At 67.0% G+C, this 56,856-nt stretch carries 53 protein-coding genes (1 of these 53 only partly in view); 21 read left to right on the top strand and 32 right to left on the bottom strand.

The features are described 5' to 3' along the window. Window positions 1–664: the 3' portion of a LysR family transcriptional regulator gene (locus tag HW466_RS16505; protein ID WP_059770440.1), read on the top strand. 230 nt of this gene lie to the left of the window's left edge; 664 of the gene's 894 nt are visible here — the last part of the coding sequence; the start codon falls outside the window, past its left edge; it ends in the stop codon at window positions 662–664. Window positions 665–850: 186 nt separating this feature from the next. Then, window positions 851–1,255 (top strand): DUF2471 family protein, encoded by a 405-nt coding sequence (locus HW466_RS16500; protein ID WP_059448787.1) that lies wholly within the window; start codon window positions 851–853, stop codon window positions 1,253–1,255. Window positions 1,256–1,451: 196 nt separating this feature from the next. Here the strand turns inward: HW466_RS16500 and HW466_RS16495 are convergent, their stop codons facing one another. After that, window positions 1,452–3,485 carry an NADPH-dependent 2,4-dienoyl-CoA reductase gene (locus HW466_RS16495; protein ID WP_059848001.1) on the bottom strand — a complete coding sequence of 678 codons (2,034 nt, stop codon included), beginning with the start codon at window positions 3,483–3,485 and terminating at the stop codon, window positions 1,452–1,454. A gap of 76 nt (window positions 3,486–3,561) precedes the next feature. Here HW466_RS16495 and HW466_RS16490 point away from each other — a divergent pair, with 76 nt between their 5' ends. Continuing rightward, window positions 3,562–4,647 carry an AraC family transcriptional regulator gene (locus HW466_RS16490; protein WP_174905663.1) on the top strand — a complete coding sequence of 362 codons (1,086 nt, stop codon included), beginning with the start codon at window positions 3,562–3,564 and terminating at the stop codon, window positions 4,645–4,647. 244 nt (window positions 4,648–4,891) lie between these two features. Here HW466_RS16490 and HW466_RS16485 read toward each other — a convergent pair whose 3' ends face one another. The 3 genes from HW466_RS16485 to HW466_RS16475 all read right to left on the bottom strand — a co-directional run bounded on the left by HW466_RS16485 (window position 4,892) and on the right by HW466_RS16475 (window position 7,077). Beyond that, the gene (locus HW466_RS16485; protein WP_059448790.1) at window positions 4,892–5,341 is read right to left on the bottom strand and encodes an aconitase X swivel domain-containing protein; all 450 of its coding nucleotides are present in this window, start codon (window positions 5,339–5,341) and stop codon (window positions 4,892–4,894) included. Further along, on the bottom strand, window positions 5,334–6,581 hold the full coding sequence (locus tag HW466_RS16480) for an aconitase X (protein ID WP_059942155.1): 1,248 nt from the start codon (window positions 6,579–6,581) through the stop codon (window positions 5,334–5,336). Before HW466_RS16480 ends, HW466_RS16485 begins: the two co-directional genes overlap by 8 nt. Window positions 6,582–6,648: 67 nt before the next feature. Further along, window positions 6,649–7,077, bottom strand: a complete 429-nt coding sequence (locus tag HW466_RS16475; RefSeq protein ID WP_059448792.1) for a MarR family winged helix-turn-helix transcriptional regulator — start codon at window positions 7,075–7,077, stop codon at window positions 6,649–6,651. 109 nt (window positions 7,078–7,186) lie between these two features. On the opposite strand from HW466_RS16475, the gene HW466_RS16470 reads away from it, so the two are divergent. The 5 genes from HW466_RS16470 (at window position 7,187) to HW466_RS16450 (ending at window position 12,889) form a co-directional block, all read left to right on the top strand. After that, complete coding sequence (locus HW466_RS16470; RefSeq protein ID WP_059503716.1) at window positions 7,187–8,107, top strand: LysR family transcriptional regulator; 921 nt, start codon at window positions 7,187–7,189, stop codon at window positions 8,105–8,107. A 107-nt stretch (window positions 8,108–8,214) separates the two neighbouring features. Continuing rightward, window positions 8,215–8,646 (top strand): MarR family winged helix-turn-helix transcriptional regulator, encoded by a 432-nt coding sequence (locus tag HW466_RS16465; protein WP_059511647.1) that lies wholly within the window; start codon window positions 8,215–8,217, stop codon window positions 8,644–8,646. Window positions 8,647–8,744: 98 nt separating this feature from the next. Further along, a complete protein-coding gene (locus HW466_RS16460) occupies window positions 8,745–9,836 on the top strand; it encodes an HlyD family secretion protein (protein ID WP_060320198.1) in 1,092 nt (363 codons plus the stop codon). A 13-nt stretch (window positions 9,837–9,849) separates the two neighbouring features. Then, window positions 9,850–11,424, top strand: coding sequence for a DHA2 family efflux MFS transporter permease subunit (locus HW466_RS16455; RefSeq protein ID WP_059448796.1), 1,575 nt, complete (start codon window positions 9,850–9,852; stop codon window positions 11,422–11,424). A 16-nt stretch (window positions 11,425–11,440) separates the two neighbouring features. After that, on the top strand, window positions 11,441–12,889 hold the full coding sequence (locus HW466_RS16450) for an efflux transporter outer membrane subunit (RefSeq protein ID WP_151005280.1): 1,449 nt from the start codon (window positions 11,441–11,443) through the stop codon (window positions 12,887–12,889). A 63-nt stretch (window positions 12,890–12,952) separates the two neighbouring features. Here HW466_RS16450 and HW466_RS16445 read toward each other — a convergent pair whose 3' ends face one another. The 8 genes from HW466_RS16445 to HW466_RS16410 form a co-directional block, all read right to left on the bottom strand. Next, the gene (locus HW466_RS16445; RefSeq protein WP_151005658.1) at window positions 12,953–13,363 is read right to left on the bottom strand and encodes a TIGR02594 family protein; all 411 of its coding nucleotides are present in this window, start codon (window positions 13,361–13,363) and stop codon (window positions 12,953–12,955) included. Window positions 13,364–13,521: 158 nt separating this feature from the next. Beyond that, window positions 13,522–15,339, bottom strand: a complete 1,818-nt coding sequence (glmS, locus tag HW466_RS16440) for a glutamine--fructose-6-phosphate transaminase (isomerizing) (RefSeq protein ID WP_151005651.1) — start codon at window positions 15,337–15,339, stop codon at window positions 13,522–13,524. 47 nt (window positions 15,340–15,386) lie between these two features. After that, window positions 15,387–16,475, bottom strand: a complete 1,089-nt coding sequence (locus tag HW466_RS16435) for a hypothetical protein (RefSeq protein ID WP_151005653.1) — start codon at window positions 16,473–16,475, stop codon at window positions 15,387–15,389. Window positions 16,476–16,567: 92 nt separating this feature from the next. After that, window positions 16,568–18,730 (bottom strand): polysaccharide deacetylase family protein, encoded by a 2,163-nt coding sequence (locus HW466_RS16430; protein ID WP_059503728.1) that lies wholly within the window; start codon window positions 18,728–18,730, stop codon window positions 16,568–16,570. A 279-nt stretch (window positions 18,731–19,009) separates the two neighbouring features. Beyond that, window positions 19,010–19,798, bottom strand: coding sequence for a hypothetical protein (locus HW466_RS16425; protein ID WP_151005655.1), 789 nt, complete (start codon window positions 19,796–19,798; stop codon window positions 19,010–19,012). A gap of 14 nt (window positions 19,799–19,812) precedes the next feature. After that, window positions 19,813–20,829, bottom strand: a complete 1,017-nt coding sequence (locus HW466_RS16420; protein WP_174905662.1) for a YaiO family outer membrane beta-barrel protein — start codon at window positions 20,827–20,829, stop codon at window positions 19,813–19,815. Window positions 20,830–20,840: 11 nt separating this feature from the next. Then, entirely contained in the window at window positions 20,841–21,836 is a 996-nt protein-coding gene (locus HW466_RS16415; protein ID WP_174905661.1) for a bactofilin family protein, read from the bottom strand. Window positions 21,837–21,839: 3 nt separating this feature from the next. After that, entirely contained in the window at window positions 21,840–23,375 is a 1,536-nt protein-coding gene (locus tag HW466_RS16410; RefSeq protein ID WP_151005979.1) for a glycosyltransferase family 2 protein, read from the bottom strand. A 305-nt stretch (window positions 23,376–23,680) separates the two neighbouring features. Here HW466_RS16410 and HW466_RS16405 point away from each other — a divergent pair, with 305 nt between their 5' ends. Continuing rightward, a complete protein-coding gene (locus tag HW466_RS16405; RefSeq protein ID WP_174905660.1) occupies window positions 23,681–24,007 on the top strand; it encodes a hypothetical protein in 327 nt (108 codons plus the stop codon). 617 nt (window positions 24,008–24,624) lie between these two features. After that, complete coding sequence (gene wecB / locus HW466_RS16400) at window positions 24,625–25,842, top strand: non-hydrolyzing UDP-N-acetylglucosamine 2-epimerase (protein WP_151005980.1); 1,218 nt, start codon at window positions 24,625–24,627, stop codon at window positions 25,840–25,842. 170 nt (window positions 25,843–26,012) lie between these two features. Here wecB and HW466_RS16395 read toward each other — a convergent pair whose 3' ends face one another. The 5 genes from HW466_RS16395 to HW466_RS16375 form a co-directional block, all read right to left on the bottom strand. After that, on the bottom strand, window positions 26,013–27,875 hold the full coding sequence (locus HW466_RS16395; RefSeq protein WP_151005981.1) for a methyl-accepting chemotaxis protein: 1,863 nt from the start codon (window positions 27,873–27,875) through the stop codon (window positions 26,013–26,015). A 149-nt stretch (window positions 27,876–28,024) separates the two neighbouring features. Further along, a complete protein-coding gene (locus HW466_RS16390; RefSeq protein ID WP_060348063.1) occupies window positions 28,025–28,702 on the bottom strand; it encodes an OmpA/MotB family protein in 678 nt (225 codons plus the stop codon). 18 nt (window positions 28,703–28,720) lie between these two features. After that, window positions 28,721–29,485 (bottom strand): flagellar motor protein, encoded by a 765-nt coding sequence (locus HW466_RS16385; protein WP_147956869.1) that lies wholly within the window; start codon window positions 29,483–29,485, stop codon window positions 28,721–28,723. A 24-nt stretch (window positions 29,486–29,509) separates the two neighbouring features. Next, window positions 29,510–30,760, bottom strand: a complete 1,251-nt coding sequence (locus HW466_RS16380; RefSeq protein WP_151006133.1) for a Crp/Fnr family transcriptional regulator — start codon at window positions 30,758–30,760, stop codon at window positions 29,510–29,512. A gap of 233 nt (window positions 30,761–30,993) precedes the next feature. Next, entirely contained in the window at window positions 30,994–31,656 is a 663-nt protein-coding gene (locus HW466_RS16375; RefSeq protein WP_060320489.1) for a glutathione S-transferase family protein, read from the bottom strand. Between the two features lie 302 nt (window positions 31,657–31,958). Between HW466_RS16375 and HW466_RS16370 the strand changes: the two genes are divergently transcribed. Continuing rightward, on the top strand, window positions 31,959–33,314 hold the full coding sequence (locus tag HW466_RS16370; protein ID WP_059770663.1) for a polyhydroxyalkanoate depolymerase: 1,356 nt from the start codon (window positions 31,959–31,961) through the stop codon (window positions 33,312–33,314). Window positions 33,315–33,433: 119 nt separating this feature from the next. On the opposite strand, the gene HW466_RS16365 is transcribed toward HW466_RS16370, so the two are convergent. From HW466_RS16365 to HW466_RS16335, 7 genes are all read right to left on the bottom strand, one after another. After that, on the bottom strand, window positions 33,434–33,901 hold the full coding sequence (locus HW466_RS16365) for a hypothetical protein (protein WP_174905659.1): 468 nt from the start codon (window positions 33,899–33,901) through the stop codon (window positions 33,434–33,436). A 68-nt stretch (window positions 33,902–33,969) separates the two neighbouring features. Beyond that, window positions 33,970–34,107: an HHHH-motif protein gene (locus tag HW466_RS16360; RefSeq protein ID WP_170296722.1), complete on the bottom strand. Its 138-nt coding sequence runs from the start codon at window positions 34,105–34,107 to the stop codon at window positions 33,970–33,972. Between the two features lie 307 nt (window positions 34,108–34,414). Then, window positions 34,415–34,849, bottom strand: coding sequence for a cupin domain-containing protein (locus HW466_RS16355; RefSeq protein WP_059503739.1), 435 nt, complete (start codon window positions 34,847–34,849; stop codon window positions 34,415–34,417). 70 nt (window positions 34,850–34,919) lie between these two features. After that, on the bottom strand, window positions 34,920–35,687 hold the full coding sequence (locus tag HW466_RS16350) for an ABC transporter ATP-binding protein (RefSeq protein WP_059798806.1): 768 nt from the start codon (window positions 35,685–35,687) through the stop codon (window positions 34,920–34,922). Between the two features lie 33 nt (window positions 35,688–35,720). Then, the gene (locus HW466_RS16345) at window positions 35,721–36,434 is read right to left on the bottom strand and encodes an ABC transporter permease (protein WP_059448815.1); all 714 of its coding nucleotides are present in this window, start codon (window positions 36,432–36,434) and stop codon (window positions 35,721–35,723) included. Then, the gene (locus HW466_RS16340; RefSeq protein ID WP_059448816.1) at window positions 36,431–37,120 is read right to left on the bottom strand and encodes an ABC transporter permease; all 690 of its coding nucleotides are present in this window, start codon (window positions 37,118–37,120) and stop codon (window positions 36,431–36,433) included. The genes HW466_RS16345 and HW466_RS16340 overlap by 4 nt, the downstream gene beginning before the upstream one ends. A gap of 62 nt (window positions 37,121–37,182) precedes the next feature. After that, a complete protein-coding gene (locus HW466_RS16335; protein ID WP_059503741.1) occupies window positions 37,183–37,956 on the bottom strand; it encodes an ABC transporter substrate-binding protein in 774 nt (257 codons plus the stop codon). A 492-nt stretch (window positions 37,957–38,448) separates the two neighbouring features. Between HW466_RS16335 and hutC the strand changes: the two genes are divergently transcribed. Beyond that, the gene (gene hutC, locus HW466_RS16330) at window positions 38,449–39,144 is read left to right on the top strand and encodes a histidine utilization repressor (protein WP_059448825.1); all 696 of its coding nucleotides are present in this window, start codon (window positions 38,449–38,451) and stop codon (window positions 39,142–39,144) included. A 16-nt stretch (window positions 39,145–39,160) separates the two neighbouring features. On the opposite strand, the gene HW466_RS16325 is transcribed toward hutC, so the two are convergent. Continuing rightward, on the bottom strand, window positions 39,161–40,402 hold the full coding sequence (locus HW466_RS16325; protein ID WP_174905658.1) for a glycosyltransferase: 1,242 nt from the start codon (window positions 40,400–40,402) through the stop codon (window positions 39,161–39,163). A gap of 94 nt (window positions 40,403–40,496) precedes the next feature. Here HW466_RS16325 and HW466_RS16320 point away from each other — a divergent pair, with 94 nt between their 5' ends. Together HW466_RS16320 and HW466_RS16315 are read left to right on the top strand one after the other, a co-directional pair. Then, the gene (locus HW466_RS16320) at window positions 40,497–41,111 is read left to right on the top strand and encodes a TetR/AcrR family transcriptional regulator (protein WP_059798808.1); all 615 of its coding nucleotides are present in this window, start codon (window positions 40,497–40,499) and stop codon (window positions 41,109–41,111) included. A 488-nt stretch (window positions 41,112–41,599) separates the two neighbouring features. Beyond that, complete coding sequence (locus HW466_RS16315; protein WP_059448820.1) at window positions 41,600–41,953, top strand: hypothetical protein; 354 nt, start codon at window positions 41,600–41,602, stop codon at window positions 41,951–41,953. Between the two features lie 52 nt (window positions 41,954–42,005). Here the strand turns inward: HW466_RS16315 and HW466_RS16310 are convergent, their stop codons facing one another. The 4 genes from HW466_RS16310 to HW466_RS16295 form a co-directional block, all read right to left on the bottom strand. Beyond that, window positions 42,006–42,878, bottom strand: coding sequence for an alpha/beta fold hydrolase (locus HW466_RS16310; RefSeq protein ID WP_151006291.1), 873 nt, complete (start codon window positions 42,876–42,878; stop codon window positions 42,006–42,008). Window positions 42,879–42,989: 111 nt separating this feature from the next. Next, a complete protein-coding gene (locus HW466_RS16305; RefSeq protein ID WP_059448822.1) occupies window positions 42,990–43,907 on the bottom strand; it encodes a LysR family transcriptional regulator in 918 nt (305 codons plus the stop codon). Between the two features lie 238 nt (window positions 43,908–44,145). Next, window positions 44,146–44,391, bottom strand: a complete 246-nt coding sequence (locus tag HW466_RS16300) for a DUF3717 domain-containing protein (protein WP_044848083.1) — start codon at window positions 44,389–44,391, stop codon at window positions 44,146–44,148. A 273-nt stretch (window positions 44,392–44,664) separates the two neighbouring features. Next, the gene (locus HW466_RS16295) at window positions 44,665–46,200 is read right to left on the bottom strand and encodes an amino acid permease (RefSeq protein ID WP_059868507.1); all 1,536 of its coding nucleotides are present in this window, start codon (window positions 46,198–46,200) and stop codon (window positions 44,665–44,667) included. A gap of 596 nt (window positions 46,201–46,796) precedes the next feature. Here HW466_RS16295 and HW466_RS16290 point away from each other — a divergent pair. From HW466_RS16290 to HW466_RS16260, 7 genes are all read left to right on the top strand, one after another. Continuing rightward, window positions 46,797–48,329: a GGDEF domain-containing protein gene (locus HW466_RS16290; protein ID WP_174905657.1), complete on the top strand. Its 1,533-nt coding sequence runs from the start codon at window positions 46,797–46,799 to the stop codon at window positions 48,327–48,329. 167 nt (window positions 48,330–48,496) lie between these two features. Continuing rightward, entirely contained in the window at window positions 48,497–49,567 is a 1,071-nt protein-coding gene (locus HW466_RS16285) for an FUSC family protein (RefSeq protein WP_151005473.1), read from the top strand. Window positions 49,568–49,895: 328 nt separating this feature from the next. Beyond that, the gene (argG, locus tag HW466_RS16280; protein ID WP_060110569.1) at window positions 49,896–51,233 is read left to right on the top strand and encodes an argininosuccinate synthase; all 1,338 of its coding nucleotides are present in this window, start codon (window positions 49,896–49,898) and stop codon (window positions 51,231–51,233) included. Between the two features lie 489 nt (window positions 51,234–51,722). Continuing rightward, entirely contained in the window at window positions 51,723–52,349 is a 627-nt protein-coding gene (locus tag HW466_RS16275) for a LysE family translocator (RefSeq protein ID WP_059503748.1), read from the top strand. A gap of 14 nt (window positions 52,350–52,363) precedes the next feature. Next, complete coding sequence (locus HW466_RS16270; RefSeq protein ID WP_151005471.1) at window positions 52,364–53,125, top strand: class I SAM-dependent methyltransferase; 762 nt, start codon at window positions 52,364–52,366, stop codon at window positions 53,123–53,125. 183 nt (window positions 53,126–53,308) lie between these two features. Then, entirely contained in the window at window positions 53,309–54,604 is a 1,296-nt protein-coding gene (locus HW466_RS16265; protein WP_151005469.1) for an O-acetylhomoserine aminocarboxypropyltransferase/cysteine synthase family protein, read from the top strand. A 152-nt stretch (window positions 54,605–54,756) separates the two neighbouring features. Then, complete coding sequence (locus tag HW466_RS16260) at window positions 54,757–55,482, top strand: ZIP family metal transporter (RefSeq protein ID WP_059848040.1); 726 nt, start codon at window positions 54,757–54,759, stop codon at window positions 55,480–55,482. A 10-nt stretch (window positions 55,483–55,492) separates the two neighbouring features. Here the strand turns inward: HW466_RS16260 and HW466_RS16255 are convergent, their stop codons facing one another. The 3 genes from HW466_RS16255 to HW466_RS16245 are packed head-to-tail and all read right to left on the bottom strand — an operon-like array spanning window position 55,493 to window position 56,535. Further along, window positions 55,493–55,990, bottom strand: coding sequence for a hypothetical protein (locus tag HW466_RS16255; protein ID WP_230938195.1), 498 nt, complete (start codon window positions 55,988–55,990; stop codon window positions 55,493–55,495). Between the two features lie 33 nt (window positions 55,991–56,023). Next, on the bottom strand, window positions 56,024–56,299 hold the full coding sequence (locus HW466_RS16250; protein WP_059793341.1) for a DUF4148 domain-containing protein: 276 nt from the start codon (window positions 56,297–56,299) through the stop codon (window positions 56,024–56,026). A 5-nt stretch (window positions 56,300–56,304) separates the two neighbouring features. Continuing rightward, the gene (locus HW466_RS16245) at window positions 56,305–56,535 is read right to left on the bottom strand and encodes a hypothetical protein (RefSeq protein WP_151005467.1); all 231 of its coding nucleotides are present in this window, start codon (window positions 56,533–56,535) and stop codon (window positions 56,305–56,307) included. Window positions 56,536–56,856: the final 321 nt, after the last annotated feature.

Raw genomic sequence — 56,856 nt, 5'->3', positions numbered from 1 at the left:
ACTCGACGTGCTCGAACGCGCGGTGCTGACGGCCACGCCGTTCGATCCGGCGACCGCGACGAATACGTGGCGCGTGGCCGCGACCGACTATGGTGAATCGACGATCGTGATGCCCGCGTTGAACACGCTGCGCGCGGCCGCCCCGGCGACGCGCCTTGCCGTGGTCGAGCTCGTGCCGCCGCGCATCGAACACGATGCGGAGCGCAACGGTATCGACCTGGCCTTCCACACGACGGAAGGTTCGCCGGAAGGGATGCGGCGCCTGCCGCTGTTCGTCGAGCGCTACGTGCTCGTCGGCCGCGCCGGTCATCCGAAGCTCAAGCGGCGCCCCACGCTCGCACAGTTCGGCGCGCTGGAACACGTGATCGTGTCGCCCGACGGCGGCGGCTTCGTCGGCGTAACGGACGAGGCACTCGCGAAAGCGGGCGCCGTACGACGCGTCGTGCTGTCGGTTCCGCATTTCCTGTTCGTGATGTCGGCCGTCGCCAGCACGGATCTCGTCGCGATGTTGCCCGAGCGTCTGGTGCGCGGTTCGCCCGCGTTGCGCGTGGTGGAAGCGCCCGTCCATGTGCCCGGCTATGAAATGTCGATGCTGTGGCACGAGCGCGTGCACCGCGATCCGGCGCATCGGTGGCTACGGGAGACGATCGCGGCGTCGGTGTAAGCCGTTCGCGAATGCCGTGCGACGCGCGCGCCGGCCACCGTCGCCGCCGCGCGCGATGCGGTGCCGCCGGGCACACATGCATTCAGGACTTGAAACCGCCTCGGACACTGTATATATTTACAGTGCTTTTGCACCATTTGACCCGAATTCCGTCATCCATGACGGACGGACTTTTGTGAGGCGACCATGTTCCAGTCATCCGCATTCGATCCCGAGCAACCCGGCTTCAACCCCGTCCACTTCGAGCGTGCCGCGCAGCGGGCGGTCATCGATCTGCAGCGTGTCGTGGGCGGCCCCGCCCAACGCGCGCTCGGCCTGCGCCGCCGCACCCATCCGGCCGCCGCCCGCACGATGTCCTGGCAGGCATTGCTGAACGTCGAGGAACTCGCGTTCTCCAATGCCGGCTTCCTGAGCCGCAACGATCCGAGGGTCGTCGACGCGTTCATCCGCCTGCGCGACAGCCGGCTCGTCGCGGCGGATGTCGAAGAGCCGGTCGACTGGCGTCGCGACGACGACGACCTGCCGGCCGTCTATCTGATCGTCAAGGCGATGCTGGAAGCGGAAGAGGAAGAACGGGCCGAGGCGGCCTGACGTACGCCGCCGGTGGCGCATGGCGTCCTGCCGGGGTCGCGTCGCCATGTTGCATCCCGACGCGGTGCATTCCTTCCCGGTCGTCCGCATGCGCCGGCATGTCGCGCGAATCATCAGGCGGGAAGTCGCGAGCCGTCGCGCGGGCAGACCACCGCCGCGCGATGCACGCCGCCTTCGCCACGCGGAACGACGCTCGTTACAGCCGCGCCGCGAGCCGCGAGCCCTGATCGATCGCACGCTTCGCATCGAGCTCGGCCGCCAGTTCCGCGCCGCCGATCAGATGCACCGAGCGGCCGGCTGCCTGCAACGGTGCCAGCAGCGCGCGCTGCGGCTCCTGCCCGGTGCACAGCACGATCGTGTCGACTTCGATCAGCTCGTGATCGGTGCGCTGCTCGCCGTACGACACGTGCAGCCCGCGCGCATCGATCTGTTCGTAATTCACGCCGCCGATCATCTTCACCTGCTTCATCTTCAGCGTCGCGCGGTGAATCCAGCCGGTCGTCTTGCCGAGCCCCTTGCCGAGCGGCGCGGCCTTGCGCTGCAGCAGCGTCACTTCGCGGGCGGGCGCGGTGACCTGCGCGCGCGTCACGCCGCCGCGCGTCGCGGCCGGATCGGTCACGCCCCACTCGGCTTTCCACTCCTCCAGATCGAGCGTGGGCGACTCGCCGCCCTGCACCAGATATTCGGCGACGTCGAAGCCGATGCCACCTGCGCCGACCACCGCGACACGCCGTCCAACCGGCTGCCCGCCGGCCAGCACGTCGATGTAGCTGAGCACGTTCGGCCCGTCCTGGCCGGGAATCTTCGGGTCGCGCGGCGCCACGCCGGTCGCCAGCACGATCTCGTCGTAGCCGCCCGCGATCAGCTCGCTCGCATCGACGCGGCGGTTCAGGTGCAGGTTCACGCCGGTCAGCTCGACCTGCCGGCCGAAATAACGCAGCGCTTCGTGGAACTCCTCCTTGCCCGGAATCCGCTTCGCCATGTTGAACTGGCCGCCGATCTCCGCCGCCGCGTCGAACAAGTCGACGTGGTGGCCGCGCTGCGCGAGCACGGTCGAGCACGCGAGCCCGGCCGGCCCCGCGCCGACCACCGCGATGCGCTTCGGCTGCTGCACGCGCACATAGGTCAGCTCGGTCTCGTGACACGCGCGCGGGTTCAGCAGGCATGACGCGATCTTGTTCTTGAACGCGTGGTCGAGACATGCCTGATTGCAGCCGATGCAGGTATTGATCTCGTCTGCCCGGCCCTGCGCGGCCTTGACGACGAACTCGGCATCCGCGAGCAGCGGGCGCGCCATCGACACCATGTCCGCGCAGCCGTCCGCGAGAATCTGCTCGGCCACCTCGGGCCGGTTGATCCGGTTGGTCGTCACGAGCGGGATGCCGACCTCGCCCTTCATCTTCTTCGTCACCCACGCGAACGCGCCGCGCGGCACCGACGTCGCAATCGTCGGCACGCGCGCCTCGTGCCAGCCGATCCCGGTATTGATGATGGTCGCGCCCGCGCGTTCGACGGCCTTCGCGAGCTGCACGGTCTCGCTCCAGTCGCTGCCGTCGGGAATCAGGTCGAGCATCGACAGCCGGTAGATCAGGATGAAGTCGCGCCCGACCGCCTCGCGCGTGCGCTCGACGATCTCGATCGGCAGGCGGATCCGGTTTTCGTACGAACCGCCCCACTGGTCGCCGCGCTTGTTCGTATGCATCGAGATGAACTGGTTGATGAGGTAGCCCTCGGAGCCCATGATCTCGACGCCGTCGTAGCCGGCCTCGCGCGCGAGTTGCGCGCAGCGGACGAATGCGCGGATCTGCCGCTCGACGCCGCGCGCGCTGAGCTCGTGCGGCGCGAACGGCGAGATCGGCGACTTGATCTTCGACGGCGCGACCGCGAACGGGTGGTAGCCGTAACGGCCGGTATGCAGGATCTGCAGCGCGATCTTGCCGTCGTCGGCATGCACGGCGTCGGTGATCACGCGATGGCGCCGCGCGCCGGCCGACGTCATCAGCGTGCCGCCGAACGGCTTGGTCCAGCCGGCCACGTTCGGCGCGAAGCCGCCGGTCACGATCAGGCCGACGCCGCCGCGCGCGCGCTCGGCGAAATACTCGGCGAGCCGCGGCAGCGTCTTGCGGCTGTCCTCGAGGCCCGTGTGCATCGAGCCCATCAGCACCCGATTCTTCAGCGTGGTGAAGCCGAGATCGAGCGGCGCGAGCAGGTGGGGAAAGGAGGTCGTCATGATGATTCTGCCGGTTAGCGATGAGCGTCATCGTAGGCCGCGCGCCACCTTGAACGTGAGGGGGCAAACAGCCATAATGCTTGTCATTTCCGGCCAAATCGACATGACTTCCCCGTCACGCAAGGACCACCTCGGGCTACGCCGGCCGACGATTCCGGTCGCCTATACGCGCCTGCTGCTGCAGGCGCTGGCCGCACGCGGCATCGATCCGGCCGCCGTGCGCGCGGGCACCGGGCTGCGCGATGCCGTGCTGGCCGAGCCGGACGCGCGCGTCGCGCCGTCGCAATGGGGGCGGCTCGTGCTCAATGCGATCGAGATCGGCGGCGATCCGGGCATCGGGCTCGCGTTCGGGCTGCTGCTGAAGCCGACCGTGCACGGCTTCCTCGGTTATGCGACGCTGACCGCGCGGGACATCCGCGAAGCACTGGTCGTCACGCAGCGCTACTTCCGGATGCGCAACCGCCAGTATCGACTGACCTACGCGGAGGACGAACGCGGCGCGACGCTCGAACTGCACGGCGTGCAGGCGAGCCCGGTGCTGCAGCATCACGTGATGTTCGAGTTCGTGCTGACGGGGCTTGCGCAGAACATCTCGCAGTGGTCCGGGCGCGCGTCGCCGCCAATCGCGCTGCGCTTCGCGTGGCCGGAGCCGGATTACTTCGCGCGTTATCGCGACCAGTTGCCGCCGGTGGAATTCGGCTGCGCGGCGAACGCGCTGTGGATCGCGCGCGACGTGCTCGACTGGCCGCTGCCGCTCGCCGACGAAGTCGCGCATCGGCAAGCGCTCGTGCAGGTCGAGCGCGAGTATGCGCAGGTGCGTCAGGATGAAGGCGATCTCGTCGAGCGCGTGCGCGCGGAACTGGCGCGAACGGCCGGCAACTACTCGACTCCGGAGGCACTCGCCGACGCGCTGCTCGTGTCGACGCGCACGTTGCGGCGCCGGCTCGAGGAAGCCGGGTCGAGCTACCGGCAACTGCTCGACGAAGCGCGGTTTCGCGATGCGAAGCAGTTGTTGTCGGCATCGGACCTCGACCTGAAGACGATCGCCGAGCGGCTGCAGTTCACCGACCCGGCCAATTTCACGCGCGCGTTCCGGCGCTGGGCCGGGCAGACGCCGAGCGCTTATCGGGAAGCGGCAGGCGGCGATACGATGCACGAATGACCGGAAAAGGCGGACGACACGACGGGCCCGGGTGGTGTTTCATCATTCGACGGAACCACGGTCGGCCGCTTCGTACCGGGCAAGATCCGGCCTTCGGCATTCGGTCAAATTCCGTGGCCCGAAATCCGGCGGCCCGGATAACCCGGCGGCAAGCGCGACATGCATGTCGCCGGAGCGCGCTGTCGCTCGCGAACGAAGACGTACCGCATCTTCGCATCGTCCAACGCGGCGAGCACACGACACGTTAGCCGCCGACATCGATCCACGCGCCGCCGTCGCCCTCGCCTGCGTCGATCCGCACGTCACCCGTCGCGGCGACGATCGCGTCGTACACCTGATCGGTCACGCACACCACCGGCACCGCGATCGCATACAGCTCGGCCGCGACGATCGCACCGATCGAGATGATCAGGTCGCGCTCCTTCAGCACGATCCCGACCGGCCCCGTGCCGTTACGCACGGCTTCCGCGAGCACGCTGCTGCTCGAGCTCGAGCCCTTCGCATGCGGCATCACCATGATCCGGCCGGCCAGGCTCGCGCCCGCCTGCGGATGCCCGCGATCGACGATCCGCCCCGCGCCCGAATCGTAGCCGCCCCAGAAGCTGAGCGGCTTGTCGAGCACGATCGTCTGCGCACATGCGCTGCCCGGCACGAGCGTGTCGCCCGTCAGCTTTCTCGCCATTGCTTCAGTCATCGAATCGCACCTTTCCTTCGAACGCGGAACGCACGCATTCGCGCATGCTGCCGTACGCCACGGTGACGCCGATATTCGCGGGCGCATACGATGCCCACTTCCCCGAGTTCGTCATCACCAGCCCCGACAGCTGTTTCATCACCGGCGTGATGTACGTGCACGTGTCGACGACGATCTGGATGCCGCGCGCATCGAACTTGCTGGCAAGCCCGAGCTCGCCCAGCTCCCACAGGATGAAGCGGCTCGTGTTCACGTAGAAATCGCACTTCGGCTTGCCGTCGAACTGGTCGAGCAGCGCTTCGAGCGTGCGGAATTCGGCCAGCGAGAAATGCGGCGTGCCGAGCGCGACCGCGACGAGCGCATCGCCGGCCGCGCCGTGGTTCAACGTGCGGCGGATCTCGTCGAGATCCGCCATCGAGACGTCGACCGTGCGCTGCGCCGCCTGCCCGTGCAACGCGGCGTCGAGCGTCGGCGCCTCGGGCGTGACGCCGACGGCATGGAACAGCGCGACGGCCCCGCTCGAGGCGGCGGCTGCGCCGAGCGCCTTGAGCTCGTCCTCGGTGGTGTCCGCCGGCAGTCCGACGATTGCCGGCACGGTCGCGCCCGCGATCCGGCCGATCAGCAACCCGAGCGCCGCGAAATAGATGTCGCGCGACGGCCGGCCGCCGAAGTCCGGCGCGTTGAACACGATCCGCGCCGCACGATTCGATTCGACGTGCAGCCCCGCATACGGCGCGCGTCCGGTGATCGCGGCGGCCAGATCGAGAAAGTCGCCGTAGCGGCTCGTGCGCGCGCCGAGCACCGAATTGGCGAACACGATCGCATTGGATTCGGCCCACGCGATCTGCTCGCCCACGCGCGGACGATTCTTCAGCTGATACGGCGCGCATGTGAAGCTCGACTCGCAGCCGAGCTGCAGGTGCGCATCCATCAGACGTTGCGCGTCGCGCTGGATGGTGCGGTCGCCGTGATACAGCTCGGGATGGATCAGGTCGAGCGACCCGACGTTCAGCGTGGTCGGCACGGCGACCCGCGCGCCGGTGTCGACGAAATATTCGACAAAGTCGAGGCTGGTCCGGCCGTGGTAAAGACAGCCATCGATATGCGCGGACGTGATGTCGATCAAATGCGGCGCCGACATGACGTCGGCCGTGCGCGCGACGATCCGCATCGCGCGCGCGACGCCATCGCCGAATGCGCCGCGCAACATCGCGTCGTCGCGCTCGCTCAACTGCAGCATGGAGGGTGCTCCTCGTGTCTCGTCCGGCGGATCCGGATCGCTTTTGTCATACTACCGCGCGTTGCGCCTAGCGCTGCGCCGTGACGCTGAACAGCTCGTCGCGCAGCGCCTTCGCGCGCTCGCGGCCGAACTGCGTCTCGAACTCGTCCTGCGCGGCCTGCCACGCGACTTTCGCCTGCGCGTAGGTGCGCTCGCCGAGCTTCGTCAGGCTAAGCGCATGGGCGCGCGCGTCATGCTCGGACGCGGTCGCGGCGACGAACCCGTCGCGCTGCAGCGGCTTCAGCGCGCGCAACAGCGTCGTGCGATCCATCACCAGCGTGTCGGCGAGCTCGCTCATCAGCAGGCCCGGCCGACGCGACAGGTTCGCCATGATCGAGAACTGCGCGGGCGTGACGCCCGCCGGGGCCAGATGCCGCTCGTAAAGTTGCGTGACGAAACGCGCCGCCTGACGCAGCGCGAGGCAATTGCAGGCCTGGGAGATCTGGATATCGTTCATGAACGGCAATTTATATGTGCATATGCATAAAGTCAATGTACACTCCGCCGTAACATGGCCGGGTCGGCCGCGTGCATCCGCGCCCCGCCATCGCCTCGAGGAGACGGACATGGACTACATCGACAAGCTGCGGATCTTCCGGTCGGTGGTGGAAATGCGCAGCTTCACGCGCGCCGCCGACATGCACGGCCTCGCGCGGCCGGTCGTGTCGCGGGCGGTCGCGGATCTGGAGGCGCGCTTCGGCAGTCGCCTGCTGCACCGGACCACGCGCCAGGTCTCGCTGACCGAAACCGCCGAGCGCATCTACGAGCGTTGCGCGGCGGTGCTCGACGAACTCGACTCGCTGGAGGCGCAGGCGCAGTCGCACACGCGCGAGCCCGAAGGGCTGCTGCGCCTCGTCGCGCACACGACGGCCGCGCTGAACCGGCTGGTGCCGCTGATCGCCGGATTCAAGGCCGCGTATCCGAAGGTGCGCCTCGACGTCACGCTGACCGAGCGCCCGGTCGACCTCGTCGGCGAAGGCTACGACATCGGCATCATCGTGCCGTACATGCTGACGAACGAGACGACCGTCGTGCGCCTGATCGAGCGCATTCCGGTGGTGATCGTCGCGACGCCAGCGTATTTGCGCGCGCATCCGCGGCCCGACACGCCGGCCGACCTCGCCGGTCATGCGTTCGTGCCGATGTCGCCGTCGCTGCGCCGGCCCGCGCTGTCGTTCCGCGTCGACGGCGACACACTGACCGTGCCGTTGACCTTCGACATCTCGTCGAACAGCCCCGTCTTCAACCGCGAAATGGTGATGCACGACTTCGGCATCGGTGTCGTGCCGAGAACGCTCGTCGAAGCCGAGCTCGCGTCGGGCGCGCTCGTGCAGTTGCTCGACGGCGCCGACCTCGTCGACGCGTTCGTGGAGATCAAGCTCGCTTACGCGAACCGCGCGCTGATGCCGGCGAAGGTCAAGGCGTTCATCGACTACACGGCCGCGTACGCCGACCGCGAAGGCGGAATTGTTCCGGCCGCTGCGTGATCCGGCGCGAAAGCGCGCCGTTCCATCGTCGATTGGTACAGCCACGGCACCAATCTGATCCCGTCCTGCCCCTCGCTTCAGGCCGCTCCGCCGCCTAACATGTGCACATGCACAAGACGACGCTTACCGATGACGATTGCTTCGCGGTCCGGCAAGCCGCCCGGCGAATCTCGCAGTTCTACGAGCGCTACCTGTCGCGCGCGGGCGTCACGCCGTCGCAGTACAGCATTCTCGCGCTGCTCCGGGAGCGCCCGGGCCAGACGATGGCGACGCTGTCGGCGGTGCTGGTGATCGAGCGCACCGCGTTGTTGCGCGCGCTCAAGCCGCTGGTCGGCGCGGCGCTGGTCGCGGGCCGGATCGAGCCGCGTTGCCGCCGCCAGACGTTCGCGCTGACCGCGCTCGGCGAAACGAAGATCGCCGACGCGCAAGTGCACTGGCTCGCCGCGCAGGAAGCGTTCGAGCAGCGGTTCGGGTCGGCGCAGGCCGCCCGCCTCAGAGACGAATTGTTCCGGATTACCCACAACCTTCCGGAACGCTAGGCGCCCTTCCCGTCGACGACGGGTTCGCAAACGTGCCTTTCCCCGATCGGCGACGCGTCGTCGGTCGTTTCAATAAGTGCATATACATAGGTGATTCGATGGAAACGACCCAAACCGCTGCCTCGCGTGAGGCAGCCACCACAGACCGGCCAGCGGCGCAGCGACGCCGCGTGCCGTGGATGCGGATCGCGGTGGGCGCCGTCGTCGTCGTGGTCGCGGCCGCGGCGCTCGACTGGCTGTTCGTGCTGCGCTTCCAGGAAAGCACCGACGATGCGTACGTCGGCGGTGACGTCACGGTGCTCGCGCCGAAGGTGAGCGGCTTCGTCGACAGGATTCTCGTGACCGACAACCAGCGCGTGAAGGCCGGCGACGTGCTCGTGCGGCTCGATGCGCGCGACTACGATGCGAAGCTCGCGCAGGCGAGCGCCGAAGTCGACAGCGCGCGCGCCGCTGTGGCCGAGCTCGAAGCGAAGCAGCAACTTCAATACGCGGTGATCGGCCAGCATGCCGCGGACAGGAACGCGTCGTCGGCGGAGCTCACGCGTGCGTCGTCCGACCGCGTGCGCTACCGCGAGCTCGTGAAATCCGATGCGGTGTCGAATCAGATCGTCGAACGCGCGGACGCCGATTATTCGAAGGCCGATGCGGCCGTCGCACGCAGCGACGCCGCGCTGCTCGCATCGAAGCGGCAGCTCGACGTGCTCGGCGCACAGCTCGCGGATGCACGGGCCCGCGTGAACACGGCGCTCGCCGCGCAACGCGTCGCGGCGCTCAACGTCGAGTACACGACGATTCGCTCGCCGGTCGACGGTTATGTCGGCAACCGCACGGGCCGCGTCGGGATGCTCGCGAACGTGGGCGTGCCGCTGCTGACGGTCGTGCCCGTGTCCGGGCTGTGGATCGACGCGAACTTCAAGGAAGACCAGCTGCGCAAGATGCGCGCGGGCGATCGCGTCGACGTCGCGCTCGACGCGTCGAACGTGCGCCTGCACGGCCGCGTCGACAGCCTGGCGCCCGCGACCGGAGCCACCTTCAGCGTGCTGCCGCCCGAGAACGCGACCGGCAACTTCACGAAGATCGTCCAGCGCGTGCCGGTGCGCGTGCATCTCGATCCGCAGCCGGGCATCGAACAGGTGCTGCGCCCGGGGCTGTCCGCGGTCGTGACCGTGCACACCGACCACGCGAACTGAACGGGAGCCTGCGATGACCACCGCGTTTTCCGGCGACCCCGCGTCGCAACCGACAAAGCAGCGCGTCTTCGCGTTCGCGCTGATGTGCGTCGGCTTCTTCATGGCGACGCTCGACATCCAGATCGTCGCGTCGTCGCTGCGCGACATCGGCGGCGGCCTGTCCGCGAGCCAGGACGAGCTGTCGTGGGTGCAGACGGCCTACCTGATTGCCGAGATCATCGTGATCCCGATGTCGGGCTGGTTGTCGAAGGTGATGTCGACGCGCTGGCTGTTCGTCGCATCGGCCGTCGGCTTCACGATCACCAGCATGCTGTGCGGGCTCGCGTGGGACATCAATTCGATGATCCTGTTCCGCGGCCTGCAGGGCGCGCTCGGCGCCGCGATGATCCCGACCGTGTTCACGACCGCATTCGTGCTGTTTCCGGGCAAGCAGCGGCTGATCGCGTCGACGACGATCGGCGCGCTCGCGTCGCTCGCGCCGGCGATCGGGCCGGTGATCGGCGGCTGGATCACCGATCAATGGTCGTGGCACTGGTTGTTCTACCTGAACCTGGTGCCGGGCATCGTGGTAGCCGCGCTGGTGCCGCGCTACGTTCACATCGACGAACCGGACCTGAGCCTCGTCAAACGCGGCGACTATCTCGGCATCGCGCTGATGTCGGGCTTCCTCGGCTGCCTCGAATACGTGCTGGAGGAAGGCCCGCGCAAGAACTGGTTCAGCGACGATGCGATCGTCATCTGCGCATGGATCTCCGGCATCTGCGGCTTCCTGTTCATCGTGCATGCGCTGACCGCGAAGGACCCGATCGTCGACCTGCGCGCGCTCGCCGTGCGCAACTTCGGGATCGGCAGCCTGCTGTCGTTCGTGACGGGCATCGGGATCTTCGTGACGGTGTTCCTGACACCGCTGTTCCTCGCGCAGGTGCGTGCGTTCAGCTCGCTGCAGATCGGCATCGCGCTGCTGTCGGTCGGCGCGTTCCAGCTGCTCGCGCTCTGCGCGTATGCGTTCGCCGCGCGCTACGTCAGCATGCGCGCGTTGCTCGTGTTCGGGCTCGTCTGCTTCGGCCTCGGCTGCTACCTGTACACGCCGATCACGCACGACTGGGGCTGGCGCGAACTGCTGCTGCCGCAGGCGCTGCGCGGCATCGGCCAGCAGTTCAGCGTGCCGCCGATCGTCACGATGGCACTGGGCTCGCTGCCGCAGTCGCGGCTGAAATCGGCGAGCGGCCTGTTCAACCTGATGCGCAACCTCGGCGGCGCGATCGGCATCGCGGTGAGCGCGACGATGCTCAACGACCGGCTGAACTTCCACTACCTGCGTCTGAACGAGCACGTGAGCGCCGGCGAACCGCAGGTCGCGTCGCTGCTCGACCGGCAGGCCGCGTACTGGAGCGCGGTAGCCGGCAACACGCTGGATACCGCGCAGGCCGGCCTCGCGAACCTGCATCGCCTGATCTATCGCGAAGCGCTGACGCTCACCTACGCGGATGCGTACTACGCGCTGTCGCTGTGCTTCGTGGTCGCGCTGGTCGCCGTCGCGTTTTCCCGTCCCATCACCCTGAACGCGCCGCCGCCGGACGCGCACTGACGCCAAGGTCATCATCATGAAAAAGCTACTCGTCGCGCTGGCCGTCAGCGCATTCGCCGCAGGGTGCGCGGTGCAGCCCGCGCAGCATCCCGCGCTGCCCGATTCCGTTCGATCGCTCGCGCCAGCCGCATGGGACACCGACGTGCCGCATGCGGACATCGACGCCGCCGCGTGGTGGGCGCAGTTCAACGATCCCGTGCTCGACCGCTTGATCGCGACCGTGCTCGACGGCAATCTCGATCTGCAAGCCGCTGCCGAGCGCGTGAAGCAGGCGCAGGCGCTGACCGTGCAGAAGCGCGCGGTGTTGCTGCCGGAACTCGACGCGACCGCCCGTGCGTCCGACGCGCGCCAGAACACGCCGCCGCCGCTCGGCTATGTGCGGCAGGCGGGCGCCGGACTCGCGCTGAGCTGGTCGCCGGACGTATTCGGCGGCGAACGGCTCGACCTGCTGGCCGCGCAGGCCGAACTGGTCGGGCAACAGCACGCGGAAGACGCGATGCGGCTCGCGCTCGCGGCCGATGCGGCGTCGGCCTATGTCGATCTGCGCTGGGCGCAGCAGGAACTGACGATCCTGCAGGACAACGCGGCGATCCGCCGGCATGCGCTCGAACTCACGCGCAAGCGGCAGGCGTTCGGGCTGTCGACGGAACTCGACGTCACGCGCGCGCAAAACCAGCTCGATGCGCTCGAAGCCCGGATTCCGCCGACGCGCGCGCAGATCGCGCATCAGCTCAACCTGATTGCCGTGTATTCGGGCCGCACGCCGGAGTCGATCGACCGGCTCCTGCTTGCGCAGGCCGGCGCGATTCCGGCGCCGCCTGCCGGGTCGCCCGCCACGCTGCCGTCGCAGGCGCTGCTGCGCCGGCCGGATGTGCTCGCCGCTTACGCACAGGTCGAGCGGCGCGCGGCGCAGGTCGGCGTCGCGAAGGCGGAGCGGTATCCGAAGTTCTCGCTGAACCTGACGGACGGGATTCTGGCCGCATCGTATCTCGGGTTGCCGACGCTGACCGACAACCTGTTCAGCGCGGCGCTGAGTGCGACGAGCCCGATTTTCAATGCCGGCCGAATCACCGCCGACATCACGCAAAGCGAAAGCCGGATGCGCGAATCCGAGCTCGGGTTGCGGCAGACGATGCTGCAGGCGCTGCGGGAAGTCGAGGATGCGCGTGCGAACCTCGTCAGCAGCGATGAAGCGACGCGCCGGCTCGACAGCGCGCTTGCCGCGTCGGACAAGGCGCTCGGGCTCGCGAACCAGCTCTACAAGAGCGGCGCGACGGATTTTCTGGACGTGCTGTCGGCGCAGGAGGTGTATTTGCGGGATTCGGACGCGCTCAATCAGGTCAGGCGCGAGCATGCGCTGGCGGCAGTCGCGTTGTATCGGTCGCTCGGCGGCGGGTGGAGCAGGAACGATGCGGCAGGTGAAGCGCAGGCGGTGGCCGTCGCGGCCCCCGCCGCGCGGGATTGACCGCGGTCGCCCCTGGACGGCGGCGCCGTCGTCCGCGCACCGGATGCCGCGCGTGCGCCGCGATCAGCCCGCGTCCGGCCACCGGTATCCGATCACCTCGCTTGCCGGATACGCAAGCTCGCGCACCTCTTCGAGTTGATTGCCGCCGAACAGGTACACATGCTCGTCGTCGTGACGCAGATAGAACCCGACATGCCCCTTCCAGCTCGCGGGGTCGTCGCGCGTCAAGATCGCGATGCAGCCGTACACCGAACGCTCCAGCGGCCGCCCCCAGTCGAGCCACGAACGCGCGAGCGCCGACCCGGTGCCACGAATGCCGGCATGCGTCATGCACCAGTTGACGAACGACGAGCACCAGGAAATCTTGTCGTCGTAGCCGACGAGATTCGTGTGGTTGTTGTATTCGACGATGCGCGGATTGATGCTGCCGGGCGGGAAGCGGCGAATGCCCAGCTCGGCGAGTGCGATGGCCATCCACGGCGGATGGCCGGCTTGCGGGTTGCTCGCGGGGTTCGATCGGGTCACGACGGTCTCGGGTGCGGTGGTCGGAACGGGTCGTCAATCTTCGCACGAATGCGGAAGATTTTTTCGACTTCGTTCGGGCCTGCCGTTCCGGAACCGCCCCTTTCCCGTCACTCCACAGTCACCGATTTCGCGAGATTCCTCGGCTTGTCGATATCCGCGCCGCGCAGGCAGGCCGCGTGATACGCAAGCAGCTGCAACGGCACGACGTGCAGAATCGGCGACAGCAGCCCGTAGTAATCCGGCATTCGCAACACCGACACGCCTTCACCGTTGTCGATCCGCGTATCGGCATCCGCGAATACGTACAGCTGCCCGCCGCGCGCGCGTACTTCCTGCATGTTCGACTTGAGCTTCTCGAGCAGCGCGTCGTTCGGCGCGATCGTCGCGACCGGCATCGCGTGCGTCACGAGCGCGAGCGGCCCGTGCTTCAACTCGCCGGCCGGATACGCTTCCGCGTGGATGTACGAAATCTCCTTCAGCTTCAACGCGCCTTCGAGCGCGATCGGGTAATGCAGCCCGCGCCCGAGGAACAGCGCGTTCTCGTGCCGCGAGAATTCCGCGGCCCAGCGCTCGATCTGCGGTTCGAGCGCGAGCACGTCCTCGAGCGCGCCGGGCAGCCGCCGCAACTGCGTCGTATAGCGCGCGAGCTGCGCATCGTCGACGTAGCCGCGCAGCCGGCCGAGCGTCACGGCCAAGATGAACAACGCGACGAGCTGCGTCGTGAATGCCTTGGTCGACGCGACGCCGATTTCCGGGCCGGCGCGCGTCAGGAACCGCAGGCTCGTCTGCCGCATCATCGCGCTGGTCGGCACGTTGCAGATCGCCAGCGTATCGATGTGGCCGAGCGCCTGCGCATACTTGAGCGCGGCGAGCGTGTCGGCGGTCTCGCCGGATTGCGACACGCTGACCACGAGCGTGTTCGGCAGCGCAAGCGCGTCGCTGTAACGGTATTCGCTCGCGATCTCGACCTGCGCGGGCAGGCGCGCGATCGTCTCGAGCCAGCGGCGCGCGGTCAGGCCGGAATAGTGACTCGTGCCGCACGCGAGAATCAGCACGTTGTCGATCTGTTCGAACGCGCGCGCGGCGTCCGGGCCGAATATCGCCGGGTCGAACAGACCCGCATCCGGAATCGTGGCGGCCACGGCCCGCGGCTGCTCGAAAATTTCCTTCTGCATGAAATGCCGGTAAGGCCCGAGCTCGACCACGGCCTGCGCCGACGAGACGGTCTGAACCGGGCGCTCGACCGGCGTGCCGCCGCGTTCGAGGATGCGCACGCCGCCCGGCGTCAATTCGACGATGTCGCCTTCCTCGAGAAAGATGAACCGATCGGTGATGCCGGCGAGCGCGAGTGCGTCGGATGCGAGAAAACATTCGTCATCCTTCAGGCCGACGACGAGCGGCGAGCCGACCCGCGCGCCGATCAGACGCTGCGGCTCGTGCTTGCTGAACACCGCGATCGCGTATGCGCCGTGCAGCTGCGACGTCGCATCGCGCACGGCGGCGAGCAGGTCGCCGCGATACTTGCTGTGAATCAGATGGGCGACGACCTCGGTGTCGGTCTGGCCGTCGAACTGGTAATGCTCGTCCGCAAGTTGCCTGCGCAACGTTTCGTGATTCTCGATGATGCCGTTGTGCACGAGCGCGATTTCGTCGCACGAGAAGATCGGATGCGCATTGCAGGTCGCGGGCGCGCCGTGCGTGGCCCATCGGGTGTGCGCGATGCCGGTGCTGCCGGACAGCCCGGCGCTGCGCACGTGCGCGTCGAGATCTGCAACGCGCGACACGCTGCGCTCGCGGCGCGCCTGGCCGTCGACGACGGTCGCCACGCCGCATGAATCATAGCCGCGATATTCGAGGCGGCGCAAACCTTCAATCAGAACCGGAACGATGTTCCGTTGCGCGACCGCGCCGACGATGCCACACATGACACGTCTCCTTCCCTGTTTCCGTTCCTCGACCAGGCGCCGTCGTGTCAGCGCGACCCGCTCACCGATACCTCCGCCGTCGTGAACCCGCATGTGGCGGGCGCGAGCGGGTCGGCCATCCGGCTTTCGAATGCCAGATACAACGCCTCCTCCAGTACGTTCCAGTGCGCGCCATGACGGTACGGGCCCGAGCGCGCATACCAGCAGGCGACGGTGCCCCAGTCGTTCATCTTGAATGCGACCAGCGCGATCAGCCCCCACGGAAAATCGGAGCCGGCCAGTTGCATCCACGTCTTGCCGTACTTCTGCATCCACTGCGCATAGATCGTCTCGTTCGACTGATCGGGCACCTGGATGCCGGACAGGATCGGGAATATCTGCGCGACTTTCGCCGGATAGAAGCTCGTGTCGCTGATCTTCTGCGTGCTTGCGCGAAAGCCGGATTGCGTGCCGCGCCAGAACACCTTGACGATCGCGGACGACAGCCGGTCGGCGCGCTGGCTCCACGGCCCCGCACGCGCGTAATCGCCGCGTCGCACGTAATACGCGGCAAGCGCCTGGAACGCGCTGTGCACCTCGACGTTGTCCATCAGCAGCGCGACGTGCAGCGTCGACGAGATCTGATAGACGCCGCTCGCCTTGTCGAGCAACGTGTCCAGGTGCGCGCCCGCGCGGTTCAGGCTCAGTTCCCAGGCAGCCGGCATCCCGTCGGGAGGCGCAAAGCGCGCGAGCAGCTCGATCCAGGTCGCCATCATCGCGTCGTCCGCATCGGCTTCCGCGCACGATGCAGCCACCCCTGCCTTCACGCAGTAACGGTCGAAGCCGCCGTCGAGACGCTGGCGCGGCAACACCCATGCGATCCACGCAAGCGCGGCCTGGCGGGCGTCCATCCGGGTGTCGGCGGCGGCAAGCAGCGCCTTCGCCGCGAAATATGGATCGATGCCGGCGCCGTTCAGGCGCACGGTGATCGCGCCGTCCGGGCATTGATACAACCCGTTCAGCTGAAGTTCCGCGGCGCCCGCGAGAGGCACGGCGCAGCACGCGGCGACGCAGCAGGCAACGCGCCATGCATGGCACAACCTGACAAGGGCCGCCACGCACGCGCGTGCGGCCGGGAAAAGCGCGGGCCGGTTCATGATCGGGGGCTCCTGCGCGGTAGTCCTGCGCAATTCCCGCCGGGCGCGGCGTTGGCCGCGTCGCGCGCCGGCGAGTGGTTCGACGTTGCGGCTCAGTGCACCTTGGCGCTGGTGAACTTCAGGCTGGTGCCGCTGTTCGCGGTCACGAGCCAGTACGTCGAGTCGGTGATACTCACGCTGCCACTGCCTTGCGTGATGATCGGCAACCCATACGCGGCCTTCGGCAGCAGCCACGTCATGTTCGTCAGGCTCGTCGGGTGGCTGGCGGAGAATGCCCAGCCGCTACCCGTGTCGGTGGCCGACCACGTGACGTTCAGGCGCGCCCGGTCGAAGGTCGTTATATCGGTCATCGTGTACCAGCGGAACTGCCCGGTCAGCTTCAGCGTATTGGCTTGCGAGAAGATCGCGGACAGCGTCGACGTATAGGACGACGCGCCGAGCGGGTGCGCATAGATCAGGCGGCTCGTGCGGTTCGCGACGACGAAGTTCATCAGCGCTGCGTACCAGTTGTTCACGTCGGTCGTCGGCACCGCGTATTGCTGGAACTCCTCGAACGTCGCGTACTTGCCGAACGGCATCACGGGGTAAGCCCACAGGCCCGGGTTCAGCATCGCGCCGTTGCGGTATGCGCGGGTCGGTGCCGAGCCGGTATGACCGGTGAAGTAGTACCCGTTGAAGCCATTGCTTTCGAGCCAGTTCACCGACCAGGTCGGCGTGTTGCCTTCCGGTGCCGCGTACTCGACATCCGGCAGGCCGGTCGCGGCCTGGACCGCCTGATGGTTCATCACGAGGTACTGCGTGAACGTGCTCGCGTTGGTTTCACTCGCATTCGCGCCCCAGTAGTCGTGGATCCAGCCGCCGTGACTGCCGACGTGCTGGCCCTTGCTCACGAAATACTTCACGAGATTCTGCGCGGTCGGGTTGTTCGCGAGATTGATGCCGTTGCCGTCGCCGAACGTCGCTTCGTCGGGGCCGGCGGTAATCACGAGCGAGAACGGTCCGTTGTTCCACACGCCGAGGTTCTTCAGCTGGAGCGCCGGCTGGATCTGGTCGCCCGCGCAGAAGTGCCAGTTGAACACGAGGCCGGCCTGCGCCTTCGGCAGCGGCGACAGCGACGGCAGGTTCAGCATCTGCGTGCCGAAATAATGCAGGTAGCCGTGGATCAGCATGCCGTCGGTCTGGCCGTCGAGGTAGGCGAGCGGCAGGTTGACGAACAGCACGCCGCCGTTGCCGTACGGGTTGTAGCCCGACACCAGCCCGAACGTCGGCGACGTCAGGATCGTCGTGCCGGAATACGTACCCTGCGTGACGAAGCTCGGGTAGGTCAGGAAGCCGTACACGTAGCCGGAGATGCCTTCGAGCGTGTCGGTCGTGGTCGCCAGCGTGGACGCAAGCGTGTTGGCCGTCTTGCCGGTCGCCGTGCTCAGCAGCGAGCCGGCGCTATACGTGGTCGTCTTCTTCAGTTTGCCGGTGACGGTGCCGGTCAGCTTCGGGAGTGTCTGGCTCAGCACGCCGCTGCCCGTGGGAGGCGTCGTGTACTGGAACCACGCATTGTGGTTGTAATTCGCGAGGCCGCCCGGGTTCGACGGGCTGGCGGCCAGGAACAGCGCGCTGCCCGACGTCGATGTCGATGTCGACGCCGACGTCGTCGACGAGCCGGAGCTGCTCGTCGACGCAAGCGAGGTCGTAGGGCTGGCGGCCGTGGTCGCCGAAGTCGTCGTCCATGCCATCGACTTGCCGGGGGGCACCTGCAGCGTGCGCAGCCAGCTGCTCATGCCCGTCACGTTGCCGAGGCCGATCATGTTGCCGCCGTATTGGTCGTACAACACGTAATCGACACCGACCATGTTGCTGAAACGAGACTTCGGGCTCACATAGAAGCCGGCGGAATTCAGTACGCCGAAATCGTAGACGAGCATCACCTTTCCGCCGTTCAGCGCGTAGTTCTGGATCGCCGTCACGAGCGCGTCGGCGGCCGTCGTATGGACCTGATCCGGCAGGATCAGGCCCGGATACTGCGACAGCGAAGCGCCGGCGGCCATGAACTGGCTGTCGGTCATGACCGTGATCTGCAACCCCTCTTCCTGTGCCGTATCGAGCCACGCGGACACGCGGGAATCAGGCAGCGTCAGCGTGTCGGGCACCAACAGCAGAAGCTGGTTGGTGGCTGCTTGAACGCCGCCCGGACTGAATGCGAACGCCAGCGCGAATAGCGCTAACAGGATCCGCAAGAACTTGCCTGACTTTGCCAACATGGTGTGCTCCTCGCTTAAGGAATGGGTGGCGCCACAGCAGCGATGAGCGCGCCGCCAGCTCGGCCCGCCTTGCCCGGTAGATGTGTGCGGCTGCCCAGTTCGTCGAGCATCGAACGACGCGGGCCAGCGGCGGCCGGGCCGTTTTCTTCGTCGAAAAGGAATCGATGCGACACGGACGGAGAAGCGAACAACGTGCCATTGGCTCCGGAAGCCCTGTCGTGCTCGCTCCGTGCATCGCGTGCCGTGCGGTGCGGCGAAAAACGCGGCCGAATCGTTTCATCACTGATACGGCGGCGTTTCGCGCGAATCGTTGGACGGATTCGTCAGCGAACCGGGCCAGCTCGCGCAGTAGGTGTAGAGCGTGACGAGCAGGCCGATCAGCAGCGGGCCGCCGAGCAGGAAATAGCAGAACGGCAGAAACAGCAACGAACCATGATGGATCACGGCCGCATGCAGCAGCATCACGAACGGCAGTGCGAGCACGAAGTAGCCAAGCACGAGAAGCGAAGCGCCGAGCTTTTGCAGCGGCGTGAAATCGAGCGGATAGTAAAGCGCCGCCATCACCAGCGGAATCAGCGTGATGGCCGCGCCGTGCAGCACGAACATGTCGCGCAGATGCAGCATCGGCACGTACGGGAATGCGCCCGGCGCGAGCCAGAAATACGCGCAGATCAGCAGCTGCGTGAAGCTCGCGATACGTAACAGATATGCAACGGGCAACCAGTTCGCACGCCGGAAGAACGACGCGGCGAAGCCGGCCGCGCACAGCGCGGCGGTCGCGGCCAGCTGCGTCCCGCTCGGCATCCGGGCGGCGAGGTCGATCGACAGCAGCGGGACGCGCGGCGCATCGGGCGGGTAGCCGATCACGATCACGTGCAGTGCCGGATCGATCTCGTGCGCGCCCCACGCCATGACCGCACGCCAGTAGCGCCACGCGAGCGGCAGACCGAGCCACAGCGACGCATAGAGCATCGGCGTGAGCAAGACGATCGACATCAGCCAGCGCTGCGGATGCGGGTGGGTCCGCAGAGAACGGTCGACGGCTGGACGGACGGGATGCGTCTGCATGGCGCCCGTTCCCGTTACCAGCGATAGAACACGCTCAGCTCGCCGCCGACCCGTGAATAGTAGGGGTTATGGTAATAGTCGAACTCGACCTGCGTGCCCCACTTGCGCGTGAACCAGTAGCGCCATTTCGCGATCACTTCGTGACTGCGGAAATCGGCGATCTGAGCACCGGATCCGGTGACCTGGTACGCCTCGCGGCCGAACCCGCCACGCAGCACGATCACGCTCTTCCCGACCTCGCCGTAGGTGACGGCGCCGTAGTATTGCGGCGCCTTCACCGAGCCCGGCGAATCGACCGTGTAGTTCGTCCCCGCCTCGAAGATCCACTTCGGCAGCGCATACCAGATCAAGCCCGCGTGATACAGCTGATCCCGGTGGCCGCTGCGGTTCCATGCATAGCCGGCGCCCAGCGACACGATCAGCGACCGGTTGGACAGCAGCTTGCGATTGATCGAGAGATCGACGCGCGCGCTCGGCAGGAGCGTCCCGGACGTGGTGCCGGAAAAACCGATGCCGCCGAACCAGTCCGGTCCGAGGTCCTGCACGTACGTCAGTGCGCCGAGCTGCGTGTTTTCGCCGAAGCGATGCAGTTGCGCCAGCTCGCCGAGTAGCGTGCGGCCGCCGTCCTGATAGACGCCGCGCACGTGCACGCCGTACCAGTCGCCATACCCGTGCGTCAGGTGCGCGCTGGACACGCCGAGCGACATCTCCGCATGCGGTTCGCTCGGCGCCTGCACGTGCGCGATCACGGCATCGGGCAACGGCGGCCGGTTCGTATCGTCAGGCGAGAATTCGGCGAGCTGCGTGCCGTCCGGCAAACCGTCGGCGGACACGCGCACGAACGCGGGCGCGTCGAGGGTGCGCGGCACGATGACGGGCGCGGCGGCATCGGGGGGCGGAGCGGGTACCGGCACGCCGGCATCATCCGGCTGCGCCGCGCGCACCGGCAGCGGGCCGACGGCAACGCCGCACAGCACCGCCAGTGCGGCGACCTGTGCGCGCGAGCCGCGCCGGCGGGAACGATCGGACATGGAGGCGCTCCTTAACGGGATGCGTGGAACCAGCCGCTGCGGCATGCGACGAGATCGCCGTGCACGCACGCATGGCCGACGATCGAGACATCGCGCGCGCACGCGCTGACGGGATGGCCGGCTGCGCCGATGCGCGCGCCGGTCAGGCGCAGCAGGCCACCGGCCGACACGACGCCGTCGATGCAGCTGCCGCTGGCGAGCAGCACGTCGTCCCGCGCGAACACCGAACCGTGCAGCAATGCGTGGCGCTCCAGCTCGACGCGATGCGCCTTGACGCTGCCGCGCAACACGCAGCCGTCGCCGAGCACCAGGGTGCCGTCCACGACGAGGTTGCCCTGCACGACGGTATGTGCGGGCAGACGCACGTCGCAGGGCAGCAGATAGCGGCCGTGCACGTAGCGATGCGGCATTCTGGAAAAGTGGCGCGTCAGCGAGATCGCGCGGCGCGGTGCGACCGCCGCGTCGTCTGCCGGCGGCACCGGCGCGTTGCCGAAAACGATCGGCTCGCCGTACAGGCACGCGAAGCCGCCGGCGCCGTGCAGGTGCACCGTCCCGCCCACCACCACGCCACGCAGCACCGCGCTGTCGACGTCGATATGCGGCGCGTGCGCGAGCATGCCGATCGTCGCGCCGGCATGAACGTCGATGCGCTGCTCGGCGAACGCATACGTCGCTCGCGCACCGCGATCGAGCGCGATCGTGCGATCCGCATACAGCACGTCATCGCAATGCGCGTCGCGCACGATGCGGATCTCGTCGTCATGCCGCACCACGAGCCCGAGCGCGTGCCACGGCGGCAGCGCGGACGAATCGGCCGGCCGCGCTGCGCCCGCATGCACGCGCAGCGCACCGCGCCAGCGCGCGGCAAGCAGCGCCTGGTCGACGAACGGCCCGTCGCCGATCGGCAGCGCCGCCACGTCGCTGCGCCGGATCAACTCGTGCAGCAGCGGCAGGAACGGCAGGCTCAGCACGCCAGCCACCGGCACCATCACATTGAAGGTCGTCATCGTTCACCGCCCCGGTTTCAGTTGCCGGCGAAAACGCTCGGTCTTGTCCCATTTCAGTTCGCGGCGCAACGCGGCGTCGAGCACGAGCCCCCAAAGCGCGGAGACCACGGCCGCGATCGTCACGCAAAAGCCGACCACGTTGACCGGCACCAGCCGCAGGCGTGTCGCGCGCCCGTCGAGCCGCGCGGCGACGACGATTTCGAAGAACACGCCGAAGTTGCCGAAAGTGCTGAACGCGAACAGTGCGAACAGCGAAACGATCAGACCAAGCGTCGTCGAGTTGACGCCGTTGAGCAGATAGAGCGTGATCGCGGTGCCCCACGCGATCGCGAGCAGCGCGGGCATCAGGAACACGCCGAGCAGCAGTGCGCCGTCCAGCCGGCAGCGCCGCGAGATCAGCGGATTGCGCAATACCGGGCCGAGATAGCGCAGCAGCGTCTGGTTGTGCCCCTTTGCCCAGCGCGTCAGCTGCCGCGCGCGCACCGCCCAGCGCTCGGGCACTTCCTCATAGCATTCCGCGTGGTTCAGATACACCGTGCGCCAGTCGCTCAACAGCAGCCGATAGGTCATGTCGGTATCCTCGGCGAGCATGTCGTCGCACCAGCCGCCGACCGCATCGAGCGCGCTCTTGCGGATGCCGCCGACCGTGCCGCCGTACTGCGGCACGAGGTTCAGGTTGTTGCGCGCCTGCTGGTTGACCTGATAGCCGCCCGCGCGCTCGAGATCGAGCAACCGCGCGAGCAGGTTGCTGTCGGCGTTCTGCGGCACGACGCGGCCCATCACCGCGCCGACTTCGGGATCGAAGAACGGCGCGACGAGTTCCTTCAACAATCCGGGACGCGGCAGGTAATCGGCATCGAACACCACCATGATGTCGCCGCGGATGAAGCGCAACGCGTCCTTCAGCGCGGCCGCCTTGCCGGGCTTGCCGCTCTCGCGGTGAAACGGCTTGATGAGCTCGGGGGCGAGCGCCCGCACTTCGTCGATCAGTGCGCGCGTGTTGTCGGTCGAGCGGTCGTTGACCGGAATGATCGTCAGCCGGTCGTGCGGATAGGTCGTCGCGAGCAGGGCCATCAGGCAATCGACGACGACCGCTTCTTCGTTGTGCGCGGCGACGAACACCGTGAGCCTCGGCCAATCGCCGTGGGTAACCGCCCGATAAGGCGCACGCTGCGGCTTGAACAGGCGGTCGAGACTGAACACGTAATGCCGCGCCGCATAGACGCAGGTCAGGAGCGTGAACAGCCACAGGTACGCGACACAGGGGATGAGAAGCACACCGGGACCGAACGCCACCGGTGCGGTATCGGCCGGCGCCGGTTCGAGCAGAGCGTCCGCTTTGGTCGACGCGCGCACCGCGCGCGGCGCGGCCCCGGCATAGGCGGCGCTACGTTCGGCCGCGCCGGCAGCGGGCACGCCGATGCGCGCCGCCTCGGCGAACGGGCGCGATGCGGTGTCGTGCACGACCTGCGAGCAGGCCAGCACGATCAACAGCAGGATGCCTTCGACGCAGAGCGACACCGTCCGACGGTTCTTCATGTCCTGGCCCCCGAGCCGGCGACGATGGCGGCCGTGCGTTCGTGCCCGGGCCGTGAATCGCGCCGATGTGAACGGGAAGCGGCCGCACGTCCGTCGTGCAAGTGCGAACGTTTTCCTCGCCGGACGAAAGTGCGGTGCCGCTTCCCGGATTCGTTGCTTTGGCGTCCCGCTTCGCAGGCTGTCGTTGGAACATGTCGGAACGCACGTGTCCGCCCAGAACAAGCAAGCGGCGAGCCATCGGCCGCCGTGCCCCGTGCGGCAAGGGCCGGCGTTGAGGCACCGGGCGCGGCCGGAGCGGCGGCCGGGTGTTTTTGATTCACCGGCGAATCAGCTTTTGGCACTGCATGGGCCATCGGCATCGCGATCCGTTCGCGTTGCGCGGCGAATCGTCTGTTCATCGCACGAGTGCTGCGTCGCGCGATGCGGCTTCGAGACGCGGTCAGTCGCGAATCGCCATCGCGCTGACCACGGCCGGGCAAGGTGCACGCTGCCGCTGCGGCGCGCGCCGGAAGGCCATCGTGCGGGCCCGCCCGCCGCATTCGGGCCGCGCGTTACAGATACGCAACATTTCCGGCCTGTCGGCTCGGGCAGCGCTGACGATGCGGTACGACGGACGAATCATTCGTCCGTGATCCGATGCGGATCATTGGCGACACACCTTTCATTGCCCAGACGAAATTCGCATAGCAAAGCGATTCAAAGCGCTTCGAAAGATGGACGCCGTTCGATGGGCAGTCGACGCTCGAGCCGCACCGCGATTCTTCGAATGACGCAGCCAGACCGCCCCGCGCGAATGGTCGCCCGTTTATCTGTATCGCGCCGCTTCGGCAATGCGGCGTCCGTAGCAGTTGTGAAACGTTCCGCAACGAACCGCGCGTGCCGCGCGAATCGGAGCCGGACGCACGGGCCGCTGGTTTGAATATTGCTGTATCGAAAGCGGGATCACCTTCCCGGTGCGACGGCGTGCGGCAACGCGAATCGTGTGACGCAAGGACGTGGCGATCGACACAGTGAGGAACGCTCATGACGTGACGCGATGGAACAGATGCAAGGGGACGACCGTAGTCCGACGATTGCGCGGCGGAGACCGCGCGGACAAGAACGGTGCGCTCGCCCGCCCCTGCGCTGAATGTCGCGCGGCCGACGCCGGCCGGCGCGGCCGCATGAGAGGACGGGACGAGTCGCCTGCAACCAGGCTTGGCGCCGGGTGCCGGGCCTTCCGGCGCGAAGATGCTCAACGAGGATAACGATGAAGAAGATCTTGCTTGTATTCGGGACTCGGCCGGAAGCCATCAAGATGGCGCCGCTCGTCCGCGCGCTGAAGTCGCGCAAGGATGTCGACGCCCGCGTGTGCGTTACCGCCCAGCATCGGGAAATGCTGGATCAGGTCCTCACGTTGTTCGCCATCCAGCCCGACTACGATCTCAACCTGATGCGCCAGGGCCAGACGCTGACCGACGTGACGACCGGCATTCTGCAGGCGATCGGGATCGTCTTCGACGACTTCGGCCCCGACGTCGTCCTCGTGCACGGCGACACGACGACGACGCTGGCGGTCAGCCTCGCGGCGTTCTACCGCTACTTGCCGGTCGGGCACGTGGAGGCGGGCCTGCGCAGCGGCGACATCTGGTCGCCGTGGCCCGAGGAATTGAATCGCCGCGTGACCGATGCCGTATCGTCGTGGCATTTCGCGCCGACCGGCCAGGCGCGCGACAACCTGTTCAGCGAAGGCGTGCCGGTTGGCGCGGTCGTGATGACGGGCAACACCGTGATCGATGCGCTGCACGACGTCAAACGCATGCTCGACCGCGACATCGCGCTCAACCACAAGATCGCCGCGCGCTTTCCCTTCCTCGATCCGTCCCGCCGTGTCGTGCTGATCACCGGCCATCGTCGCGAGAGCTTCGGCGAGCCGTTTCGGCATTTCTGCGAGGCGCTCTGCGCGCTTGCGAACCGCTATCGCGATGCGCAGTTCGTCTATCCGTTGCACCTGAATCCGAACGTGCGCGAGCCGGCGCGCGCGCTGCTCGGCAGCGTGCCGAACATCTACCTGATCGAACCGCAGGAATATCTTTCATTCGTATTCCTGATGTCGCGCGCGCATTTCATCATCACGGATTCGGGCGGCATCCAGGAAGAAGGGCCCGCGCTCGGCAAGCCGGTGCTCGTCACGCGCGAGACGACCGAGCGGCCCGAAGCGATCCAGGCCGGCACCGCGCGGCTCGTCGGCACGGACCAGGAGCGAATCGTCTGGGAAGCGTCGCGGCTGTTCGACAGCGAGAGCGCTTACGAGGAAATGGCACGCGCGAGCAATCCGTATGGCGACGGGCATGCGAGCGAGCGGATCGTTCACGCGCTGATGCATTCGCCCGGGGCGACCGCGAACGCGACGAGCTTTTCGCTGGGGGCCGCGGAGATGCCGTTCAACGCGCTCACGCTCGGGTTGCAGGCGTTGCGGTCGCCTTGAAACGGATCGGTTGGCAATTTTCCGACGGGCGCGGCGGGCAGTGATGCGCGATGTCGCCGCCCGTCGCTCGTCGTGGCGCGCCGTGCGATCGCCGCGCCGACAGCGAGGACGCCCGCCAGATCCCGCGACCGACGCCCTCGGAAGCGCATCATTCTAACGTCGCACGCGCTTCACTCATCCACCTTGAATGCCGATACGAGTCGCGTCAGTTCCGCCGCCTGCTGCCGCAGGCTTTCGGCTGCCGCCGCGCTTTCCTCCACCAGCGCCGCATTCTGCTGTGTCATCTGATCGAGCGACTGCACCGCATCGCCGATCTGGTCGATGCCGGCGCTCTGTTCGAGGCTCGCCTCGGCGATCTCGCTCATCATCGCGCTGACGCCCTGCACCTGCGATACGACGTCGCGCATCACCGCCCCGGCCTCGCCGACGAGCCGCGTCCCGGCGCTCACCGTCCCCGCGCTGTGCTCGATCAACGCCTTGATCTCCTTCGCCGCCTGCGCGCTGCGCTGCGCGAGGTTGCGCACTTCCGACGCAACGACCGCGAACCCGCGTCCCTGCTCGCCGGCGCGTGCGGCCTCGACCGCTGCATTCAACGCGAGGATGTTCGTCTGGAACGAGATGCTGTCGATCATCACGATGATCTCGGAGATGCGCTGCGACGCGTCGCTGATCTGCTCCATCGTCGTCACGACTTCGCCCACGACGTGCCCGCCGCGCATCGCCGTATCGGATGCGCCGGTGATCAGCTTCGCGGCCGTCGTCGCGGTCTCGGTGTTGTTGCGGACGACCGCCGTGATTTCCTCCATCGACGAAGCCGTTCGCTCGAGGTTGCTCGACTGCCCTTCGGTCCGCTCGCTGAGGTCCGCATTGCCCGACGCGATCTGCGCGGACCCGGTCGCGATCGATGCGGACGCCGCGCGAATCCGGTGAACCAGCGTCGACAACGACGACACGAAGCGGTTGAACGCGTCCGACAGCTGGCCGATCTCGTCCTCGCTCTCGACCGTCATCCGGCGCGTCAGGTCGCCCTGCCCGCTCGCGATCTCCGACAGCAGCGTCGCCGCGCGGCGAATCGGCGCGGCGATCGCGCGTCCGACCAGCCAGATCACGACCAGCGCGACGCCGAGGCCCGCGATCGCGGCGACCAGCGCCGCGCTGCGAATCGCACGCGTCACGGGGCCGAGCAGTTCGGCTTGCGGCACCTCCACGACCACGTACGCATTCAGCTCCGGAATGAACGACGTCGCGATGAAGCGCGCACCGCCGTCGCCGTCGTAGCCCAGGAATGCATACGGCTTGCCGGCCAGCAGCGTCGACGATGCATCGCCGGGCAGCCCCGGTTCGTCCTTCAGGAAGTGCTTGCCGTCGATCAGCGACGTATCGCGATGCATCATGATCGCGCCGTCGGGCCGCACGAGATACGCGAACCCGGTATCGCCGATCCGGTACGCGGCGATCCCCTTCGCGAGCGCATCGACGGACAGGCTCATGCCGGTCGCGCCGACCGGCTTGCCGTCGAGCTCCACGCGGCTGTTGATGAACATCATGTAGCCGCCGGCCGTGACCTCGCGATCCATGTTCACGTCGTAAGTCTTGCCCGATGCGAGGAAGTCGGTCAGCCACCGATCCTGGTCGCTGACCTTGCGCTGCAGGCCGGCCTCGTTGTAGTAGTTTCCGCTCTTCACCGACACCCATTGCACGGACGCCGCCTTCTGCTCGCCTTTCACGTTCGTCGCCAGCTGGATCCAGTTGCGCGTGCCGGCGTCGGGTTCGCCGTCGGCTTCCCATTGCAGCAGGAACGCATCGCGTGCGAGCACGCGCGACGCGGCGATCGGCCCGGCCATTTGCCGCTGCACGTCGGCGCGAATGCCGCTGACGGCCGTCGGCAACTCCCCGCGAACGATGCGATCGCGCACGGCGTTGCCGATCAGACGAACGCTCAACCCGCTCGAGATCGCGACGAACACGAGCAGGCAACTCGTCATGCTGAGAATCAGCTTGCTCTGAATGGACAGCTTGCGCCAGAAATGCATGGGATACCCTCGATAACCGCTCGGTCTGAGCCAGCCTGGGTTATCGGCAGGCGCGCGCGGAATCGCATCGTGCGATTCACATGTTCGTCATGCGGGATCGGATATGTCGGTGACGGCCGTTCGTCGCACGGTGGCCGAGGATCGCGCGCTCAATAGGCGACGAAGATCGTCACGCGACGGTTGCGCGCCCGCGCGGACGCGTCGTCGCCCGCCACGAGCGGCTGCGTATCGGCGCGACCGATCGCGGCGAGCCGGTGCGGCGCGACGCCGCGATCGGCCAGATAGCGCACGACGCTGCCGGCCCGGGCGGACGACAGCTCCCAGTTCGATTCGTATTTCGCATTCGCGATCGGCACGTTGTCGGTGTGACCTTCGACGAGAATGTCGCCGGTCGCATGCTCGCTCAGCGCCTGCGCGATCTGGCTCAGCACCGGCGTCGCATCGGGCAGCAAACGCGCATCGCCGACGTTGAACAGAACCTTCGCGTCGATGCCGATCTCGATCGCGTGCGGCGCGCGCACAAGCGAGATGCGGCCGTTCGATTTCAGCGCGTCGAGCGAGGCCAGCCATGCGGGCGCACGCGCAGGCACCGCTGCATCGGACGCGCTTGCGGTCACGCTGTCGTGCCGCGCGAGCGTCCGATAGCGCGCATCGAGCGCGTTGTATTTGGCGAGCTGCAGCACGTACAACGCGAGAAACAGCACCATCAGCGTCGTGACGAGATCCGCATAGGAAATCAGCCAGCGTCCGGACTGCGTGCCTTCCGTTTCGTCGTCGTGATCGGTGGCGGCCGGCGCCGCCCGTGCGCCGTCAGTTCGAGCGGTCATGTCGAAGCTCCCGGTGCGTCATGCGAGCGACTCCGCCGCGCGGCCGCGCACGTCGCCGGTCAGCCGCGTCTCGATCGTATGCGGCGACTCCTTGCGCGAGATCGCGAGCAGGCCGTCGAGATACAGCTTGCGGAACCGCAGCTCGCTGTCGATCTGCGCGCGCAGCTTGCCGTACAGCGGTAGAAACACGAGGTTCGCGAATGCGAGGCCGTAGAGCGTCGCGATGAACGCGACGGCGATGCCCGGGCCGAGCTGTGCCGGTTCGAGAATGTGACTCGTCACCTGAACCAGCCCGAGCACCGAGCCGAGAATGCCGAACGTCGGCGCATAGCCGCCGGCCTGCTGCCACACGCGCGCGGCCGCGAGCCGGCTGCGCTCGTATGCGTCGAGCTCGCGGTGCAGTGCGTCTTCGAGCACGGCGGTCGACACGCCGTTGGCGAGCAGCTCGAGCCCGCGCCGCGCGAACGGATGGATGCCGCTCACGTCCATCGATTCGAAGGCGAGCAGGCCGTCGAGCTTCGCGCGATCGCCCCACTCCAGCAGGTCGGTCAGATGTTTGCGGTCGACTTCCTGCGCCCGCACGAACGCGAGCCGCAACTGCTTCACCGCATCGAAGAACCGCGCCCACGTGTTCTGGATCATCACCGCGCCGAGCGTACCGCCGAGCACGATCACGAGTGCCTCGCACTGGAACAGCATCGAAAAATGTCCGCCTTCGAGTGCGAAGCCGAACACGATGGCCGCGCCGCCGAGCAGCACGCCGGCCAGGGTCAACAGGTCCATAGGTGTCTCCGGTCGGGCCGCGCGTTACGCGTCGGATGAAGCCAGCGGCATGGGCGCCGCGCCCGCCGCCGGTGCCTTGGCCGCGCGCACCGCATCGAGCACGCGCCGTTCGATTTCCTCGATCTCGATCGGGTCGAGCTTCAGCTCGCGGCGCATCACCCACGACACCTCGTTGCGCCGCGCTTCCGTCATCACGGAGAACAGCTTGTCCGCCACCGCGCGATCGTCGAGGCTCGCGATCAGCTTCGCGAGATCGTACGTATCGAATGCGCTGATCACGTCGAACAGCGTGCGCTGGTCGACCCACACGATATCCTCGAGCGCGCGCACGTCGCCGCCGGCGCGCGGGCTGCGACGCGAAAAATACGCGACACCCTTTTGCTCGACGTAACCGAGCACCTTCGACTTGCGGAACGCGAACACTTCATCGGCGATCTCGCCGTGCGACAGCTTGTTGAGCAGCAGCTTCCGGTCGACACCGATCAGCGCTTCGAGATCGGCCAGCTCGATCAGTTCGAGTTCGCTGTTGATCGACAGGTCGAGATCGTGATCGGCAACCTGCTGCGCGCGATCGATCACGCGCGCGGCATCGAACGTAACGACCTGGCGCGCATCCGACGACGCCGCCGTGTAATCGGCCGCGCCGCCGGCATGGTCGGCCTGCGCGGCTTCGATCGTGACGAGATTGAGCTTCTCCATGCGGCGCAGCATCGCCAGCACGTGCGGGCGCGAATGGCCGGCGATCGCGCGACAGCGGCGAATCACGTCCGCGAGCGGCACCGACGCCTCGGCCGCCTGCGCCTGCATCGGCCGGCGTGACCACGCGTCGTCCGCGCCGCGCGTGTCGGCACCCGCCATCAGCGACAGCACATGCGCATACGACAGCACGCCCGGCATGAAATCCGCGTGCGTATAAGTCGCAAGCTGGTCGTCCTTGCGCTTCACGCGCCGGATCATCGTGCGCACGACATGACGGAGCAGCGCGGACACGTGCTCGATTTCCTCATCGAGCAGCGCGGCCGGCACGACCGTGAGCTGGCAGAACGACAGCGCCTTCGCCGTATGCGCGCGCGGCTCGGATGCAAGCAGCGCGGATTCGCCGAAGAACTCGCCGCGTCCGAGCGTCGCGACGACGACGCGCTTGTCTTCGCAGCGCGTCGACAGCTCGACCTTGCCGTCGGCGATCAGAAAGATGACGGGCTCGCCGGCGAAGCCCTCCGAGTAGATGATCTCGCCGGGCGCGGCCGTGCGCGTCCACGATTGCTGACGGTTCAAGTTGGTTCCCCTGCTGCGCTGTATTTTCGGACTGCGCGTCGCATGTCGGATGCATGCGATCGACAGTCGTCTCCGTGCCCGATTAACGTCATCGGCCCAGCATCCTTTAGGGAATTCGTTCTCGTTTCCGGCGAAAATCAACGTAAAACGTTTGCGAGTTGCGCGGCCGCACCGGCGATTCGTTTCGAACGACGTGCGTGCGTCCGATTCAATGCACCCGGATGCGACGCGCGTCAGAACTCCATGTCCAGTTCGTCGATGTCTTCATGCTCCGCTTTCGCGGCATCGATCCACTCCGCGACGAACGGATGCGCGAGGACGCGCATGCAGTACTCGGCGATTTCGGGTTCGAGTTTCACGTCGTAGGTCAGGAAGCGCGTGACGACCGGCGCGTACATCGCATCGGCGACACCGATCTGCTCGCCAAACAACCAGGGGCCGCCATACGCGGTCAGACACTCTCGCCAGATCGTCACGATGCGCTCGATGTCGTGCTGCGCACGCGACCAGATCCGGAAACCGGGAAAATGCGCGCGCAGGTTCATCGGCAGCGCGGAGCGCAGCGCGCTGAAACCGGAATGCATCTCGCCGCAGATCGAGCGGCAATGCGCGCGTGCATGCCGGTCGTCGGGCAGCAGCCGCGCTTGCGGCCGGATTTCGTTCAGGTACTCGGCGATCGCGAGCGTGTCCCACACCGTGCTGCCGTCGTGCGTCAGGCACGGCACGAGGATCGAAGGCGACAGCAGCAGCAACTCCGCGCGAGATGCCGCGTCGATCGGCACGCTGACGGTCTCGAAGACGAGCCCGCTCAGCCTCGCGAGCAGCCAGCCGCGCATCGACCACGACGAGTAGTTTCGGCTGCTGATGGTCAACGTGGTCTGTCCGGTAGAGTCCATGTCGCTCTCCTGCTGATTGCCGTTCGTGCCCCTGCACCGAAAGCGCACGCCGCGCCACGTCGAGCGCACCACGCCGGTGCCGCGCGTTCGCCGAAGTGGCGCATCGCCGCACGACGTGGCGGCACGACCGTGATCCCGAACCGCTGCAGCAGCGTGTGACGTTCGGCCGTCCGGCTGCACGGGGGCCCGTGCGTCACCGCGTGCGGTGCCGCATGCGCGAACCGCGTGCAACGCGCGTGCCAGCCGCACGCTGGCACACGGCTTGCCTCGGTCAATGCAACGTGACGCGACGAGCGACGGACATGAACCTGCTTGCCTATCCGCTCTACCAATGGTCTGCGGAATGCCTGCGCCCGGCGCGCGCATGGGCGGTCGCCACGCGCGCGACGATGTCGCTGTGGCCGGCCGCCACGGCCACGCCGACGGGTCGCATGGTAGACGCACTGTGCGAACTGCTCGAATGCTGCGCGTTTTCGCACCGGCGCCCGCCGTTCGGCATTGCGTCGGTCGTCGTCGACGGCGAATCGGTGCCGATCGCCGAGGAAGCCGCGGCGGCCACGCCATTCGGCACGCTGCTGCATTTCCGCAAGACGCGGCCGGTTCCGCGCCAGCCGCGCGTGCTGATCGTCGCGCCGATGTCCGGACATTTCGCGACGCTGCTGCGTGGCACGGTCGCCACGATGCTGGCCGATCACGACGTGTACATCACCGACTGGCATAACCCGCGCGACATCCCGCTTTCGGCCGGGCGTTTCGGCTTCGACGAATACGTCGGTCACGTGATCGATTTCATTCACCAGATCGGCCCGGACGCACACGTGCTCGCGATCTGCCAGCCGACCGTCGCCGCGCTGTCCGCGGTCGCGCTGATGGCGGCCGCCGGCGATCCGACCCAGCCCGCGAGCCTGACACTGATGGCGGGGCCGATCGACTGCCGCGTGAATCCGACGAAGGTCAATGCGCTCGCCACGAGCCGGCCGATCGAATGGTTCGCGCGCAACCTGATCAGTGTCGTGCCGGCCGGCTTCGTCGGCGCGCAGCGGTGCGTGTATCCGGGCTTCGTGCAGGTCGGCGCGTTCATGTCGATGAATCCCGACCGCCACGCCGCGTCGTTCGCGGACCTCTACTACGAGCGCGCGAAAGGCGACCCGGCGAAAGCCGACACGCTTCGCCACTTCTACGACGAATACTTCGCGACGGCCGATCTCACCGCGGAGTTCTATCTGGAAACGGTCGAGAAAGTGTTCCAGCAATACGCGCTCGCGCGCGGCGAGCTGATGGTCGGCGGCCGGCTGGTGGAACCGGCCGCGATCCACCGCACCGCGCTGCTGACGATCGAGGGCGAGAAGGACGATATCTGCGCCGTGGGCCAGACAGTGGCCGCGCAGGAGCTGTGCTCGGGATTGCCGCCGTACCTGAAGACGCACCACGTGCAGACGGGCGTGGGCCACTACGGCGTGTTCAACGGCAGCCGTTGGGAGACGCAGATCTATCCGATCGTGCGTGCGACGATCCACGACAACGAACCGTACGATCGCACCGCCGACACGGACGGCAGCGCGAGCAGCGCGCGCTACGTGACGCTGCGGTCGTTGCTCGACGCGCGCGCGGCCACGCACGATGCGGCGACCGCGACGCAATCCGATCGCGTGCACTGAACCCGCGCGGCATGGCGGCGTTCGGCGCGGCACGTCGGCGGTGCAAATGAATCGCCCCGCACGGGTGCGGGGCGCGATACCGGGCAGGGCGCGAGCGCGAAGACTCGCGCGACCTCTCGTTACGAACAGGCCTTGCCGTGCGATGCGTGATAGCCCTTCGCCTTCGCATCGGCTTCCGACATGTAGCTGCCGTGCTTCGTCTTGCCGTAGTACTTGTCGGTCGAGCAGTGGTAGACCTTCGTGCTGTCGTTGACCCACACCTTGCCCGCGCCGCCGCCGGGCGCCGCTGCCGCGGTCGTCGCGGGCGCGCTCTTCGCCGGGGCCGCGCCCGATGCGGCGGAAGCGGAAGCCGCGGTCGCGGGGGCCGCGGCCGGTGCGCTCGCCGCGGCGGCCGACGATGCGCCGTACCACGTCTTCACGCCCTTGTGGCCGGCACATGCCCCCTTCTTCGACGCGCCCGAGTAGAACGATCCGTCCTTGCACAGCCCGGTCGTGCCGGCCGGCGCGCTGGCCGGAACCTGTGCGAACGCACCGATCGACATGCCCATGCCCGCGACGAGCGCGGCGATCAACATCGTCTTTTTCATATTCCTCTCCTGATTTGCCTGAATGGGAAAAACGTCCCGGCACGATGCCGGGCATACCGCGCCTCGGGTCAATGGACCCAGCGGCACACGCGGTGGTGGTGATGATCGAAATGGCACACGCGGTGCGAATGCGCTTCGGCCAGTGCCGGCACGAGCGTGGCGCAGGCGACGGCCGTTACGGTCAGGATCTTCGCGATGCGGGTCATGACATTCTCCTGGGTAGGGCAGCCGGTGGTCCGGCTGTCCCCTCCTTAACGCGGGGTGCCGACACGCCGTGCACCGCACCTGTCGCGAATTGACCATCTTTGACAGCGTGTAACGAAACGTCACGCGCGGCTGACGAATCGCCGTCTATTTTTTCGATTTCCTTACGCGGCGAACGCTTGGGATACCGAATGACCGAAGCAGCACGAAGCGCCGAACGCGGCCAATAAAAAAACCGCCGGAAGGCGGTCTTTGGCAGGCACGCGGGGATGCCCGCGTGCGGAGCAACGGCGGAACGGAGGAACGGGGCTACGCGCCCGCGTCGCCCCACGGCGTCGGCGCGGGCACTTCGCAGGGCCCTTCGACGTCGATCGACTTGAAATCGGCCGGCCCGACGATCTCCAGATACTCCATGTCGGGCGAGTAGTCGAACAGATAGTGCACGATTCCCGGCGCCTGGTGCACGCAGTCGCCGGCGCTCACCAGCGTCTCGCGGTCGCCGTACATGAAGCGCGCCCAGCCCTTCAGCATGATCACGATGTGGAACTCGGCCTCGTGACGGTGCCAGCCGGTGCCCGCCGCCGGTGCATGATTCGCCCTGACGAGCTGCGCGATGACCTTGCCGTTCGTCGCGGCCGCGATGCCGAGATCGCGATACAGGAAGAAGTCGCGCAGGCCTTCGCCTTGATACGCGGTGTCTTGCGGCTTCACGTGGGAAAACGCGGTAGGGGTCGGCGTGCTCATCGCGGCGCTCCTCGGTCGACAGAGTCATCCGGGACAAGCATTTAGCGTTCCAGGCTGCGGCAGCGCCCGCTTATTTGAGCCGTCCCGACAAAAACTGCCCGAGCCGCTCGCTTTTCGGATTGACGAGAATCTCCCGCGGATCGCCCTCCTCCTCGATCTTCCCCTGGTGCAGGAAGATCACATGGTTCGACACGTTGCGCGCGAAGCCCATCTCGTGCGTGACGACGACCATCGTGCGGCCTTCCTCGGCGAGCTTCTGCATCACTTTCAGCACTTCGCCGACGAGTTCCGGGTCGAGCGCCGACGTCGGTTCGTCGAACAGCATCACCTCCGGCTCCATCGCGAGCGCGCGCGCGATCGCGACGCGCTGCTGCTGGCCGCCCGACAGGTGAGACGGATACATGCCTTCGACGCGCGGCGCGAGGCCGACCTTCTCCAGATACTTGCGTGCGCGCGCGACGGCCTCTTCCTTGCCAATCCCCAGCACGGCCATCGGCGCCTCGATCACGTTCTCGAGCACCGTCATGTGCGCCCACAGGTTGAAGTGCTGGAACACCATCGACAGCTTCGTGCGCATGCGCTGCAGTTGCTTCTGGTCGGCCACGCGCAGCGCGCCGCTGCGGTCGCGCGTGGTCTCGATCGGCTCGTTGCCGATCGTGATCTGCCCCGAGCACGGCTGCTCGAGGAAGTTGATGCAGCGCAGGAACGTGCTCTTGCCGGAGCCGCTCGAGCCGATGATGCTGATCACGTCGCCGGCCTTCGCCTTCATCGACACGCCCTTCAACACCTCGTTGTCGCCGAATTTCTTGTGCAGGTTGTCAACGGTGAGCTTGTACATGCTTGGTCCTTCCTTGCGAATCTTGCGAATGCGTTAATGGCCGCGCGGCGACAGGTACGCGAGCCAGCGCGCCTCGAGCTTGCGGAACGCCCAGATGAGCGCGAATACGACGATGGCGTACAGCACGGCTGCAATGCCGTAGGCCTGGAACGACATGTACGTGGCGGAATTGACGTCGCGCGTGACCTTCAGGATGTCGGGCACGGTCGCGGTGAACGCGAGCGTCGTCGCGTGCAGCATCAGGATCACCTCGTTGCTGTAGCTCGGCAGCGAGCGGCGCAGCGCGGACGGCAGGATGATGCGCGTATAGAGCTTGAAGCGCGACATCCCGTAGGCCATCCCTGCCTCGATCTCGCCGGCCGACGTCGCCTTGATCGCGCCCGCGAAGATCTCGGTCGCGTACGCGCATTCGTTCAGCACGAACGCGAGCAGCGTGCAGTTCATCGCGTTGCGGAAGAACGTGTCGAGCAGCACGTGATCGTGCACGACCTGCAGGCTGTAGATGCCGGTGTAGCACATCAGCAGCTGCACGTAGAGCGGCGTGCCGCGGAACACGTACGTATAGAGCCACACCGGGCCGGAAATCCAGCGGTTCGACGATGCACGCGCGATCGCGAGCGGCACGGCCAGCGCGAAACCGAGCGCGATCGACACGACCAGCAGCCACAGCGTGATCGCGAGGCCGCTGAAGCGGTAGCCGTCGGTGTAGAGATAGCTTTGCCAGTACTGGCTGACGAGTTCGATCACAGTGCAAGCCTCCGGACGCCGGCGGAATAACGCTTCTCGAGGTGGTGCAGCACGACGTTCGACACCGTCGTGATCGCGAGGTAGATCGCACCGGCCGCGAGCGTGAAGAAGAAGAAATCGAGCGTGCTCTTGCCGGCGTCCTGCGACGCCTTCACGACATCGGCCAGGCCGATGATCGACACGAGCGCGGTGGCCTTCACGAGCACCTGCCAGTTGTTGCCGATGCCCGGCAGCGCGAAGCGCATCATCTGCGGGAACAGGATCCGGTGGAACACGCGCCAGCCGCTCATCCCGTATGCGAAGCCCGCTTCGAGCTGGCCGCGCGGCACCGCGAGGAACGCGCCGCGGAACGTTTCGGTGAAGTACGCGCCGTAGATGAAGCCGAGCGTCACGACGCCGGCCACGAACGGGTCGATGTCGATCTGATCCCAGCCGAGCAGGTCGGTCGCATTGTTCAGCAGGATCTGGATCCCGTAGAACAGCAACAGCATCAGCACGAGATCGGGCACCGCGCGGATCAGCGTCGTGTAGAACGTGCCGACCGACTTGAGCACGCGGTTCGCCGACAGTTTCGCGCCCGCGCCCGCGAGGCCCAGTATCAGCGACGCGGCGAGCGACAGCACCGCGAGCTTCACGGTCTCGACCGTGCCGGCCCACAACAGCGGGCCAAATCCTTGGAAGATCATGTGAGCGTATCCAGAAAGACGGGCGGCGCAGCGCGGTGCGAGCCGCGTGCGCCGCGAAGGCGTCAGCCGCCGTAGACGTCGAATGCGAAGTACTTCTTCTCGAGCTTCTTGTACGTGCCGTCCTTGATCATGTCGGCGATCGCGTGGTCGATTTTTGCCTTCAGGTCGGCATCGTCCTTGCGCAGGCCGATACCGGCGCCGTTGCCGAGCGTCTTCGGATCGTCGATGTCCTTGCCGGCGAACTCGAAGTTCGCGCCGCGCGGCGTCTTCAGGAAGCCGAGATCGGCCTGCACCGCATCCTGCAGCGCGGCGTCGAGGCGGCCGGACATCAGGTCCTGGTACACGCCGTCCTGGTTCTGGTAAGGCACGACCTGCACGCCCTTCGGCGCCCAGTACGTCTTCGCGTAGGTTTCCTGGATCGTGCCCTGCTCGACGCCGACCGACTTGCCCTTCAGCGATTCGGCCGTCGGCTGCAGGTTCGCGCCTTTCTTCGCGACCAGGCGCGTCGGCGTGTTGAACAGCTTGTCGGAGAACGCGATCTGCTCGGCGCGCGCCGGCGTCATCGACATCGACGACAGCACGCCGTCGAACTTCTTCGCCTTCAGCGCGGGGATCATCCCGTCGAAGTCGTTCTCGATCCACACGCATTTGGCCTTCAGCCGTGCGCAGATCTCGTTGCCGAGATCGACGTCGAAGCCGACGACCTTGCCGCTTGCATCCTTCGATTCGAACGGCGGATAGCTGGCGTCGACGCCGAACCGGATCGTCGACCAATCCTTGGCGTGGGCGCCGACCGCGAGGCAGGCAAGGGCAATACTGAGCGCGAGTTTCTTCATGGCGTTCCTGTCGTGGGCAAACTGGGCACGGGCCGTCGGCGTCGCCGCCGCGAACCCTTGCAACCCGGGCGTCGCCCGTCCGGCGACCTCCGAAGTTGTACATACAACTTTGCCTTTTTCAGGTCGCCACCAGCAATCCGTGTTTATCTCTAATTGTCTGCTGATTATTTTGATGAGCGAATTTTCCTTATATTTCAATTCACTACAGATTACATGCAGATAAAATCCGGCTTTCTGTGCGGATTCGGCGCGTCGTCGTCCTGCGTGCATTTGTCTATACTTCCCGGGCCGTCGCGCTCGACGGCGAGACGGCGGTGGCCCGTACGCGCTCTGCCCGCTGCCGATCGGCGGGCCGGACACAGGCCGGAATAACCCGAATCCCGGGCCCGCAGTCGGGCCCGCGCCGCGTCGAACCCGGTACACTCCGCCCGGACACCGCACGAAGGCCGGCCCGCGACGGCACGCGGCCGCCGTCTCTTGAACAGCAATGCAATGACCACACCGATCTATCAGGAAATCAAGGATTTCATCCTCGCGCGCATTCATGCGGGCGAGTGGGCGGAAGGCGACCAGGTGCCGTCGGAGAACGAGCTCGCGCGCGAATTCAATGTCGCGCGGATGACGGTCAACCGCGCGCTGCGCGAGCTGACGGCCGAACAGGTGCTCACGCGCACGCGCGGCTCGGGCACGTATGTCGCGTCGCCGAAATACGAATCGACGCTGGTCGCGATCCGCAGCATCTCGGATGAAGTCGCCGCGCGCGGCCATGCATATCGCGCGCAGGTGCTGGAGGTCGGCGCGGCCGTCGCCGATGCGAAGCTCGCCGACGAGCTGCAGCTCGACACCGGCAGCCCGATCTTCCATTCGCGCGTGCTGCATTTCGAGAACGACACGCCCGTGCAGCTCGAGGAGCGCTGGGTCAACCCGGCCTGCGCGCCCGAATATGCGTTGCAGGACTTCACGACGACGACGCCGAACCAGTACCTGACGCGCGTCGCGCCGCTGCAGCGGGTCGAGTACCGGATCGAGGCCGCGATGCCCGATGCGGCGACGCGCCGCCATCTGACGATGGACGAACGCGAGCCGTGCCTGCTGCTGCACCGACGCACGTGGTCGCAAGGGATGGTCGCGTCGGTGGCCAATCTGTGGCATCCGGGCAGCCGCTACCGGTTCACCGGGCACTTCTGACGCGGGACAGGCGCATTCACCGCACGCCGTTGCGTCCCCAGCGTTCGATCGCGCCGACCGCCAGCCGCACGCCGTCCTCCCGCGCGAGCCGCGCACCGAGCTCGGCGGCACGCGCTTGCGTGTCGGCGCGTGCCGCGAACGCGATCGCGCGTGCGAGCGCCGCGGCGTCCACACGCCGCCCCGCCACCGGCGCGTCGGCCACGCCGAGACGTTGCAGCCGGCTCGCCCAGAAAAACTGATCTCCGGCGAACGGCACGACGACCGACGGAATGCCCGCCCGCGCGGCCGAATGCGTGGTCCCCGATCCGCCGTGGTGGACCGCCATCGAAACATGCGGGAACAAGCGGTCGTGCGGCGTCTCGCCGATCACGCACACGTGCGCCGGCAGCATCGACGCATCGATGCCGCTCCACCCCGGATGAAACAGCGCGCGCCGGCCGTCGAGCGCGTGCACCAGCGCGGCGACCATCGCGGCCCGGTCGAACCCCGCCATGCTGCCGAAGCCGATATACACGGGCGGATCGCCCGCGTCGAGAAAACGCGACAGCGCGAGCGGCGGCGTCCACGCCGGCGCGTCGACGCGCCACTGGCCGCATGCCATCACATGCGGCGGCCAGTCGGCCGGGTCGGCCAGCAGCGCGGGCGACACGCCGTACAGCATCGGATGATCGGTCCATACGCGCCGGCGCGGCGGCAGTCCGCACACGCTGGCGCGCGCGGCATTGGTCGCCCTTTTGAACGCATGCCACAGCAGAGCGTTCACGAGCCGGTGGCTCGCGCGATTCAGCCAGCGCGGCACGTTGCCGGGCGGCAGAAACGGCGACGCGAATGCTGCGGTCGGCGTGATCGGGATCATTCCCGTGCCGATCGCCGGCACGCCGCGATACTCGGCGATCGACAGCCCGACGAACGACGCCAGCCCCGACACCAGGATCGCATCGCAACCGGCCGATGCGTCCGCGACTTCGCGCATCCATGCCGCCGTGTTCGCATTCGCGATCGCCGCGAGCGCCTTCGACGTGTCGTTGAAGCCACCTCGCCCGCGCACCGCGTCGGACAATGCGCCCTGCGGCGCGATCGCCGCGCGGATGTCGCCGGACAGCGGTGCGCTGGACACGCCGAGCGCGACAGCCGAACCGAGCGTCGCGGGGTCGGCCAGCAACGTGACCTCATGACCGGCATCCAGCAGCGCGCGGCCGAGCGCCGCAAGCGGGCGCGTGTCGCCTTCGGTTCCGTAGGTGGCGATGACGAGCTTCATACGTGGCTCCTTGTGCACGATGCAGGCGAGTGGATTCATAAAAATGCACGTCGTATACTAATGCAATTCGTGCACTTTCAGCAGATACCGAACCATGCCGACGACGAACGACGATCCGGGCCGCCGCGCACGCAAGCGCATCCAGATGCTCGCGCATCTCGCAGACACCGGCGCACGGCTGTTCGATGCGCACGGCTACGATGCCGTGACGATGGAGCAGATCGCCGCGCAGGCCGATGTCGCGAAACGCACGCTGTACAACCACTTTCCGACGAAGGAGGCCGTGCTCGCGCACTGGCTCGAACGCGAACTCGCGCGCGATCTCGCGCACCTGCAACGCGACATCGCGCGACGGAAGACCTTCGCGTCGCGGATCGCCTGCGTGCTCGACGCGTCGGCCGCGTGGTGCGAACAACATCCGGCGTACCTGCTCGCCTACCTGCGGCATCGTTTCCTGAGCATCGGCGTGGCGCAAGCGGAAACCGGCAACGGCGGCGACATCGCGCCCGTTTGGCAGCAACTGATCGCGGCCGGGCAGCAGGCAGGCGAACTGAACCCGGCGCTGGCGGCCGACCAGCTCGCCACATGGTTCCATCATCTGTATCTCGCGGCGATGCTGCGCTGGCTGACCGTGCCGGGGTTGTCGCTGAAACGGGAATTCCGGTCGGTCGCGACGCTGTTCGTCGAAGGTGCGCGCGCAAAAGCGTGAGCGGCCGTCGCGGCCATTCCATGCCTGGCGCCGGCAACGGCCGCCGATCCGATCGCCTCGTGGATCGTCGCGTCGGCGCGGACAGCGTCGGCTGCTGCACTTCGCCCGGGTCGCGCGCCGCCGCGCAGTCGCGCTTGAATCGTTCGTAGTAGTCCTGCCGATGTGCCATCGGCGCTTTCGCCACATCGCCTTTCGCGCGGCGCTGCTGCATCAACCCGCCGTTGTCGATGCCGCTTTCGCGCGAAATCGCGTTGAACGTGATGTTTGGGCAGCCTGTCGCACTGGAGCATCGCGGGCGACGACCATCGAAGGTATCGCGCGACGAGGAGGGATTTTTACAACGATTGCACGGACGGGATGCCAAATTCCGCGCGCAGCAGTATGCTGGTGCCGTACGACCGCGCACGATGCCTCGGGCAATCCCTTAGTCCGCACGTCGTCGCGCCGCCGTCGCGACCGCAATCATGCGTTGCAAGGAGGGCTTCTTGATGGCTACCACGCATCAGCACTTCCACCTCGAACTACGGCACGCCACCGCGCCGACGTATTTCATCAGCTACCTGTTTCCCGCCTTGCTGTTCGTCTACGAACTGCTGCGCGTCGGCCAATGGATCCGCGATCACGGGATGCAATTCGGCGCGTTCAAGCAGATGGGCTACGAGTATCTGCTGATGCTGCTGTTCGTCGGCCTGCAGATCGTCGTCGAGGCGATCTTCCTGCTCGGTGCCGCGATGCGTCGCGACAATCGCGACTTCGAACACCGGCTGCCGAACGTGGTGCTCGGCATCGGCTGCTCGATCGCGATTCTCGCGATCGACCTCGCAATCCAGCTGTCGTTCTGAGCGCCGGCGGGTTCGGCCCGCCGGTCGCCTCGCACGCAGGCGCCCTTCGCGTTCAGGCGGGCGCGCCGCGCAGGAACGTCGTCACGGCCGCGAGTACGTCGTCCGTCCGCTCGCGATGCGGCATGTGTCCGCATCCAGCGAGCAGCAGGAACGACGACGGCCCCGCGACGCGCGCGGCGATCCGTTTCGGATGCACGTCCGATCCGTATTCGTCCTGCTCGCCGTGAATCGCGAGCGTCGCGCAACGCACGCGCGGCAGCTCGTCGTCGAGGCTCCAGTCGCGAAACGCCGGCGACAGCCAGGTGTCGACCCACGCGCGCAGCACCCATTCGGCCTTGTCGCCGTGATAGCGCGCGAGCCGATCGAGCTGGCCGGGCGCGGCGAACTGCTGCGCTGCGTCGCGAATGCCGTCGCGTGTGCGATCCTCGACGAACGCCTGCGCGGAGACCGTCACCAGTGCGCGGCAACGAGTGGGATACGCGGCCGCGCATCCGACCGCCATGCCGCCGCCGACGCTGTGTCCGAACGCCACGAACGCGTCGATGCCGAATCGCTCGAGCAGCGCACGGAACCCATGATCGGCCTCGTCGCGCACGAACGTCGTCGCGAGTTGCCCGGGATGACGATCGGACCGACCGAAGCCCAGCCGGTCGTAGGCGATCACGTCGCGCCGGGTGGCACGGGCGAGTTGCGCGGGGAAGTCGCGCCATAGTTCGACGCAGCCGAGCGAATCGTGCAGCAGCACGATTGGCGCGGCCTGCATAGGCGCGGCCTGCATAGGCGCGGCCGGTATAGGCGCGGCCTGCATAGGCACGGCCGGCTCTGCCGCCGCCGATGGCTGCCCCGGCACGCCGTGCCAGCGCTTCGCGAAAAGACGCCCTTGCGGCGTCTCCACCCAGGTCTCCTCGGTCACGATTTCAGTCATGTGTGTGTCGTCTGCATGAGGGGCAGCCGCACGCGAGCGGGCCGCATCGAATGCCGACGATGGTGGCCCGGCGACGCGTGCCGCGTCAAGCGAGCCCTGCCGTGCGCACGCTCATTCGGGTTGCGGCGGCAGATATTCCATCTGCGACTCGTCGTACAGCCGGTAGATCAACGCCTGCATCGCGCGGATGTCCTCCGACTCGTCGAGCATCCGCATGCTCATGATGATCGGCGACACGAGGTTCGGATCGTCGAGCGGCTTGTAGCTGATATCGTCGCGCTTCAGGCCGTAGACGCTGTGCGGCACGACCGACACGCCCTCGCCCATCGCGACGAGCCCGAGCGCGATCTGCAGTTCGCGCGTCTCGTAGATCTTGCGCGGCTGCAACGCGCGATCGTGGAAGGCGGCGAGCACCTGGTCCGCATAGCTCGGCCGCGGTGCCTTCGGAAAGATGATCAGCGTGTCGTTCACGAGATCGTGCAGCGACAGCACGGGCTTCGCGCCGTCGAGCACGTGACCGACCGGCAGCGCGACGATCATCCGCTCCTCGCGCAGCACGACGCGCCGCACGCTCGGATCCTCGTGACGGATGCGCCCGAACCCGACGTCGATGCGCCCTTCCTTCAGCGCCTTGATCTGGTCCATCGTCGACATCTCGTGCAGGCTCAATTCGACGGCCGGATACTCGCTGCGAAAGCGCCGGATGATCTTCGGCAGCATCCCGTAAAGCGTCGAACCGACGAATCCCACCGACATGCTGCGCTCGATCTTGCCGACCCGTTTCGTCATCGATTCGAGTTCGGTGGTCTGCGCGAGCAGCTGCACCGCGTGCGAATAGAAGAACCGCCCCGCGTCGGTGAGCTTCAGCGGCCGCGCGTTGCGCTCGAACAGCGGCACGCCGAGCGCCTCCTCGAGCTGCTGGATCTGCCGGCTGAGCGGCGGCTGCGCGATGTGCAGGCGCTCGGCCGCACGCGTGAAATTCCGCTCCTCGGCAACCGCGACGAAGTAGCGGAGGTGTCTCAACTCCATGTTCGAACCCTCCCGGACCGGCAACGGACGTTCATTCACCCCGCACGGACGCGTGCCGCGCCTGACGTCCGGTGATCGCCCGATCCCGATGCCATGACGATACCTCAGCCCGCGCCGGTACCGGCACGAGCCGCGCGGTGCCGCTGTGGCGCCCGGCACCGCGCCAGGCAAAACGGGAAGCCGCAGGGCCTCCCGTTTCGTCATCGACGCCGCGCCGTGGCAGCGTCCCGGCCGTGCATCACGCCTCGGTTGCGTACAGCGCGTCGCGCTGCGCGTCGCTCAGCGAGTCGAGCGGCACGTCCGGCAGCCGATAGCAGATCATCGTGCCATACAGCTCGGCCAGGCAGTTGCTGCCGGCGTCGAGCGCGTAGCCGTCCTCGCCGTCCGGTGCCGGCGGATACACTTCGCGCCACGCGTTGATCGCGGCTTCGATTCGCACGATGGAAACGGGTCCGGCTTTCCGCTCGGCGGGTGATGCACTCATGGATTCCTGGATTCCTCTAAGGTTGCGCGCTCCGCGGGCCGTGCCGGCCGCGGCGGAACGATGGAAACGCCGGGCGCCGCCGGCCGTCGCGAGACGCGCGCGCCGGAAGCCCGATCCGCGTCGCGCGCGTCGCGCCGGCCGGGCGTTGGCCCGGCAGGGTCGGGCAATATAACCGGCTTTGACCCCGTACAGGCGAAAGCGGACAAAAAAAACGGGAAGCGCGCGGCTTCCCGTTTCGTTGCGCCATCGTGCGGCCGCGTGCCGCGCGGGCAATCAGCCCGCGGTTTCGCGGTTCTCCACGCGCTGCATCTGTGCGCCGCGGTTCGCGGCGACCCACGGCGCGATCTCCATGTCCTCGTAGCGCACGAAGCGGCTCTTGTTCAGGAGCCGGTAGCCGAGCCATACGACGAGGAACAGCGGAATGCCGACGTAGGTCGCGGCCACGCCCGCCCAGTCGATCCGGTTCGCGAGGAACGCCTGATAGTCCTGGCCCAGCGCGATCACGAGACACAGGACGAACGCGAACAGCGGGCCGAACGGAAACCACTTCGATTGGTACGGCAGCTGGTCGAGCGCGTAGCCTTGCTTCACGTAACCCTTGCGGAACCGGTAGTGGCTGATCGCGATGCCGAGCCACGCGATGAAACCCGTCATCCCCGACGTGTTCAGCAGCCACAGGTACACCGTCTTGTCACCGTAAAGCGACGTGAAGAAGCACAGCGCGCCGACCGCCGTCGTCGCGTACAGCGCGTTGCGCGGCACGCCGCCCGGCGACAGCTTCGCGAACAGCTTCGGCGCACGGCCTTCCGTCGCGAGGTTGTACAGCATGCGCGTCGACGCGTACATGCCCGAGTTGCCGGCCGACAGCACGGCCGTCAGGATCACCGCGTTCATCACGCCGGCCGCGAACGCGAGGCCCGCGTGGCGGAACACGAGCGTAAACGGGCTCACGCCGATGTCGGTCACGTCGCTCTTCAGCAGATTCGGATCGGTATAGGGAATCAGCACGCCGATCACGAAGATCGCCAGCACGTAGAACAGCAGGATGCGCCAGAACACCTGACGCACCGCGCGCGGGATCGTCGTGCGCGGATTCTCCGATTCGCCGGCCGCGACGCCGATCAGCTCGGTGCCCTGGAACGAGAAGCCCGCGATCATCGCGACGCCCATCAACGCGGGCAGGCCCCCCGCGAACGGCGCGTCGCCGATCGTCAGGTTGCCCCAGCCGTTGGCCGGCGCCCCTTTCAGAATGCCGAAGATCATCATCAGGCCGACGCCGATGAACGCGAGCACGGTAACGACCTTGATCAGCGCGAACCAGTATTCGGCTTCCCCGAAGCCGCGCACGGTCAGCGCATTGAGCAGAAACATCACGCCGAGGAACGCGGCGCTCCACCAGACGCCCGGCACGTCCGGGAACCAGTAGTGCATCACGAGCTGCGCGGCGACGAGCTCGACCGCGATCGTCACGGCCCAGTTGTACCAGTAGTTCCAGCCAAGCGCGAAGCCGAAGCCTTCGTCGACGTATTTCGCGCCGTAGGTCGCGAACGAGCCCGAGACCGGCATGAACGCGGCCATTTCGCCGAGGCTCGTCATCAGGAAGTAGACCATCAGGCCGATCAGCATGTAAGCGACCATCGCGCCGCCGGGGCCGGCTTGCGAGATCGACGCGCCGGACGCGACGAACAGGCCCGTGCCGATCGAGCCGCCGATGGCGATCATCGTCAGATGGCGCGCCTTCAGCGCGCGATGAAGCTTGGGTGGGTTCGCGGACGAACCGGGTTGGTCGGAATTCGGAGTTGCGGACATAAACGAGACGAACGTTGAGCGGGCCGGCATCCGGAGCCGGCGCATGCGGGATCGGGGCGCGACGCGCCGCCTGTTGCGATGCATTCGATGCGGCCCCGATATGCGTCGTGCGCCGGGCGCCTGCGGCGAAGCGCGGATTCTACCTGATTCGCCGTGGCGACAGCTGAGCGCCGAACGACCCCGGCGCTACATGCAGGCGCAGCAGAATCAACGGGTTGGAGGCGGCCGAGCGGAGAAACGGCAGCACGGTTGGCGGGCGCGTAACACAGGTCATGTCACTCACGCGGCCATCCACGATGCGAACCGTGTGGTCGCTAATCACGCCGGCGCAATCGTCCGATCCTGTATTAAAACGACAAATCGATCGGCATGCGTGCCAATAATCAGACAAAATACCGGCCGCCCGCAATTGATTTAAATCAAATTGAACCCCGACTCACGGTAACGGTATGTAATCGTTCCGAATCACGCTCGGGACATGCATGTTTTGCATCGCGCGGCGAAAGCAGGGAATTCGCGAGATAATGCCGAATAATGCGAATTAATCAGTGCGCGGAATCGTCTGCGACGCAAATATCCGCCGCCCGTCCCCGAGAATGAAGCCACCCACGCCGCTCGCCGCGCTGCGCGATCATACCGCGTCGGCCGTGGCACGCATTCTGTCGCCCCGCGGCGTGCTCGTCGCGGGCGTCGTGCTGTTGCTGTTCAGTTGGGGGCTCTCGGCATCGCTGTTAATCGAGGCACGCCGCGACGCGTACGACCATGCGGTCGAAAATGCGCGCAACCTGATGCTGCTGATCGAGCGCGATATTTCCCGCAATATCGAACTGTACGATCTGTCGCTGCAAAACGTCGTCGACGGTCTCGCCGATCCGGAGTTGATGACACTGCCGCCGCGCCAGCGTCATCGGCTGCTGTTCGATCGCGCGGCGACCGGTGCGTATCTCGGCGCCATTTTCGTGATGGATGCGCAGGGCAATATCGTGATCGATTCCGCCGAATCGTCGCCGCGACAAGGCAATTTCGCCGACCGCGATTATTTCGCGGTGCATCGCGACCGGCTCGCGCAGGGTCTGTACATCAGCCGGCCCTATGCATCCCGGTTGCGCGGCGGCGCGTTGACGATCGCGCTCAGCCGGCGGATCACGCTGGCCGACGGCCGCTTCGGCGGGATCGTCGTCGGCACGCTCAGCATCGACTACTTCCGCGCACTGCTCGACGGTCTCGCGGTCGGCAAGCACGGCAGCGCGGCGATCGTCGAGGACAACGGCACGCTCGTGTCGCGCCTGCCGTACGATGCGCGCGTGGTCGGCCTCGACCTTCACGACGCCCCGCTCTTCATCGAGGCGCAGCGCCGCAGCGAAGGCGCGCTCACCGGCGTCGGCGCGATCGACGGCGTGCGCCGCATCTATGTTTACAAGCATCTCGCGAACCTGCCGCTCGTCGTCGACGTCGCGCCCGCCGAAATCGACGTCTATGCATCGTGGCGCCATCGCACGATCTGGGCTGCCGTGCTGATGTGCCTGTTTACGGCATTCATCGGCTGGGGCGCGCTCGCGCTGTCGCGCGAACTCAAGCGCCGGCAGATCGCTGAGTCGAAGTTGTACCGGCTCGCGCACACCGATTCGCTGACCGGCCTCGACAACCGCGGCACGTTCGACACGGTGCTCGCGAAGGAAGCGCAGCGCGCGTCGCGCAGCGGCCGCCCGCTGTCGGTGCTGTTCGTCGACGTCGATCATTTCAAGGCGTTCAACGACTACTACGGCCACCTCGCCGGCGACGACGTGCTGCGCCGCGTCGCGCAATCCGCGTCGGGCTGCCTGCGCCGCGACAGCGATCACGTCGCCCGCTACGGCGGCGAGGAATTCGTCGTCACGCTGCCCGACACCGATGCGCGTGGAGCGGCGATCGTCGCCGAAGGCATCCGCCGTGCGATTGCCGAGCTCGACATCGCGCACGGGCGCAGCCCGTACGGGCACGTGACGGCGAGCATCGGCGCCGCGACCGCCGCCGGCGGGCGCGTCAACGCCGCGACGCTGCTGCGGCAGGCCGACGAGGCGCTGTACCGCGCGAAGTCCGGCGGACGCAATCGCGTGTCGAACGCCGAGGCGAACACGGCCGACGCATGACACGGCGGCCGGTGCGGCGGCACGCGCGCCGCGCGGCCGTGGACAGCCCGCGCGTGTTCGGCTAGCGTTACGTCAGCCGCGCGTGCGGCGCGGCGCCGGCCCGCGCGGGCCGCCCGCGCGTATCCTGGCCATCCCGCCGGCCATTGCGCCGGCCACCCCGCTCCGTCATGAACGCCCAGCTTCCTGCCCGACTGCCGCCGCTCCTGCGCCACGCACTGCGCCCCCTGCTCGACCCTTACCGCCGCTACCAGCATGCGAAGCTGATCCATGCGGCGCGCGTCGCGCTCGCGATCCTCGTGTCGATCGCGTTGTCCACCGGGCTGCGCGTGCCGCACGGCGAATGGTCGACGATCACCGTGCTGATCGTCGTCGGCGGGCTGCAGCATCACGGCAATATCCGCAAGAAGGCGGCCGAGCGCGCGCTCGGCACGTCGATCGGCGCACTCGCGGGGCTCGGGCTGATCCTGCTCTACTCCGTCCTGCACGCGCCGCTCGCGATCTACCTGCTGATGGCGATCGCGTGCGGGGTCTGCGCGTATCACGCGATCGGCAAGGCCGGCTACATCGCGCTGCTGTCGGCGATTACGATGGTGATCGTGGCCGGGCATGGCGACAACGAGATCGTCGACGGCCTGTGGCGCGCGGTGAACGTGCTGACCGGCATCGCGATCGCGCTGGCGTTCTCGTTCGCGCTGCCGCTCTACGCGACCTACTCGTGGCGCTACAAGCTGGCTGACGCGCTGCGCGCGTGCGCGGCCGTGCATGCGCGGCTCGCGGGCGACCGGCAGGTGAGCGACGACGCGCACCTGAAGGAGATGGCCGCGCTGAGCGCGCTGCTGGTGCAACTGCGTTCGCTGATGCCGTCGGTATCGAAGGAGTGCGACATCTCGATCACGCACCTCGAGGCGATCCAGCGCAGCCTGCGCCTGTGCATCGGCTACCTGGAGATCCTGTCGAGCGCGGTGCCGGCCCGCGACGACCTGGCTGCCCGCGAATACATGCGCGACGAAATGAAGCCCATGAACCGACGCATCCGCGACACGCTCGTCGGCGCGAGCCGCGCGCTGAAGTTCGGCACGCCGAGCCGGCTCGCGGCCCGCCGCCGTTTGGCCGAACCGCCGCACGACATGCCGCCGCCGCAGTTGTCGGGCTACGTATCGATCACGGCCAAGCTGGTCGGCGAAGTGGACCAGTTGCGCGAGAAACTGCTCGATACCGCGCAGGCGTGGAATATCTGAAGGGTGCGCGGATGCCGGCAGGCGTCGGCAAACCTTTCAAATTCCCTTCATCGAGGCCGGCGGGTACCTGACGAAGGCCAGGTGCCGGCCGGCCGATCCGGCCCCGTAAACCAGGCCCGCGCGGCGGCGCAATTCCGCCGGTTTCAACAGCCGCCCGGCTCGGCTCCCCGGTGGATTCTCCGGCCGGTTAATCGCCCGCCAGGCCCGCCGCGACGGGCCCGGCGACGTCTTGGCGCGAAAATCAGGTCTTGCCCCAACTTCCCGGACAGCCGATACTCGCATATTCCGCGAAATACGATCCCACCGGCTTCAATCCACGGTAATTCCTATGAGCACGATTCTCGAAAGCCTCCCGACCGGCCAGAAGGTCGGTATCGCCTTCTCCGGCGGCCTGGACACCAGCGCCGCGCTGCACTGGATGAAACTGAAGGGCGCCGTCCCGTACGCATATACGGCGAACCTCGGCCAGCCCGACGAAGACGATTACGACGCGATCCCGAAGCGCGCGATCGAATACGGCGCAGCCGGCGCCCGCCTGATCGACTGCCGTGCGCAGCTCGTCGCCGAAGGCATCGCCGCGCTGCAAAGCGGCGCGTTCCACATCACGACGGCCGGCGTCACGTACTTCAACACGACGCCGATCGGCCGCGCCGTCACCGGCACGATGCTCGTCGCCGCGATGAAGGAAGACGGCGTCAACATCTGGGGCGACGGCAGCACGTACAAGGGCAACGACATCGAGCGCTTCTACCGCTACGGCCTGCTCGTGAACCCGGATCTGAAGATCTACAAGCCGTGGCTCGACCAGACGTTCATCGACGAACTCGGCGGCCGCGCCGAAATGTCCGAATTCATGAACCAGGCCGGCTTCGCATACAAGATGTCGGCCGAGAAGGCGTATTCGACCGATTCGAACCTGCTCGGCGCGACGCACGAGGCGAAGGATCTCGAAAGCCTCGAAAGCGGCATCAAGATCGTGAACCCGATCATGGGCGTCGCGTTCTGGCGCGACGACGTGAAGATCGCCGCGGAAGAAGTCACGGTGCGCTTCGAAGCAGGCCAGCCGGTCGCGCTGAACGGCGTCGAGTTCAAGGACCAGGTCGAGCTGCTGCTCGAGGCGAACCGCATCGGCGGCCGCCACGGTCTCGGCATGAGCGACCAGATCGAGAACCGCATCATCGAGGCGAAGAGCCGCGGCATCTATGAAGCCCCGGGCCTCGCACTGCTGTACATCGCGTACGAGCGCCTCGTCACCGGCATCCACAACGAAGACACGATCGAGCAGTACCGCGAGAACGGCCGCCGTCTGGGCCGCCTGCTGTACCAGGGCCGCTGGTTCGACCCGCAGGCGATCATGCTGCGCGAAACGGCGCAACGCTGGGTCGCGCGCGCGATCACCGGCGAAGTGAAGATCGAACTGCGCCGCGGCAACGATTACTCGATCCTGAGCACGAAGTCGCCGAACCTCACGTATCAGCCGGAACGTCTGTCGATGGAGAAGGTGGCGTCGACGTTCTCGCCGCGCGACCGGATCGGCCAGCTGACGATGCGCAACCTCGACATCACCGATACGCGCGACAAGCTGCGCGTGTACACGCAAGTCGGCCTGCTGACGCCGGGTGAATCGTCGGCGCTGCCGCAGATCAAGGGCGACGGCGGCAAGTAAGCCGCGTCGTTCGACGCCGGGCGCGTAGCCGATACGCGCTCCGGCCGGGCAAGCCGCGCAGGCGTCGTTGCATGCGCGGCTTGCCGTTTCCCCTCCGCTTCCCCCTTCCTGCATTTCCCGCCATCGCATCACGCCCGCGTCGCCCGCGAACGACGCTGCATACGCTGCTGCGTTCATGGCAAGCTGCCAGTCGTTCGAATTCCGGCGCGGCTCATGCCCCCTCACCGTCATTCGCGTGAACGGCGCGCCGCCCCCGCCAAGGTTGCCGATCGATCTTGATCATCGCGATCCCGGCGGCCACGCCGGCGCCCGGTACGAGCGTTCGTGAATTTTCCGATCGGGAACCGGGCGGATGACGGGCGGCAGGCGGAGCGGGCATCGGTGGCCGAAACGCTGATATTCTGTCTGGCGAATCGACCTCGGAATGATCGGAATATCCGCGCTGCCGCATCATCCCCCCGCCGCTGCGCCAACCTTGCCGGAGCCGCCATGTTCGACCTGACCACGCTGACCACCTTCACCGCCGTCGTACTCGGTCTGTTCCTGATTCCCGGCCCCGCCGTGCTGCTCGTGCTGAGCCGCACCGTGCAGGGCGGCCGCAAGACCGGCATCCTGACCGGCCTCGGCGTCGCGAGCGGCGACTTCGTGCATACGCTGTTCGCGGCGGTCGGGCTGTCGGCGCTGCTGATGACGTCGGCGCTCGCGTTCAACATCGTGAAACTGGCCGGCGCCGCGTACCTGATCTACCTCGGCGTGCGCGCGCTGCTCGACCGGCCGTCCGATCCGTCGCTGCCGAAGGTGGCGCCCGTCACGCCGCTGAAGGCGTACCTCCAGGCGATTCCCGCCGAAGTGCTGAACCCGAAGACCGCGCTGTTCTTCCTCGCGTTCATGCCGCAGTTCGTGCATCCCGAACGCGGCTCGACGTTCGTGCAGTTCGCGGTGCTCGGACTGATCTTCGTCGTGCTCAGCTCGCTGTACACGACGCTGATCGCGTGCTCGATCCGCCCGCTCGGCCGCCTCGTGAAGCGGCTCGCGTGGCTCACGCGCTGGCAGGGCAAGATCATCGGCTCGATCTTCATCGCACTCGGGCTGCGCGTCGCGGTGCAGCAGCGCTGACGCGCGCGATTCGCATGACGTCCGACGCCGCGACCACCGGCGAAATCCTCTACACCGACCCGCGCCTCGTCGCGGTCTACGACCGGTTCAACGCGGGCGATCACGACTTCGCGTTCTACGCATCGCGCATCGGCACCACGCGGCAACGGATTCTCGATCTCGGCTGCGGCACCGGCACATTCGCGCGCCGGCTCGCGGCGGCCGGGCACGACGTCGTCGCGATCGATCCCGCGCCCGCGATGATCGACCATGCGCGACGCCAGCCGGGTGCCGCCGCGGTCGGCTGGTTCGCGTGCGATCTCGGCGGCCTGCCGCGCGGCGCACCGTTCGACATCGTCGTGATGACGGGGCACGCGTTCCAGTGCCTGCTGACCGACGCGGACATCGACGCGACGCTGCGCGGCGCGCGACGCGTACTGGCCAACGGCGGCCGCTTCCTGTTCGACACCCGCAACCCGCGACTCGCGCCGTGGCGCGGCTGGACACCGCAGGCATCCACGGCCCGCATCGATTCGCCGGAGTTCGGCATCGTGGAGCTGCACCATGCGGTCACGGCGATCGACGGCGCGATCGTGTCGTTCGACACGATCTACCACTTTCATCGCGACGATACGCGGGTGAAGAACACGAGCCGGCTGCGCTTCGTCGCGCAGCCGGAACTGCAGGCGCGCGTGGCGGCTGCCGGCTTCTCGTCGGCGCAATGGTGCGGCGACTGGCACGGTGCGGCGTTCGATGAATCGGCCAGCGCGGAGATCATCGCGATCTGCCACGCTTGAATGGTCGATCGGCGCGCGCCTGACGACGTCGCGCGCAGCGTGTCCCGCACGCTGTCCCAATCGAGCCCGAATCGCGCCAGGTGCTTGCGCAACCACCCCATAAGCAACCAACCATTCGTTCTAAAGGCGGCAGCACACCGCTCCTATAATCGCTCGACCACGACAACAACGAACGGAGCACCCATGACCGATCAGGCCTCTTCGAACTGGCGCCTCGAAACCATCGCCGTGCACGGCGGCTATCGCCCCGACCCGACCACGCGCGCGGTCGCGGTGCCGATCTACCAGACGGTTGCGTACGCATTCGACGACACGCAGCACGGCGCCGACCTGTTCGACCTGAAGGTCCAGGGCAACATCTACACGCGGATCATGAACCCGACGACCGACGTGCTCGAGCAGCGCATCGCCGCGCTCGAGGGCGGCATCGGCGCGCTCGCGCTGGCGTCGGGCCAGGCGGCGGTCACCTACGCGATCCAGACCATCGCCGAAGCCGGCGACAACATCGTGTCCGCCAGTTCGCTGTATGGCGGCACCTACAACCTGTTCGCGCATACGCTGCCGCAATACGGCATCACGACGCGCTTCGCCGATCCGCGCGACCCGGCATCGTTCGAACTCCTGATCGATGCGCGCACCAAGGCGATCTTCGCGGAATCGGTCGGCAACCCGCTCGGCAACGTGACCGATATCGCCGCGCTCGCGGAAGTCGCGCATCGCCACGGGATCCCGCTGATCGTCGACAACACGGTGCCGTCGCCGTATCTGCTGCGCCCGTTCGAACATGGCGCGGACATCGTCGTGCACTCGCTGACGAAGTATCTCGGCGGGCACGGCACAAGCCTCGGCGGCGCGATCGTCGATTCGGGCAAGTTCCCGTGGGCGCAGCACGCGGATCGCTTCAAGCGGCTCAACGAACCCGACGTCAGCTATCACGGCGTCGTCTACACCGAAGCGTTCGGGCCGGCCGCCTATATCGGCCGCGCGCGGGTCGTGCCGCTGCGCAACATGGGCGCGGCGATCTCGCCGTTCAACGCGTTCCAGATCCTGCAGGGCATCGAGACGCTCGCGCTGCGCGTCGAGCGCATCAGCGACAACGCGCTCAAGATCGCGCAGCATCTCGCGCGCCATGAACACGTCGAATGGGTGAACTACGCGGGGCTGCCCGATCACCCGGATCACCCGCTCGTCGCGCGCTACCTGTCGGGCCGCGCGCCCGGCATCCTGACGTTCGGCGTGAAGGGCGGCCGCGACGGCGGCGCAAAGTTCCAGGATGCGCTGAAACTCTTCACGCGGCTCGTCAACATCGGCGACACGAAATCGCTCGCGACGCATCCGGCGTCGACGACTCACCGTCAATTGTCGCCGGCCGAACTCGCGAAGGCCGGCGTGAAGGAGGAGACGGTGCGGCTGTCGATCGGCATCGAGCACATCGACGACCTGCTCGCCGATCTCGATCAGGCGCTCGCGCAGCTGTGAACCGACGCGGGCGCCAACGCGCCCGCATCAAATGTCTTGACCTTGAAGCGGCTTCAAGGTGTTCAATCCCCGGTTGATGCCGGGGCGATGCCCGGCGCAAAACCGTCGCGCGCCGCTGTACCCTCGGCGGCGTGCTCCACCGCCGAGGCCACATGACACCGACCGAAAAGCTTGCACTCCTTACGTTACCGCCGCTGCTGGCGGCCTGCTTCGGCGCCCTCGCCGCCGCATGGCGCGCGCCGGGCCCGAAGACGTCGAGCGTCATCCAGCATTTCACCGGCGGCATCGTGTTCGCGGCGGCCGCGCTCGAGTTGCTGCCGCAGGACCGTGCGCACGCGCTGTTTCCGGTCGTCGTCGGCTTCGTGCTCGGTCTTGCGCTGATGCTCGCGATCCGCGCGCTGTCCGGCGCGGTCGAAACGCGCTTCGAGGACGCGCGGCTGCCGGTCAGCCTGATCATCGTCACCGCGATCGATCTCGTCGTCGACGGCCTCGTGCTCGGCATCGCGTTCTCGGCGAGCGACGAAAGCGGCATCATCCTGACCGTCGCGCTGACGCTCGAAGTGCTGTTCCTCGCGCTGTCGGTCAGTGCGGCGCTGGCTTCGGCAGGCGTCGGCCGCTTGCTCGCGATCGTCGTGCCCGTTGCGCTGGCCGCGTTGCTGAGCCTCGCGGCCGTCGTCGGCAATGCGGTGTTCGCGGGGCTGCCCGCGAATTTGTACGCGGCACTGCTCGGGCTCGGCACGGTCGCGCTGCTCTACCTCGTCACCGAGGAACTGCTCGTCGAAGCGCACGAAGTGCCGGAGACGCCGTTTGCAACCGCCGCATTCTTCATCGGCTTCATCGCGTTCTTCCTGATCGAAGGTTCGGTGAAGGCCGGCTGATAAGCGAGCTTCACCACGTCGTCGCGGCCGTCGGATACGCGTCGACGATGCGCGTGCCGTTGGCGGGCGTCACGCCCTCGTTGCGTAATGCGGTCCACAAGTCGATTGCATGTTCGCGCGACTTGCGGCTGCCGTCGTCGGTCAGCACGTTCAGCGCGATCACTTCGTCGCGCGTGGTCAGTTGCAACTGCTCCTTCAGTTTGCGCGATTGATGCGAGGCCGTGCGGACTTCCCGGAGCACGATTCGCTGCTCGGCGAGCGGCGCGGGCACGCCGCCCGCATCGACGGGCACGAACGTCAGCAGTCCGTTGCCGACTTCGCATTGCCCGCGCGCAAACGTCGCGCTCCACTCGCCCGCCGGCACGATTGTGAACTCGCATCGCATCCGTTCGCTCGCGCGGCGGCCGACATCATGCTCCGATGCATGCGACAACGCACGCTCCGGCCAGCCGGCTGCCATCACGGTCGACGCCGTCAGGCAAGCGGCCAGTACGATTGCTTTCATCATGTTGCGCATCGTTCGCATCTCCCCGCAAACATGTCAACGCAGCGCGAAGCTGCTGTCGTGCGCATCGACGACCGGCGCCGATTCGCCGCGATGGACCGTCGCGCGATGAATGTCCTGATTGCGGGCGATGGTGGCCGGGCTCGGCGGGTAGTCGTGCTTCGGACTCGGAATCACACCATCGTGGCGGGCGCGCAGCAGTTCCTGGCGCACTTCCTGTCGGGTCCTGGACTGTGCGGCGGCAGACTGCGAGAAAGCGGTGATCGCCAGCGCGGCAACGGCGATAGAAATCACGGGGCGTCGAATGTTCATGGGCTTCAATCCTTGTCCGGAATGGATAACGGGTGTTCAAAGATTGATCTGCCGGCGGTGCGCGATCGTGAACCCGGGATGACGATTTCGTCATCGCTCGCGCTGCGTCGACTATCAGGCAACGGCGAGCAGCGCACGGCGGGCGGCGGTGCGCAAACGACATAGGCGTCGATCGGCTCCTGCAGTTCGGGCGGCACGCGCACACGACGCACGTCAATCTCCGGCGACGCGATCACTTCCGATCAAGGCAACGGCAACGTCCGGGCACGGGCATGACGAAAATTTCATCTCCGGGTCAGGCTCCCGATGAATCGTGCCGCTACCATCGAATGCGTGACGGGGATGCCCCGTTGCAATCCACGCAAGCGTATCGTCGTCGCACGGCGCGATCACGCGTTGGGCCCGGACACTGTGAGTGCCGGGCTTTTTTTTGGTTCATCGCAGAAAACCGTGGAGGGTTTTCAAGCGATTGCATAATCTGACACCTGATTCTAAGGATGTCGGAGGAGGCAATTGCTCGATCGAAAGGCACTTCAGGCACTGGGCTGCTGGACCGG

The sequence above is a fragment of the Burkholderia territorii genome (genome assembly GCF_902833055.1).
Lineage (GTDB): Bacteria > Pseudomonadota > Gammaproteobacteria > Burkholderiales > Burkholderiaceae > Burkholderia > Burkholderia territorii.
This window is presented reverse-complemented; position numbering and strand designations above follow the sequence as displayed.

Excerpts from the sequence above, each read along its gene's own strand:
- HW466_RS16390 (WP_060348063.1), bottom strand. The coding sequence starts at position 28,702 with ATGACCGCTCGAACTGACGGCGCACGGGCGGCGCCGGCCGCCACCGAT.
- HW466_RS16435 (WP_151005653.1), bottom strand. The coding sequence starts at position 16,475 with ATGAACCGGCCCGCGCTTTTCCCGGCCGCACGCGCGTGCGTGGCGGCC.
- argG (WP_060110569.1), top strand. The coding sequence starts at position 49,896 with ATGAGCACGATTCTCGAAAGCCTCCCGACCGGCCAGAAGGTCGGTATC.
- HW466_RS16300 (WP_044848083.1), bottom strand. The coding sequence starts at position 44,391 with ATGAGTGCATCACCCGCCGAGCGGAAAGCCGGACCCGTTTCCATCGTG.
- HW466_RS16470 (WP_059503716.1), top strand. The coding sequence starts at position 7,187 with ATGGACTACATCGACAAGCTGCGGATCTTCCGGTCGGTGGTGGAAATG.
- HW466_RS16285 (WP_151005473.1), top strand. The coding sequence starts at position 48,497 with ATGAACGCCCAGCTTCCTGCCCGACTGCCGCCGCTCCTGCGCCACGCA.
- HW466_RS16275 (WP_059503748.1), top strand. The coding sequence starts at position 51,723 with ATGTTCGACCTGACCACGCTGACCACCTTCACCGCCGTCGTACTCGGT.
- HW466_RS16490 (WP_174905663.1), top strand. The coding sequence starts at position 3,562 with ATGCTTGTCATTTCCGGCCAAATCGACATGACTTCCCCGTCACGCAAG.
- HW466_RS16360 (WP_170296722.1), bottom strand. The coding sequence starts at position 34,107 with ATGACCCGCATCGCGAAGATCCTGACCGTAACGGCCGTCGCCTGCGCC.
- HW466_RS16375 (WP_060320489.1), bottom strand. The coding sequence starts at position 31,656 with ATGGACTCTACCGGACAGACCACGTTGACCATCAGCAGCCGAAACTAC.
- HW466_RS16460 (WP_060320198.1), top strand. The coding sequence starts at position 8,745 with ATGGAAACGACCCAAACCGCTGCCTCGCGTGAGGCAGCCACCACAGAC.
- HW466_RS16320 (WP_059798808.1), top strand. The coding sequence starts at position 40,497 with ATGCCGACGACGAACGACGATCCGGGCCGCCGCGCACGCAAGCGCATC.
- glmS (WP_151005651.1), bottom strand. The coding sequence starts at position 15,339 with ATGTGTGGCATCGTCGGCGCGGTCGCGCAACGGAACATCGTTCCGGTT.
- HW466_RS16305 (WP_059448822.1), bottom strand. The coding sequence starts at position 43,907 with ATGGAGTTGAGACACCTCCGCTACTTCGTCGCGGTTGCCGAGGAGCGG.
- HW466_RS16475 (WP_059448792.1), bottom strand. The coding sequence starts at position 7,077 with ATGAACGATATCCAGATCTCCCAGGCCTGCAATTGCCTCGCGCTGCGT.
- HW466_RS16315 (WP_059448820.1), top strand. The coding sequence starts at position 41,600 with ATGGCTACCACGCATCAGCACTTCCACCTCGAACTACGGCACGCCACC.
- HW466_RS16365 (WP_174905659.1), bottom strand. The coding sequence starts at position 33,901 with ATGAAAAAGACGATGTTGATCGCCGCGCTCGTCGCGGGCATGGGCATG.
- hutC (WP_059448825.1), top strand. The coding sequence starts at position 38,449 with ATGACCACACCGATCTATCAGGAAATCAAGGATTTCATCCTCGCGCGC.
- HW466_RS16295 (WP_059868507.1), bottom strand. The coding sequence starts at position 46,200 with ATGTCCGCAACTCCGAATTCCGACCAACCCGGTTCGTCCGCGAACCCA.
- HW466_RS16480 (WP_059942155.1), bottom strand. The coding sequence starts at position 6,581 with ATGCTGCAGTTGAGCGAGCGCGACGACGCGATGTTGCGCGGCGCATTC.
- HW466_RS16465 (WP_059511647.1), top strand. The coding sequence starts at position 8,215 with ATGCACAAGACGACGCTTACCGATGACGATTGCTTCGCGGTCCGGCAA.
- HW466_RS16265 (WP_151005469.1), top strand. The coding sequence starts at position 53,309 with ATGACCGATCAGGCCTCTTCGAACTGGCGCCTCGAAACCATCGCCGTG.
- HW466_RS16335 (WP_059503741.1), bottom strand. The coding sequence starts at position 37,956 with ATGAAGAAACTCGCGCTCAGTATTGCCCTTGCCTGCCTCGCGGTCGGC.
- HW466_RS16410 (WP_151005979.1), bottom strand. The coding sequence starts at position 23,375 with ATGAAGAACCGTCGGACGGTGTCGCTCTGCGTCGAAGGCATCCTGCTG.
- HW466_RS16260 (WP_059848040.1), top strand. The coding sequence starts at position 54,757 with ATGACACCGACCGAAAAGCTTGCACTCCTTACGTTACCGCCGCTGCTG.
- HW466_RS16370 (WP_059770663.1), top strand. The coding sequence starts at position 31,959 with ATGAACCTGCTTGCCTATCCGCTCTACCAATGGTCTGCGGAATGCCTG.
- HW466_RS16290 (WP_174905657.1), top strand. The coding sequence starts at position 46,797 with ATGAAGCCACCCACGCCGCTCGCCGCGCTGCGCGATCATACCGCGTCG.
- HW466_RS16500 (WP_059448787.1), top strand. The coding sequence starts at position 851 with ATGTTCCAGTCATCCGCATTCGATCCCGAGCAACCCGGCTTCAACCCC.
- HW466_RS16450 (WP_151005280.1), top strand. The coding sequence starts at position 11,441 with ATGAAAAAGCTACTCGTCGCGCTGGCCGTCAGCGCATTCGCCGCAGGG.
- HW466_RS16445 (WP_151005658.1), bottom strand. The coding sequence starts at position 13,363 with ATGGCCATCGCACTCGCCGAGCTGGGCATTCGCCGCTTCCCGCCCGGC.
- HW466_RS16425 (WP_151005655.1), bottom strand. The coding sequence starts at position 19,798 with ATGCAGACGCATCCCGTCCGTCCAGCCGTCGACCGTTCTCTGCGGACC.
- HW466_RS16455 (WP_059448796.1), top strand. The coding sequence starts at position 9,850 with ATGACCACCGCGTTTTCCGGCGACCCCGCGTCGCAACCGACAAAGCAG.
- HW466_RS16255 (WP_230938195.1), bottom strand. The coding sequence starts at position 55,990 with ATGATGAAAGCAATCGTACTGGCCGCTTGCCTGACGGCGTCGACCGTG.
- HW466_RS16355 (WP_059503739.1), bottom strand. The coding sequence starts at position 34,849 with ATGAGCACGCCGACCCCTACCGCGTTTTCCCACGTGAAGCCGCAAGAC.
- HW466_RS16350 (WP_059798806.1), bottom strand. The coding sequence starts at position 35,687 with ATGTACAAGCTCACCGTTGACAACCTGCACAAGAAATTCGGCGACAAC.
- HW466_RS16420 (WP_174905662.1), bottom strand. The coding sequence starts at position 20,829 with ATGTCCGATCGTTCCCGCCGGCGCGGCTCGCGCGCACAGGTCGCCGCA.
- HW466_RS16385 (WP_147956869.1), bottom strand. The coding sequence starts at position 29,485 with ATGGACCTGTTGACCCTGGCCGGCGTGCTGCTCGGCGGCGCGGCCATC.
- wecB (WP_151005980.1), top strand. The coding sequence starts at position 24,625 with ATGAAGAAGATCTTGCTTGTATTCGGGACTCGGCCGGAAGCCATCAAG.
- HW466_RS16395 (WP_151005981.1), bottom strand. The coding sequence starts at position 27,875 with ATGCATTTCTGGCGCAAGCTGTCCATTCAGAGCAAGCTGATTCTCAGC.
- HW466_RS16250 (WP_059793341.1), bottom strand. The coding sequence starts at position 56,299 with ATGAACATTCGACGCCCCGTGATTTCTATCGCCGTTGCCGCGCTGGCG.
- HW466_RS16495 (WP_059848001.1), bottom strand. The coding sequence starts at position 3,485 with ATGACGACCTCCTTTCCCCACCTGCTCGCGCCGCTCGATCTCGGCTTC.
- HW466_RS16415 (WP_174905661.1), bottom strand. The coding sequence starts at position 21,836 with ATGACGACCTTCAATGTGATGGTGCCGGTGGCTGGCGTGCTGAGCCTG.
- HW466_RS16430 (WP_059503728.1), bottom strand. The coding sequence starts at position 18,730 with ATGTTGGCAAAGTCAGGCAAGTTCTTGCGGATCCTGTTAGCGCTATTC.
- HW466_RS16325 (WP_174905658.1), bottom strand. The coding sequence starts at position 40,402 with ATGAAGCTCGTCATCGCCACCTACGGAACCGAAGGCGACACGCGCCCG.
- HW466_RS16340 (WP_059448816.1), bottom strand. The coding sequence starts at position 37,120 with ATGATCTTCCAAGGATTTGGCCCGCTGTTGTGGGCCGGCACGGTCGAG.
- HW466_RS16485 (WP_059448790.1), bottom strand. The coding sequence starts at position 5,341 with ATGACTGAAGCAATGGCGAGAAAGCTGACGGGCGACACGCTCGTGCCG.
- HW466_RS16310 (WP_151006291.1), bottom strand. The coding sequence starts at position 42,878 with ATGACTGAAATCGTGACCGAGGAGACCTGGGTGGAGACGCCGCAAGGG.
- HW466_RS16270 (WP_151005471.1), top strand. The coding sequence starts at position 52,364 with ATGACGTCCGACGCCGCGACCACCGGCGAAATCCTCTACACCGACCCG.